Below are 57,671 nucleotides of genomic sequence, written 5' to 3'. Positions count from 1 at the left end.
CGTACGCTTCGGGCTGGTAGTAGTCGTAGTAGGAGACGAAGTACTCGACGGCGTTGTTGGGCAGCAGCTCGCGGAACTCATTGGCCAGCTGCGCGGCGAGGGTTTTGTTCTGGACCATCACCAGGGTGGGCCGCTGCACCTGTTCGATCAGCCAGGCGGTGGTGGCGCTCTTGCCGGTACCGGTGGCGCCGAGCAGCACCACGTCCTTTTCGCCGTTCTTAATGCGCTCCGTCAGCTCGGCGATGGCAGCGGGCTGATCGCCCGCCGGCTTGAACTCGCTGATGACCTCGAAAGGTGCAACAACCCGGTTGATTTCCTGCGCAAGGCTCATGGTTCTAATCTACAACCGGGCACTGACACTGGGCGGCGGAGTCCGTTACAGGCGAACAAGCCTCCCGGCCGTGAAGCGGCTTCAGGAGGTGTACGACGGCGGTGCCCACCCTGTTGCGTCCGCCCAGGCGGACATTCGCGGCCACGCGACGTCGGTAAACCACGGCTCCTTGGCTTCCGTGTATGCCCTTGTGTCCGGAGAACCCGCGAACCGTCGCGCCAGTTCTGCCTTGTGCCCTGCGTAGAGCGTGAGCGCCGACGGATCGTCCCGGAGCCAGTCCCGGAACAGCAGGGCGTAGCGCCATCCGGCCGAGCCGGCCGGCCGGACATGCACGTTGACGGCCCGGCATGGGTCGGCGTTGGCGTGGAACCGCTTCAACCATTGGGCTGGATCAGGCGCATTGGGCTTCGGAGTGTCGGACTCCACCCCGCGTACCCCCGGAAAGCCGGCAGCGGCCAGGAGCGGCGCGAGCCTGGCTGCGGTTTCGAGGTCCGGCACTGCAACCTGCACGTCGATGACATCCTTGGCGGGCAGCCCTGGCACGGAGGTGGAGCCGATGTGGTCCACAGCCAGGATGAGCCAGGGCGCCGCCGTCGTCAGCCTTGCCGCGATCCTCGCCGCCTGCCGGGCCCAGTCCTGCCGGTGCGGGACCAGGACCGGGCCCCCGGTCCTGTCCGCGCGGACGCCCGAGGAGATGTTCCGGGCGAAGGGCACGAGCCGGCCGTCCCACAACCTGTCCACCTGCTCCTGCAACTGCTCAACGGTGCCGGAGTTGTCCAGGATCACATCAGCCGCAGCCAGCCGCTCCTCCCGGGCAGCCTGGGCCGCCATGCGGGAGCGCGCAGATTCCTCAGTCATCCCCCGGTGCTCCAGCATCCGCTGCACCCGCACGTCGTCAGGCGCATCCACCACCAGGACCAGGTGGAAGCCGCTGCCCTGCCCGGTTTCCACCAGCAAGGGAATGTCCTGCACCACCACGGCCTCCCGGGCGGCCGCAGCAACGATGGCCGCAGCGCGTAACCGTACCAGCGGATGGATAATGCCATTCAGCAGGGCAAGGCGCGCGGGGTCCCCAAAGACCAGGGCCCCGAGCTTGGGCCGGTCCAATCGGCCGTCAGCACCCAGCACGTCTCCCCCGAACTCAGCCACAACCCGCTGCAGGCCTTCCGTCCCGGGCTCAACCACCTCCCGCGACAGCGCGTCAGCATCCACCAGCACTGCCCCGCGTTCCCTCAGCCGCGAAGCGACGACTGACTTTCCCGAGGCGATTCCACCCGTCAACCCGATCTTCAGCACTCCACCACACTAGGGCCAAACACCCGCCCGCTGGAGTTTCCTACGGCAAAGATACCGACGGTGTGGCCGTTCCCTCTGCGCGGCTTCTGATTCCGCGCAGCATCCGCCGGGACATCATGAAGCTCACTACCTCCACTGCCTCGACCATGCATGGCGGCCACCATTGGCGGTAGGCGTACCGCTCCCGGACCAGCAACCGCGTGGTGCCGTCGGGCTGCGGCCGGAGTACGTACGCCCACGTGAAGTCGAACGGCCCTGGTGGGGCACCGGGCGGAACGCGGAGGACGAGTGCGCTGCCTTGGTCCACGAGGCCCACCTCCAGGTCCGCGGAAGCAGCCGGCGCCAAGTGAAAACGGTCGCCGGCTTTGATGTCCTGCCACTCCGGGTGGATACGGTCTGCGCTGTGAATGTCCAGGCCCATGAGGTTTTCCAGGAAGTCATAGCTGTATAGTCCGCCGCGGCCCTGACCCATCTGCGCCAGCCAGGGCCAGACGGCATGCGCCGGAGCTTCGATGGAAACTGCCCGTGTTGCCTGCAGGTCCGCAGCGCCCAGGAAGTCGTCGCCCGGCAACCCGCCGTCCACTTCGGCGTCGGTGGCACCCCAGCGCAAGTAGAACCGCCGCAGGAGGAACCCCAAGATCCCTGCCGCGGTGACCACTGCCGGCCCGGCAAGCTGTTTCACATTCCGTGACGAGATCATGGGGCAATTCTCCGGACGGCGTCGTCTCCTGTCACGGGCCCAAAGCCCCGATTCGCAGAGGAGCCCTGGGCGCGGGTGTACCCGCGCCCAGGCCAAGTATCTGGAGACGCGGACCGGAGAAGAACGTTCCGCACCGCACTAGACTGAACCGGTGCGGAACATGGCGGAAACCCCAGGGACCGGCCGCGGGGCGGAGAGCAGGACCACCAGCTACACCGCGTTGGCCCAGGGCCCGGGTTTCCGCCACGAACTTGAGATCAAGCGTTCCCGGTTCATTACCGTCCTGCGACGGGTTGAGACAGAGGACGCAGCACGGAGCCTCGTGGCCGAACTCCGCCGCGAATTCCACGACGCCCGGCACCACTGCTCGGCGTTCATCATCGGACCCGACCGGAGCATCCAGCGTTCCAGCGACGACGGCGAACCCTCCGGTACCGCCGGCATCCCCATGCTCGAGGCACTGGCCAAAAGGGAAACGACGCCCGGGGTGGCAGACCTCAGCGACGTGAGTGCCGTCGTCGTGCGCTACTTCGGCGGCGTCCTGCTCGGGGCGGGTGGACTGGTGCGGGCGTACTCGGAGTCCGTGTCCTCTGCGCTTTCCCTGGCCCCAATGGTGCGCCGCAGCAGGTTGCGGATCTGCTCAACAGAAGTGCCGCATGGTGCTGCCGGACGGCTGGAAAACGACCTGCGGGCCGCTGGATTCGTGATGGCGGAAACCAGCTACGCCGCCCGGCACACTGTCCTGCGGCTCGCCCTGCCGGACGAAGCCGGTGAAATTTCCGCCGCCGGAGAGCGCCTTCAGTCACTCACCGCGGGCAGTGCCCTGCTCCAGCCCGAAGGAACGGAGTGGGTGGATGTCCGGATTGGGTGACGTGTCCCTGGTGGACGTGGATGAAACAGTGCTGGAGCAGCTCCTGGAACTCGCCAAGCGCGATGCCTCCCCGGACGAGGTGGCGCCCCCTCTGGGCGGCCCGGGCTGGAACCTGGAGCGCACGGCATGGTTCTTCAGTTATCACCGCGCCGCCGCGCACGGCCTTGACGGAGATGCAGGCGAGAAGACGTGGGGCATTCTCGCCGGCGGCGTCCTTGCCGGTTCCATCCGGCTTCGCCGCGTTGAGTCCGGCGATGGCGTGGCTGTTGCCGACACCGGCATCTGGCTCGGCAGGAGCTTTCGGTCGCAAGGCATAGGAACCGCCGCGCTGCGGCTGGTCCTCCACGAGGCCCGCAAGGCAGGCATCGTCCAGGTGACTGCCCGGACCCTTACGGGAAACCTCGGCGCCCAGCGCGTCCTTGCCTCCGCCGGTGCAGTCCTGACGCCCGACGACGACGGGACAGTGAACGCCGTCGTCGTACTTTAAGTGCATGGTTCCCAGGATGGGCGGGGCGCCTCAGCTGCAAACGCAACAGACCCCCTGCCTTGCGGGCAGGGGGTCTGTTGCGTTGGCCCGGAAAGTCCGGGCCGGTGGCAATTAGTTGCCGGTCAGCTTCTCGCGCAGGGCGGCGAGGGCCTCGTCGGATGCAAGCGTACCTGCACCGGCGTTGGACTCAGCAGCCGGCTCCGAGGAGTAGCTGGTGGTGCCGGAATCACTGTCACCGGACGTTGCAGCTGCAGCGTCGTCAGCAGCGTGCTGGGCAACCTGCTTCTTGTGGGCTTCCCAGCGGGTCTGGGCGTCAGCGTACTGCTGCTCCCAGGCGGCGCGCTGGTTCTCGTAGCCTTCAAGCCACTCGTTGGACTCGGGATCGAAGCCCTCGGGGTACTTGTAGTTGCCCTCTTCGTCGTACTCTGCGGCCATGCCGTAGAGAGCCGGATCGAATTCGGTGCTGTCGGCGTCGACGCCCTCGTTGGCCTGCTTGAGGGACAGCGAGATGCGGCGGCGTTCCAGGTCGATGTCGATGACCTTGACGAACAGCTCGTCACCAACGGAGACAACCTGCTCTGCCAGCTCCACGTGGCGCACGGCCAGCTCGGAGATGTGGACCAGGCCTTCGATGCCGTCCTCGACGCGGACGAACGCACCGAACGGAACCAGCTTGGTGACCTTACCCGGAACAACCTGGCCGAGGGCGTGGGTGCGGGCGAAGGTCTGCCACGGATCTTCCTGCGTAGCCTTGAGCGACAGGGAAACGCGCTCGCGGTCCAGGTCCACCTCGAGAACCTCGACGGTGACTTCCTGGCCAACTTCGACAACCTCGGACGGGTGGTCGATGTGCTTCCAGGACAGCTCGGAAACGTGAACCAGGCCGTCTACGCCGCCCAGGTCCACGAAGGCACCGAAGTTGACGATGGAGGAAACGACGCCGGGACGGACCTGGCCCTTTTCCAGCTTGTTGAGGAAGGTGGAGCGGACCTCGGACTGGGTCTGCTCGAGCCATGCACGGCGGGAAAGGACCACGTTGTTGCGGTTCTTGTCCAGCTCGATGATCTTGGCTTCGATCTGCTGGCCGATGTACGGAGCCAGGTCGCGCACACGGCGCATCTCGACGAGGGATGCGGGCAGGAAGCCGCGCAGGCCGATGTCGAGGATAAGACCACCCTTGACGACCTCGATGACGGTACCGGTGACAACACCGTCTTCTTCCTTGACCTTCTCGATGTCGCCCCAGGCACGCTCGTACTGAGCGCGCTTCTTGGAGAGGATCAGGCGGCCTTCTTTGTCTTCCTTGGTGAGCACCAGGGCTTCGACCTGATCGCCAACGGAGACGACGTCTCCGGGATCAACGTCGTGCTTGATGGACAGCTCGCGGGAGGGGATGACACCTTCGGTCTTGTAACCGATGTCGAGCAGGACTTCATCGCGGTCGACCTTGACGACGGTACCTTCGACGAGGTCTCCGTCGTTGAAGTACTTGATGGTGGCGTCGACAGCTGCGAGGAAGTCCTCAGCGGTACCGATGTCGTTAATGGCGACTACGGGGGTACCGGGCTTCTCGGTGGAGGTGATGGTCATGTAGTAGGGGCTCCGTTGTGGATAGTTAGTTGATCAGGCGACCACCACTTCCGGGTACTGACCTGGAGGCGGGGCGCGGCGGATTGCCGGGTCATCCTGATTGCGTGGCGTTCACTGCACACCAGAGGCTGGCACACGTGACACACGCCCGTTTATTCTAGTCGCTGCCCGCAACATGGGTCAAAGCGGCCTGCGGCGGGTATGGCCAGCAGGGTTCAGCCCTTGATTCCCGGCCGGAGTTCGCGGATGCCGTCCCGTTCAAGCATCCAGGACACGGCAACGCCGAACACGAGCGACCAGAAGTAGGGGCCCAATCCCAGCATCGACGCGTCCGAGACGGCCACGGCAAAGGCAACCAACGGCCCCAGCGTCAGCGGGCCGCTGCTGATCCGCTTCACAGCCATTCCGAGCACGCCAATGACGGCCAGCCCTGCAATGGCAACCAACAGTTCCAGCGGCAGGATCTCTGCAGCGCCGGCAGCATAGGCGACCAAGGGCGTCATGGCGAGGAAGATGGCATAAGACAGCAGCACCGCGCGGTACCTGTACCGGTGCGGGCCGGCGTCGCTGCCCGCGACCATTGCCGTGGCCGGCAACGAGAGGGACAGTCCCGACGGTCCCAGGAAAGACGAAGCCATGGTGCCCACGCCGCTTACATAGTCCACCAGGTGGGCCGGCGGGTGGTAGTGCTCGCCGCGAAGAAAGATCAGGGACGGAACGTTGGACTGAAGAACGATCAGAACCACCATGACCGGAGTGGCCGTCAACGCCGCGTGCCAGGTGAAAGCAGGCGACGTAAGTAAGGGCGGAGCACCCCCGCCGCCGTCCCCGCCACCGAACCTGCCGAGGATTCCGGCAACAGCGATTCCCACCACCATGGCAAGGAAGACAGACGGCACACGGGCATCAAGATACTTTCGCCCCAGGACGTAGGCCAGGAAAGCGGCTCCAATAGCTGAGGGCTCTGCAGTCATTCCCGTGAAGATGCCGGCCACGAACGGCAGGGTGGAACCCGCCAGGAGGCCAACCACCACAGGCTCCGGAATAACGCGTGCCAGGTGGTCGGCCAGCCCCAGGGATGAGATGACCACCACTGCTGCGCCTGCCATCAAGGAGGCACCTGCCAGTTCCGCGAAAGGCAGCCTGCCCTGGAGCGAGACGATGAAGATCAGGACGAAGATATTGCCAGTGAGAAGCAGCGGCTGCCGGTAGATCAGCGTCAGGACCAGGCCCAGGACGCAGGGAACGGTGTAGATGGTCATAACCCAGGCTGTTACCTGGCCGTCCGCAAGGTTCAGCTGCCCGGCAGCGGAGAGCGGCACTGCGATCAAAGATGAGGCGAGGGTGACCAGGGCGAGGCTGATTCCAACGGACTGGGACCACTCCCGGAGCCGCTCCGCATCATTCCCGGAATCCACTGCCATGACGTCCGCCCGTTGTGGTCCTGGCAACTGGCCGGGGCCGCTGATTCAGCTGTCGGGCCCAACCCTACTCCCGCGGCCATCGATGCGGTATCACCGGCAGAGTCCGGTCAGAAGTGGGTGAGGCAGTGCGTTGCCCTCTCCACGGCGAACATCTGCCTGGCCAGCAGCGCTGAGCCGGGAGTGTTTTCCCGAATGCGTCCTGCAGCAGTCAGGGTGACCGGACACACGGCGCCCAGGTAGATCGAGGACAGTGCCGAGACATCGAGCGTCAGGTCCGCTTCCGCGGTTTCCGGCAGGCGTTCGACGACGGCGTTCCCGCCGTCCGTGCGAAGGGCGAAAGTCCCTGCAGTGAGGCCCAGCGGATCCGTAATTTCCAGGACAACCTGCCCGTCAGCAGGGTAGCCCCGGGCTTCGAGTGCCTTGCGGACGTCCAGGATGCGGAGCCACAACATGTCCCGGCTGTCTGACGAATCGATGCAGCGGGGGTCTGTGAGCGCCCAGGTCAGGGGGTCGTCCAGCGGCGCCTCGTCCCAGGAGACCCGCTCCACCAGGTCGATGGCGCCGAGGAACTGCCAGAGCTCCAGGTAGGCGTCATTGCCGGCGGCCACCAGGTCCACCACCTCCACGGTGTAAGGCTCCGTGTCCCAGCCCAGGAACTTGTAGGAGACGTACCCGTCGATGTCCCCGTGCGGACCGTAGTGGAGCGCCACCTTAATGGCCGGATCCTCTTTGCCGTCCCGGGCCAAGGAACCGGACGCGAGCTGCCGGTACCAGTCCTGCCTGCCGAGGGAACCGGGGGTAATCCTGTGAACGCGGTCAAAGACCACCGGCGCCAGCTCCAGCAGGGTTTTGGGATCGGCAATTTCCACACTGCCGGTGGGCTGGTGCCGCACGCTGAAACGGGCGGTGGTGTCCACCTTGACGGTGCGTTCGAAGCTGGCGACGCCGTAACCAAAGCGCCCGTAAATTGTCCCTTCCGAGGCGGTGAGGGCAGCCATGGCGACGCCGTCCTCCTTGGCGAGGCTGAGGTCCTCGCTCATCATCCGGCGCAGCAGGCCCCGCCTCCGGTGCGAAGTGCGTACCGTGACTGCGGTGACCATGTGTGACTCCAGGGTCCGGCCGAATCCGATGTTGAGGGTCTTGCGGAACGTCGCGAAGGTGGCCACCGGGACGTCGGCCGGCATTGAGGACGGGGCTACCGGGCCGGTCTGGTAGACGCCGGTGAGGACGCGGCCGTCAGCCTCGTAGGTGGCCAGTGCCTTCGCCACGTGGTCGGGTGTCCTGGTGGATTCGTGGAACCCAAAGGAGACGGCCCGGCTCCACGTTTCCGCCTCGGCATATCCATCGTTGCCTTCGGACACAGCGCTGAAGCGCCGGATTTCATACTTCCCATTCATGTCAGCCACGCACTGAGCCTAGCCAAGATTTGCGAGGTCTGGCATAAGCTGTGGGGCACCGGGGTGTGGCGCAGCTCACGGAGGGGGATTCCCGGCTTTGAATACATCACCTGCTACCTGAGCGAGGAAAGATGAAAGTTTCGCAAGCCGAACCCACGCCCGATGCTTCCCTGTTAAAGGTTTTGGGCAACTGGGACGCCCTGGCACTCGGATTTGGAGCCATGATTGGTTTTGGCTGGGTGGTCCTGACCGGTGGCTGGATAGCCTCGGCGGGCACCATGGGAGCCGTCCTGGCCATGATCACCGGCGGTGCCATCATGGGCGTCGTGGGCCTCACCTACGCCGAATTGACCGCAGCCATGCCCAAGGCCGGTGGAGAACACAACTTCCTGCTCCGCGGAATGGGTCCGCGCTGGTCGTTTATCGGGTCCTGGGCCATCACTGGCGGATACATCACGATCGTTGCCTTCGAGGCGGTCGCACTGCCGCGCACGGCGCAATACCTCTTCCCCAATCTCAGCCAGGTGCCGCTCTGGGAAGTCGCCGGCTACCAGGTGCACCTGACCTGGGCGTTGGTGGGAGCTGTCGCTGCGGTGGTGATCACGGGAATCAACATCCTGGGTGTGAAGCTTGCCGGCGTTGCCCAGACGTTCGTGGTGGTTTTCCTCCTGGTCATCGGCCTGATACTTGTCTTCGGCTCCTTTACGGGCGGCTCGGCGACGAACATGGAACCACTGTTCACGGGCGGCCTTACAGGCTACTTTGCAGTCCTGGTAGTGGTCCCGTTTCTTTTCGTCGGCTTCGACGTCATCCCCCAGTCCTCGGAAGAGGTGAACATCCCGGCACGGCAGATCGGCAGGCTCGTTGTGGTTGCCGTCCTCCTCGCGACCGTCTGGTACGTCATGACCGTGCTGACCACTTCTTCCGCAATGCCTGCGGGGGAGATAGCCCAGGCTGACATCGCCACCGCTGATGCGATGGGGGCTCTGTTCGGCAGCGACCTGATGGCTAGAATCCTGATCGCCGGCGGGATCGCAGGAATTCTGACCTCGTGGAATTCACTGCTTCTGGGGGCCTCGCGCCTCATGTTCTCGATGGCCCGTTCCGGCATGCTGCCCACCTGGTTCGCCAAGCTCCACCCCACCTACCGCACTCCGGTTAACGCGCTCCTGTTCATTGGCGTGCTGTCGTTCATTGCGCCGTTCTTCGGCGTATCGATGCTGGGCTGGCTCGTGGATTCCGGCGCACCCAGCATCGTCATTGCGTACATCCTGGTAGCCGTGGTGTTCGTCATCCTGCGCCGGAAGGAACCGCAGATGGACCGCCCGCTCCGCGTGGGCGGCCCGGGCAATGGAGGCCTCGTCATCGGCGTGGCCGCCGTGGTCCTTTGCCTTGGACTGTTGAGCCTGTACCTTCCCGGCATGCCCGCCGCGCTGACCCCACCCCCGTGGATACTTTTCGGGCTCTGGTGGATCCTGGGAGTGGTCCTCCTCTTCCGCATCCCCTCCGGCGTCGCTCCCGGCGCCGACGCTGAACACGAACTGCTGGAACGGCTGAGGCAGCGCCGGGAAGCACGCAGGAACGGCTGACCAAAAAGCTGCTGCTGGAAGGGGGCAACTGCCGTCACTGAGGGCGGGACGGAAATTTCCGTCCCGCCCTCGTTGCCCGCCTCGCGCCTGTTCCTAGTGCCCGGCGTCGTACCAGCTGGGACCGACGCCGATCTGGACTTCGAGCGGCACACTGAGGTCCGCCGCGGCTCCCATCTGCTCGGTCACCAGCTTCTCCACCGCTTCCCGCTCCCCCGCGGCGACCTCGAGGACCAGTTCGTCGTGGACCTGCAGGAGCATCCGCGATTTCAGCCCCTGTGCCTTCAGCTCGGAGTGGACTCCCAGCATGGCGCGCTTGATGATGTCCGCGGCGGAGCCCTGGATGGGGCTGTTCAGCGCAATGCGTTCAGCGTTTTCGCGCAGCTGCCTGTCGGTGCTGGTCAGGTCCGGCAGGTACCGGCGGCGTCCCTCGATCGTCGCCGTGTAGCCGTCCACACGGGCCTGGTCCACCACACCGCGGAGGTAGTCGCGGACGGCGCCGAACCGGTCGAAGTAGTCCTTCATGAGCGTGCGTGCCTCGTCCACGGAGATCTCCAGCTGCTTGGACAGGCCGAAGGAGGTCAGGCCATAAGCAAGGCCGTAGGACATCGCCTTCACCTTGGAACGCATGGCGCTGGTGACCTCTTCGGTGGGCACATGGAAGATGTTTGAGCCCACGAACCGGTGCAGGTCCTCGCCGTCCTTGTAGGCCTGGATCAGGCCCTGGTCACCGGAGAGGTGCGCCATGATGCGCATTTCGATCTGCGAGTAGTCTGCGGACAGCAGGCATTCGTAGCCCTCCCCCACCACGAAGATGCCGCGCACGCGCCGGCCTTCCTCGCTGCGGATGGGGATGTTCTGCAGGTTGGGGTTGTTGGAGGAAATCCGCCCCGTAGCTGCAACGTTCTGGGCGTAGGTGGTGTGGATGCGGCCGTCTTCAGCCACCGACTTCTTCAGGGATTCAAGCATCTGGCGCAGCTTGGCGGCCTCACGGTGCGCCATCAGCTGCACCAGGAACTCGTGCCCCGTTTTCTCCAGCAGGTTCTTCAGCGATGCGGCGTCCGTGGTGTAGCCGGACTTGATCTTCTTGGTCTTGGGCAGCTGGAGTTCCTCGAACAGGACGGTCTGCAGTTGCTTGGGCGAGCCCAGGTTGACCTCGTGGCCGATCGCGGCGAAGGCCTGTTCCTGCGCCTGGTCGATGACCCTGGCCAGGTCGGCGAGCTGATCGTCCATCCGGGCCATGTCAATTCCGATGCCGGCGAGTTCCATATCCGCCAGGACCCGGCTGACCGGCAGTTCCAGGGTGGACAGGAGCTCCTCGGCCCGGCGCTCCTTCAGTTCCCCTTCGAAGTAGCGGCTGAGGGCAAGTACGACGGCGGCCGCCTGGACCAGAGCATCGGCGGCGGCGTCATCCTCGCCGTCGAAGGAAAGCTCCAGCTGGCCTGCCTTGGCAGTAGCCGGGGAGATACCAACGTTGAGGTGGTGCTGGGCCAGCTCGGAAAGTTCATAGGTGCGCCGGTCCGGCTGGATGAGGTAGCCGGAGATGGAGGTGTCATCCACCACGCCTTCCAGCTCCAGGCCACGGGAGGTCAGGGCTTTCAGTGCGGCCTTGAACCCGTGCAGGACCTTTGGTGACTCGGGGTCACGCAACCAGCCTGCCAGGACGTTCTCTGCCCCGGCGTCCTGGCGGGACAGGTCGATGTACGCCGCAGCGCCGTCGCGCACGATGGCCAGTGCCGCGGCGTCCTCGCCGATGCGGCCCGGGATGAGGTCGACTGCGACGGCGGAACGCTGCCCTGCGCCGGCGGCGAGGAACGTGGAAAGTTCTGCGGCATCCGACGGGACGACGTACTCCGGTGTTTCGATGCTCTCACGCTCGGCAGCAGGGGTGTCCTCATCTCCGTACAGCGCGAAGAGCCGGTTGCGGATGGTCTTGAACTCGAGCTTGTCGAAAAGGTCCTCAAGCGCCGCCTGGTCCGGGCGGGGCTGGTACAGGTCGTCAAGGGTGACGGGAAGTTCGAGGTCCGTGTGGAGCTGGTTCAGCCGGCGGTTACGTTTGACGGCGTCGACGTTTTCCCGGAGCGCATCCCCCACTTTCCCGCCGATGGCATCCAGGTGTTCCAGGACACCTTCGAGGCCGCCGTAAAGGTTGATCCACTTGGCAGCCGTTTTGGGACCGACGCCTGGCACACCCGGCAGGTTGTCCGCGGTTTCGCCGACCAGTGCAGCGAGGTCCGAGTACCGGCCGGGGGTTACGAAGTACTTTGCCTCGATGGCGGCGGCATCCATGCGGGGAATGTCGCTGACGCCCTTCTTGGGGTAGAGCACAAAGACGTTGTCGGTAATGAGCTGGAACGCATCCCGGTCCCCGGAGACCAGCAGCACCTCATACCCGGCCTTTTCGCCCATGGCCGCGAGGGTGGCCAGGATGTCATCGGCCTCGTAGCCGGGCATCTTGATGGTCTTGATGCCCCAGGCGTCCATGACCTGACCGATAAGGTCGATCTGGTTGTTCATCTCCCGGGGAGTCTCGTTCCGGCCACCCTTGTACTCGCTGTATTCAGTCTTGCGGTGGGTGGACTCATCGGAAACGTCGAACGCCACGGCGATGTGCGTCGGCTGCTGCTCCTTAATGAGGTTGATCAGCATGGACGTAAATCCGTGAATGGCGTTGGTGTGCTGCCCGTTGGTGGTTGAAAACTTGTCCGCCGGGAGCGCAAAAAATGCACGGAAGGCCATGGAGTGGCCGTCCAGCACCAGAAGCCGCGGCTGGCCGGTCATGGGAACCACGGGGGCAACGGTTGCTGAAACCGATTTGCTGGCCTGAACCGAAACCTTGTCCTGACCTGCACCTTCCCCAGCGGCGGCGTCCTCAAGGGTTGCGGATCCCTGCGCGGCGTTCTCCTCCTGCAGGGTTTGGGACGGGAAAGGGGCCGGTTTGGTTGTTTCACTCACAGGTGCCAGCCTAGTTGCCATGATGGACAATTTCACGCCCGGCCCTTTCGCCGGGGAGCTTTCCGCCGCCGGGATCCCGGAGCATCTTCACGCCTGGCTCGGCCGGTTCGGGATCGGCGCCCTGGTGGTGAAAATGGGGATCCGGTTCCTGGAAATGAGCCCCGAACGAAGCGTTGCCACCATGCCGGTGGACGGCAATACGCAGGTAGCGGGCATCCTGCACGGCGGCGCTCACGTGGTGCTGGCCGAGACGCTGGGGTCGTTCGCCGCCGCTATGCACGCCGGGCCGGACCGCCACGCGGTGGGCATCGAGGTCAACGCCACGCATCACCGCTCGATCGCCACCGGCACAGTCACCGGGACCTGCACCGCGATCCACCTGGGCCGCACCTTGGCCACACATGAGATCGTGATGACGGATGAACAGGGCCGGCGGCTTTCCACGGCGCGCATCACCAACATGCTCAGGGACAACACACCCCCGCGGCAGGGGTAAGCGGGCAGGTCATAGACCCCCTAAAACCCAGCCGCGTTCCTGTCCGTGTTCCTGTCCGAGATAATGTCAGACCCTGCCGCCATGATGGGTTTATGGGGCAGGAAGCGGTAGCGAAGGCATACGAGGACATCAGGGCCGCCCTTGCTGTGCTCAACGCGGAGGTGGACGGGTGCGGTTCGGAGCCGTTTTCCGCTGCTGATCCTTTGGCTGCACTGGCCGATGGGACCCTGGACATTCTCGCCGGCGCCAAGGAGGCGGAAGCCGGGTTCGCAGGCCTAAAGGCCCGTGCTGCCGTGAAGTACGCGGACACCGCCCACGCCCTGGCGCCGGACATGCCGGTGCAGGCGCAGGAGATGGCTGTCGCCGCGGAGGTCGGGTGTGTGCTGGCCATCGGGCCACGGGCCGCAAGCGCGTTCCTGGCCGCGTCGCAGGCCCTGGACAAGACATTGCCGCTGACTCTCTCGGCCCTGCAGGCCGGGACAATCTCCTGGCATCACGCTCTGGCGATGGTGGACGAGGCAGCCACGCTCGACCCGGCCGGGGCTGCGGCCCTGGAGGCCCACTTCCTCGACCCGGACACGCCCAGGCCATCCACCGCCGCGCTGATCGGGGAAATGCCCGCACACAGGTTCAAGCACAAAGCCCGCACCTGGCGCGAACGACACCACGCCGAGTCCATTGAGAAACGCCACGCCAAGGGTGTGGCGGACCGGCGGGTGGAGTCCAGGCCGGACCAGGACGGCATGGCCTGGCTCTCTGCCTACCTCCCCGCTGACCAGGCACTGGCGGGCTGGAACCGGATCAACGCCCTCGCCCGGGCCGCACAAGGACCCGACGAGTCCCGCACCCTCACCCAAATTCGGGCCGACCACTTCGCCGCAGCGATCCTCACCAGCGGCATCAGTAGGGACAGCTCCAGTGACCGTGCAGGCCACAGCGCTGGGAACGGTGCCGGGAACGGCGAAGGTCTAAATACCGGCAACGGCGGCGGGGCGGGCAACGACGATACGGCGGGCGCAGGAACGGATCCCACCCCGTCATCGACGATCCGGGCGCAGGTCCTCGTCACCGTGCCGGTGTTCTCGCTGCTGGGCCTGACCGATGAGCCGGCCATGCTGGACGGGTTCGGCCCGATCCCGCCGTCAATGGCCCGCAAACTCATTACGGACGGAGCGGAGTCGTTCCACCGGGTCCTGGTCGACCCGCGGGACGGGGCGCCGCTGGAAATCGGCCGGACCAGCTACCGGGTCACCAAGGCCATGCGGAACTGGCTGCGTATGCGGGACGGTAAATGCCCCTTCCCCGGCTGCAGCAACCACTCCCTCGACAACGAAGCGGACCACCTCCTCGCCTGGCACAAAGGCGGGACCACCGGAATCAGCAACCTCGGACAGCCCTGCCCCAAACACCACAACCTCCGCCACACCACCGGCTGGAAACCAACCCCAGCCACCAAGGACCGATCGCCTGGCTGGACCTCTCCCACAGGCCGTCATTACAAAAGTGAACACCAGGACTGGGAACCACCCCACTGGCCCGACGAACTGACGCCGGAACTGAAGCGCCTCAACAGATCAACCGTTGGGTTTGCAGACTTCGCATATTTCGGATTGTCCCCGGGAGAAAAGGGCATTGCGCGGTTCCTGCACGCCCCACCCGCCTGAACGGGGACAGAAGCTGGAAGAGTTTCGAGGCCGGCAGTTGACGGGGACAAGATCATCGGCCACCACCTTAATCTTTGGCTGCGTCTTTGTTCAGCTACAAACCATTGCCCGCGCGTCCGCCCAGAAGGTACCGCAACTCAACGATTCCCCTGCCCATGGTGCGGGAGTTGACCAGCTCAAGCGCCGTCGGGCCTTCAACCGGAAGCAGGCGCTTGCCGTTTCCCAGCAGCACGGGGATCACGGACAGGATGAGGTCGTCCAGCAGGCCGGCTGTGGCGAACTGGGCCGCGAGGTTTCCGCCGCCCACCACCCACATATTTTTGCCGGCTGCGGCACGTTCGAAGTCCGCGACGAACTCGAGGACGTCCCCGCGGACGAACGTGATGTCAGCGCCTGGCGGAGCAGCATACTCATGCCGCGTGAAAACGTAGGAGGGTATCCCGGGGTAAGGCCAGTTGTCGGGCTCGTGTTCCATCAGCCACGCATAGGTTTCGCCGCCCATGATGATGCATCCAACGTCTGCCATGAACGACTCATAGCTTTCCTTGCCGCCCTCGAAACCGTCGAACTGCAGGAGCCAGCCCAGGTCATCAGTAAGGGTGGCAATAAAGCCGTCCAGGGACGCGGCGACGTAGTACTGGATGCGTGGCATGGGCCAAGCCTAGCCAACGGCACCGGCGCCTGCCAGAGCCCAGGGTCAGCTGGAGAAGTAGGGGATGATCAGGTAAAGCCCGAAGAGGACTGCCAGGCTGCAGAGGCCAAAGCAGATGTAGGCGAGGGACCGCTTGAGGCCGGGCGACGCCTGCTGGGCATCGCCCGCGATGGCAGTGAGCCTGACGCCGAGCGAGTAGAGAACCACCACTGTTACTGCGGCGGCCAGGGTGGCGCCGGCTACGGTCAGGAGTTCCAACCACTTCATCGCTGAGTCTCTTTCGGTGTGTTGGCGTCGGCGTCATTTTTTGCTTTGGCGTCTGCCTTGGCTTTGGCATGTGCGCGGGCACGGGCCATGGCCTTCTTCTTGGCGAAGCGGACGGCCTGGCCGGCTTCCTCCACCTCGATGGCGTTGTGGTGGCCGACGGCGGATTTACGTGAGTAGAAGAACATGAAGAGGACGGCAGCGGTACCGGCAACGGCCGCAATCAGGACGCCGATCACGCCAGTTTTTACCAGCAGGGCCGTCAGTGCTCCGACAATGCCCGCGGCAGGAAGGGTGAAGAGCCAGCCGAGGGCGATCTTGCCCACCATGCTCCATCTGACGCTGGTCCCCTTGCGGCCCATGCCGGACCCGATCACGGAGCCGGAGGCCACCTGGGTGGTGGACAGCGCAAAGCCGAGGTGCGAGGAGGCAAGGATTGCCGAGGCGGTGCTGGTTTCCGCTGCGAAGCCCTGGGCGGGCTTCACCTCGGTTAGGCCGGCACCCATGGTGCGGATGATGCGCCAGCCCCCGGCGTAGGTGCCGATGGCAATAGCGAAGGCACAGGCTGCGATAACCCAGAACTGGGGGCCGGAGCCCGGCTGCTGGGTACCGGCAGCAATCAGGACCAGCGTGATGATGCCCATGGTCTTCTGGGCATCGTTGGTGCCGTGGGCCAGCGCCACCAGGCTGGACGTGAAGATCTGGCCGGTGCGGAAACCGCCGCGCTTCTGGGTGAGCTTGCTGCCGGTCTCCGGATCGTGCCGGGACGTGAGGGCGTATGCGAGGCGCGTGCAGACGTAGGCCACGATGCCTGCGATCAGGGGGGCGAAGATCGCCGGGAGGATGACCTTCTGCATGAGGCCTTCAAGGTTGATCGAATTGAAGCCTATGCCGGCGATTGCGGCACCGATCAGTCCGCCGAACAGGGCGTGCGAGGAACTGGACGGCAAACCCTTGAGCCACGTGATCATGTTCCACAGGATGGCTCCCATCAGGCCGGCGAAGATGATGTCCGGCGTGATCTGGACTCCATCCGAGCCTTCCCGGATGATGCCGCCGGAAACCGTCTTGGCCACCTCTGTGGAAAGGAATGCACCCACGAGGTTCAGGATGGCCGCCAGGGTCACCGCTGTCTTCGGCTTGATGGCGCCGGTTGCGATGGGCGTGGCCATGGCATTCGCGGTGTCATGGAAGCCGTTCGTGAAGTCGAAAAAGAGTGCCAGTGCGATGACCAGCGCCACCATGAAGGTGATATCCACCTGTTGCCCAATCTGCAGAGTCGACGTTCAGCAGTTTCTTTCCCCCGGCTGTCTTGCACAGCATAATTCACCAGCTGTTCGCTTGGAATGACCTGTGGCGTTAACACAACCGGCATGAAACCTTATCGATCGTACGCGTCCCGGGCAGCAGGTCAAAACAACGGCTGCTCCAAAAAAGACCGCATCTGCCCGAGTTCCGCCGGGGAGATTCCCCGCCTCGGATCAGGAGACAGTGCCAGGAGCCGGCGGCCCAGGAACGTGACCCAGGCCTGGGCGTCCGCTTCGAACGCCAGCTGGTCATCAACCCGGACGACGGCGTCCGGGCTGGTGGTTTCCACGTCCTCCTGGATGGCACGAAGCTTCCACCACCCGGCTCCCGCGCCTGAGCGGGCCGCTGTCAGGAAGGGCCAGCGCTGCCCGTCCAGGTTGATGGCGGGGCACAAGTACTGTGGCGCCAGTTCTTCCCAGCTGGTGAGCCAGACACATCTCACCCCTGCCAGGGCGGCTATGCCGTTCAACCCGGCCACCAGTTCCCGCGCGTAGGCAACCGGCAGGAGCCCCGCATCAGAATACTGCCAGCCGGAGCCCCAGCCGCTGGTTCCTTCCGGCCCGAAAGGACAAATAACGCCGTCGACGTCGATATACAGCGTGCGGGTCATGGCGGGAGCAGCGTCGAAGGACTAGCCCCGCCGGAAATCCAACGGTTGCCGGCCCGTGCCAAGGCCCGGCGCCACCCGCTCCTCCAGGGCGGCAACCGTGGCATCGGGCAGGACGATCAAGCCATCAAGTTCGCGGCGTGCCCGCTTGTAGGCTGCCTGCCGCTCGGCCGGCGTGGCGGCGTGGTTTTCGGCGATCCTCAGCAGTTGCCGGGCAGTGGCCAGCCGTTCACGTTCCGGGCCGGTGAATTTGCTGTCCTTGATCCGGCGGGCTTCCCGTTCGGCCACCTCCAACGCCACCGCGAAACTGTTGACTGCCTCCCGGTATGCCTCCAGCCTCGACGGTGAGGTCATGTCCGTGACGGTGGCCGGGCGCTGGCCGTCCGCTTTTCTTTTTGCGCGGAGGAAGGCCACGGTGAGTGGTTCGCGGACATCGGTCATCAGGGGAAAGTCGATGAGCTTGCCCACATCGAGTTCGTAGTCCAGCCAGCGCCTGTTGACGTCGTCGTGGGTGGCCATGAGGGCTTCGACCTCCGCGGCGGAGGCGCGCTCAGACTCCCGGGACTGGTTCCTGAGCTTGTACAGCTCCACCCGCCGCTGGTGCCGCCGCTCACCGGCTTTGCGCAACGAGTTGGCCCAGTGCCCGGCAAAGGCAACCGCCGGGAAGACCAACCACCATTTGTCGTCAAGGAACTCGAAGAGGGACTCCACGCGTCAATCCTCGCACCGCCCCTCACCCTCCTCAAGGAGGCGCAGTCACAGGAAACGGAATCAGCCCTGGGGAGCTCCCGTTGCGTCCAGCGGGTTGTTGACGTTGACCAGCCACGCGACCCCGAAGCGATCGGTGCACATACCGAAAACGTCACCCCAGGGCGCCTGCTCCATGGGAACTGTCACCGTCCCGCCCTCGCCGCTGAGCTTCTCGTAGTAGCCGCGGAGTTCCGACTCGTCGTCGCCGCTGAGAGAGATGGAGATGGACGACCCCGGGGTGAACCCCATGCTGTTGGGCGTGTCGGCACCCATCAGGACCATCCCCTGGGTGGTGGTCAGCATGCCGTGCATGATCTTTTCCGCCTCAGCAGGATCGTCGCTGGCCTGGAACTCGCCAAAAGTACTCAGGGTGAGCTCACCCCCGAAGACGTCCTGGTAAAAGTTCATCGCCTCGCGGGCGTTGTCGCGGAAGCCGAGGTAGGGGTTGAGGGTGGTCGGCATGGTGGATCTCCTTGGAGTGGGGACGAAACATGATGGAACCAGACAACATCCTGCCTCAAAGGAAGGGCTGGTGGTAGGGGCACGGGAAGGGGGGTGGTGCACAAGCATCCGGCGGGGCCGTAGGCTCAGGGTCATGGCCAGATACTTTGACGTTCACCCCCAGGACCCCCAGCCGCGCGCCATCACCCAGGCGGTCAAAATAGTGCTCGACGGCGGGCTGATCGCCTATCCCACCGATTCCTGCTATGCCCTGGGCGCGCAGGTAGGCAACCGGGACGCCCTGGACCGGATCAGGAGCATCCGCCGACTGGACGACAAGCACCACTTCACGCTGGTCTGCCGGGATTTCGCGCAGTTGGGCCAGTTCGTAAATATCGGGAACGACGTTTTCCGCAGCATCAAAGCCGTCACGCCGGGTGGCTACACCTTCATCCTTCCGGCAACAAAAGAGGTGCCGAAGCGCCTGCTGCATCCAAAAAAGAAAACGGTGGGGGTGCGGATCCCGGACAACCGCGTGGTGCAGGCACTGCTGGCGGAACTGGGAGAGCCACTCCTTTCCAGCACCCTGCTGCTGCCTGACGAGGAGGACCCGCTGACCCAGGGGTGGGAGATCAAGGAGCGCCTGGAGCACCAGGTGGACGCCGTGATCGACGCCGGTGACTGCGGTTCGGAACCCACCACCGTGGTCGATTTCTCCAGCGGGAGCGCAGACGTAGTCCGGCGCGGGACGGGTGACCCTTCCCGCTTCGAGTAGGCCGCTAGTCCTGCTTCCGCGCCCTGCTGGGCTGCACCCGCGGCGGCTCCCCCGGCATCTTGGGGTAGTCCGGTGGGAAGGGCATCTCCTGGAGGCCGTCCTTGAGGTCCCGGTCCCACCACTCAAGCAGGATGTCAACGGTCCCCGGGTTGCTGTGCATGTCCGCCCAGGGGTCGCCCACGGTCTTCAGCCGGTCCGGCACGGTCAGGATGGTGAAGTTTTTCGGATCGGCGGTCTCCAGCTCATCCCAGGTGATGGGGCATGACACGGAAGCGTGCGGCAGCGCCCGAGGACTGTAGGCCCCTGCGATGGTGCGGTCGCGGTTGGCCTGGTTGAAGTCCAGGAAAATCTTCTTGCCCCGCTCTTCCTTCCACCAGGCAGTGGTGACTTTCTCCGGCATCCTGCGCTCCACTTCCCTGGCAGCAGCAATAACGGCGTGCCGCACATCAAGGAACTCACGGGTGGGCTCAATAGGCGCGTACACATGCAGTCCCCTGTTGCCGGAGGTCTTGATGAAGCAGCTGAGCCCGGCCTCCGCCAGGACCTCCTTGAGCACCAGCGCGGCCGGGACAGCGTCGTAGAAATCCGTGCCTGGCTGCGGATCCAGGTCAATGCGCAACTGGTCCGGGTTGTCCGTGTTCGCTGTCCGGGAAGGCCACGGGTGGAAAACGACCGTGTTCATCTGGACAGCCCAGATCGCCGCGGCCGGCTCGTCCAAGACCAGCATGGGGTGGGAACGCGCACTCGGGAAAACCACCTTCATGGTCCGGATGAACTCCGGGGTGCCCTTGGGCGGATTCTTCGAAAAGAACATCTCCCCGTCAACGTTGTCCTTGTACCGCTGCAGCGCCACCGGCCTGTCTCCGTTGGCAGTGATGAACGCCGCACCGACATCGGCGAAGTAACGTGCGAGGTCGAGTTTGGTAAGTCCCAGGTCGGGCCAGAGCACCCTGCTGGGGCTGGAGATGCGCATCTCGCGCTCGCCGTGGGGGCCTTGGACGGTAATGGTGGTCTGTTCGCTCGCCATGGGGACAACGTACACCCCCGCATGGAAGGGTCGGCCGATTTGAGCGGGAGCTCCGGCATGATGGAGGAATGTCCGCTTCAGAAACAGACTTCGATATCACGGTGGGTGACGGCGCCGTTTCCGCTGCCTACGCCCGGCCCGCCAGACCATCCGGCACGGTGGTGCTTGCCCATGGTGCCGGTGCAGGCATGGAACATCCTTTCCTGCGCGGGTTCACTGAAGGGCTGAATTCCCTGGGCTTTGCCACCCTGCGTTTCAACTTCCCCTACCGGGAGGCCGGGCGGAAATTTCCGGACCGGCCGCCGGCCGCGGTCGCCGCGTGGCGGGCAGCGACGGCGGCAGCGGCAGAGCGTGCGGCGGAGCATGGTGACCCCGGCCTCCTGTGGGCGGCAGGCAAGTCTTTCGGCGGACGTATGGCTTCGATGGCCTTGGCAGAGGGGATGGCAGCCGACGGCCTGGTGTACCTGGGATACCCCCTGCATCCGCCGGGAAAGCCCGACAAAGTGCGGGACGGGCATCTCTACGGAATCAGGGTGCCCATGCTGTTCCTGCAGGGCAGCCGGGACACGTTCGCCACACCCGCGCTCCTGGAAGACGTGGTCGCCAGGATTGGGCCTTCAGCCACCCTGCAGTGGGTGGAGGGCGGCGACCATTCCTTTGCGGTGGCCGGCGTGAAGCGTTCCGCCGCAGAGGTGGGCGCATCCCTGGCGGAACCGGTGGCCGCCTTCATCCGGACCTGCGGCTGAAACCCGCTTCCAGCCGGAAGAAGCGGCGGCCGTTCAGGCTGCTTCCTCGTGCCACCACCCTTCCCATGCCGCGGAGGTAAGCTGCCCCTCGGGAAATTCCGTCTGTCCGCTGCGCCCGCCGTGGGGCCGGCTGTCATCGCTCCGGCGGCCGTCAAGCAAGAGGTTAAGGCTGTTGAGGAGAAACATCTGTACGTCCTTCCATGTTCGTTGTCCGGACCACTTTGTCCATGTGGGAACGAGCCTAGGGGGCGCGTGTTTCAGGGCGTCGACAGGAAGTAACAGGTTTGTATCGAAGATCTCACGGAGGTGCCCCGAAGGGCGGGGCGGCGGTTACCGGGACTGCTGATTCCGCTGCTTGGTCCGTGCGGTGGCCTGCGCAGACCAGGGATCTTCCGGCCACGGGTGCCTCGGATAGCGGCCGCGCATTTCGGCGCGGACCCGGGCGTAGGGGCCGGACCAGAAGGACGTGAGATCGTCGGTGACCGCCAGCGGGCGCCTGGCCGGAGACAACAGGTGGAACAGTACGGGCACCCGTCCGTCAACCAGGCGGGGTGTCTCCGCCAGCCCGAAGCACTCCTGGAGTTTGACCGCCGCTACCGGCCGCGCCTCCTCATCGGCGCTGTCAGGATAGTCGATCCGCACCCTGGAACCGCTCGGTACGTCCAGCCATTCAGGTGCCAGCCCATCCATCACCGCCGCCTGCGGCCAGGGAAGCAGCCGCCGCAGGGGCCCGGCAAGATCCACAGCAGTAGCATCCTTGCCCGCCGCAATCACCTCAAGCTCGGGTCCCAGCCAGTCCTGCAGCCGTGCAAGGAGTCCGGCCTCCGACACATCCGGCCACGGCTCCCCCAGCTCGCGGCGCAGGAAGGCGAGCCGCCTGCGCAGGGCGTCTGCCGCCGTCGACCATTTGAGAACGGCGAGTCCTTCCTTCTGCAGCGCTGCTGCCACCGCTGTGCGGCCCTCTGCCGGGGTGGGGCGGACGGGAGTGGACGCGAGCACGATCGCTCCGAGCCGCCGGACCTTGCGGGCTGTGACGCGGCCCTGCGCGAAGGCCGCTTCAACACCCTCAACCAGGAGGTGGGAAGCGGCGGCAGCTGCGAGGTCGGCGGAGAGCGGCGCAGCAGCCCGGATCACGGCGCCGGTACCTGCCGAGTCCCTGCCTTCGGCCCGGGACACCTCCGCCACCGCCAGCCATCCATGTCCGGCCAGGCTGCTTCCGGCCGGCAGTCCCGCCCTGGTTCCGGAGGTCAGCAGGTACTGCTCCGGTCCGTCGCCGGGCACCCTTCGTGCCACCCGGTCCGGGAAGGCAAGGGCGACGACGGCGCCCGCCACCGCGGTGCCGTCAGCGAGTGCGGGAAGGGCGGGGGAATCTGCGAGCGGTCCGGCGTGCCGTGCCATGGCCTCGAGGCGCCGGCTCTCTTCCGCCCAGCGCCTGCCGGCGGGTCCGTTATCGCTGCGGAGCCGGGACAGGAGGCGTGGCAGGTCCGCACCTGGCGCGCGGGCGTCACCGGCCACAGCAGCCACCACCTCAGCGGCCGCCGGGAAGCCGGCCGCCGCTGCGCCATCGAGCAGGGCGCGCCCCAGCCTCGGATCGGCTGGGATAGCCGCCAGCGTCCTGCCGGCAGGGGTGGCCTGCCCATTACCTGCCACGGCGCCCAGCTCCCGCAGGACTTCAAGGGCATCGTCCATGGCCTGCTCCGGCGGCGCGTCCGGCAACGCGAGTCCGATGCCGCGAGGTGACCCCCAGCATGAGAGCAGCAGGGCGGCGCCGGTCAGGTCCGCCACACTGATCTCCGGGGTGGCGTGCGCCGGCGCCGCCCCGAAGGCCTGCTGGCTGTAGCAGCGGACCACCTTTCCTGGGCCCTGGCGCGCCGCGCGGCCGGCCCGCTGCTCCGCCGAAGCACGGGAGCTCGACACGGTGACCAGTCCATTCATCGCCCGCCCGGCGTCACGGCGGGGCTCACGCGCGAGGCCTGAATCGATAACCAGCCGCACGCCGGGCACTGTCAGCGAGGACTCGGCCAGATCTGTGGAGACGATGATCCGGGCGTTTTCCCCCGGCCGGCGCCCGGATACTGCCCGGTCCTGCTCGGCCGGGCCCGCCTGGCCATGGAGTTCCAGCACGTCGACTCCCTGACCCAGCCGGCTGCGAAGCCCTGCCGCCACCTGGGACACTTCCCTCGCGCCAGGGACGAAGACCAGGGCATCGGTCAGGTCATCTGCTGCCAAGGCGCTGCGGTGGGCGTCCGCGGCGGTTTCAGTGACAAACTCCAGGAAGGTGCGGGTCACTCCCCTGCCGTCGAGCCGCGGGCCGGGTGCAGGCCGCCACTCAGTCTCCAGCGGATGCAGCGCGGAGGGGCAGTCGATCACAGGAGCCGGCCCATCGCCGGCCCGGTCTCCCAGCAGTGCAGCGAACCGGGGTGCGTCCAGCGTGGCGGACATTGCGACGACGGTCAGGTCACCGCGCAGTTGGCGGACTTCGGCGAGCATCCCGAAAAGGAGGTCCGTTTCCAGGCCGCGTTCGTGGACTTCATCCAGAACCACTGCCCCTGCCCCGGGGAGATCCGGATCGGCCAGGAGGCGTCTGAGCAGGATCCCTGGCGTGACGAATTCAATGAGTGTTTCGCGGCCTGTCTGGCGTTCTCCCCGGACGGTGTACCCCACACGGCTGCCCAGCGCACTGCCGTCCAGGGCGGAAACGCGGCGGGCAGCGGCACGGGCAGCAACACGGCGCGGCTGCGTGACGATGACCCTGCGGGGCCGGCCTTCGCCGGGGCCGCCGGCGGCCTTTGCCAAAAGGTTGGCCTGGAGGATGGCCTGGAGCGGGGGAACCAGCGTGGTCTTGCCGGTTCCTGGAGGTGCCTGGACTACTGCCGTTCCCCCTGCCCTGCCTTCGCCCAGCGCATCGGCCAAGGCCTTGAGGGAGGCGGCAAAGGGCAGCCCGGCGCCGATGGCCTGGAGGTCAAAGGCCTCGCGACGGGGTGGCCATTGCCGACCGGCGGATGAAGTCATTCATCCATTTTGCCCTTGTCCCTATACCCCGCTGGACCTGGCGCCTGTTTGGACACCACCTTCAGGGCTTTCCCGGGCCTTTACCCTTGCTTTTGGCTTCCTGGGCGGCGGCCGGAAGTTCTTTTTCCTGCGGGGCGGATTCGGGTTCCAGGACAGGAGCTTCCGGGACAGGAGCGGCGGCCGCGGGGACCTGTGGCTGGAGCTGGACCTGCTGCGGCGCCGGGGCGGGTTCAGGCGCCGTGACGTTCACGGCGGGAGTTTCCATGACACTTACTGCTGCTTTTTCGTCAGCGGCCGCGGCTGCCTGGGCCGTAAGGCCGCGGCCAACATCGGACCGCACAGCTTCCAGCGCAGAACTGATGCCCCGGTAACGGGCTGCCGAAATCAACCCTTCACCAGCCGCCAGGTCGAGGTCTCGTGCCAGGGCCTCCAAGGCGTCGAGGGCCCCGTCCAACCTGTTCTCCGCGGCGGCCTGGCTGACGTTGAGCACGCGGATCTGGAAACCGCGAAGCGTTGCCGGGTCCGAGTCCGTACCGGTAAAACCCGAAGAAACGGTCACGGCGCCGGCAACAATGGCAGCCGTTGCCAGCAAAGCAGCCACCGCGCCCAATACCCTGTGCCTCCGGCGTCGTGATGGAGCCTCCGGCGCTTCTGCCGCCTGCGGAAGCTCAGGCGGCATGCCTGCCCCGCAACGGTACGACGGCGGCGGGCCTGGGGTACAAAACGGTCACCGGGGCGGGCGTTCCAGGGTCCACGCCGGGAACGGCGTCCACTTCCGGCACTGCGACAAGAGGTACAGCGGGAAGGGGTGCGGCTGCGGCGCGGGCGCCTGCATTCCGCAGCCCCCGGCGTGCGGCCCACCGGACAACGGCAGCCAGCAGCTGGCCAAGTCCGAGGCCCAGGAGCACGTGGCCGGCGAGGTACTGTCCGCCGTGGCCTGCCGCGCCGAACGGGGCACTGACGGCCAGGCCTGCCCCGGTAACAGCCACCAGGGACCAGATGCCACCTACTAGTGCACTCATGTGTTCAACCTGCTCCCGCCACGTCAATTAATCAGCAAGCTTACTACTAATGCTCAGCAAGCTTACTACCTGATCGTGGTGATGCAAGCGCAAGGCGGGCAGGCGGTGCGGCACAACAGTGGCCGGCAACGTGGTCTGGACACGAATAATCAGTAGGCTTAGCATTTGTTCATCGGTTAGCTCTTCGGAGCCGCCACATCTTCTGCGACCTCCCGAAGGGCCCGCCGAGCAGGCAGGCAGATCATCACGGAAGAAGGAGACGATCATGGCAACGGCACGGGACATCATGACCGGGGGCGCCGAATGCGTCGGCGAGAACGAAACCCTGGAAGCAGCCGCCCGCAAAATGAAGGAGCTCGACGTTGGGTCGCTTCCGATCTGCGGCGAGGACAACAGGCTGAAAGGAATGCTGACGGACCGGGACATTGTGGTCAAATGCCTGGCGGAAGGCGGGGATCCCCGCACCGTTACGGCCGGGGAGTTCGGTGAAGGAAAGCCCGTGACCATCGGTGCTGACGACTCGATTGAAGAGGCGATCCGCACCATGCAGGACCACCAGGTCCGCAGGCTCCCGGTCATCGACGGCCATGACCTGGTGGGCGTTGTGAGCCAGGCGGACATTGCCCGTAACTACCCGGAGGACCGGGTGGGCGAGCTCGTGGCCTTCATCTCATACTGACGCTGGAAACGTGCCCGTCCCGGACTGCTGAAGGATGGAGCAGGGCAGGCTGCCGCACCGCCGCAAGGCATGGCGGCAGCCTGCCCCTGAACAGGGAAGTTTCCACTTTTCTATTGCCGCAGGTCGAGGGCCATCAGGAGCCGCCGCACTGATCCGCCCAGGTTCCACTCAGTGGCCAGCCGTTCCAGCTCGGCACGCTCATCGGCGGACACGGGACCAAGGGCTGCGCCTGCCTCTTCGGGCGTCGGAAGCTCCAAATTCCGCACGAGCCTCACGACGGCCGGGGCAACGGAGAGGTAACCGGCGGCAGCGTCCAGCTTCGATTTAACAGGTGCGGACACTCCGCCCCCGGGCTGGCCGGCGGCCTCCAGCAGCCCCTTCAGGGTTCCGTATTTCAACAGCAGGGACGCCGCCGTTTTTTCACCGATTCCTGCAACTCCGGGCAGTCCATCCGACGCATCCCCGCGCAGTGTCGCATAGTCGGCGTACTGCTGGGGCAGCACCCGGTACTTGGCCACCACCGCTTCTTCGGTCATGACCTCAAGGTTCTTCATGCCGCGGGCGGTGTAGATCACGCGGACCTGGCGTTCGTCGTCGCAGACCTGGAAGAGGTCACGGTCGCCGGTCACTACGTCCACGGGAAGCCCGGCCTGGCTGGCATAGGTGCCCACAACGTCGTCGGCCTCATGGTCGGCGGCACCCACGATGGCGATGCCGGCAAGCCCAAGGACCCGGCGGATCATGGGAAGCTGCGCCTCCAGCGCATCCGGAACCACCTCAACGTCCGGTGCGCCGGTGACGGCTTCCGCCACCCGGTGGGCCTTGTAGGTGGGGAGCAGATCCACCCGCCACTGCGGCCGCCAGTCATCATCCCAGCATGCGATCAGGTGTGTCGCCTGGTAGTCCGTGGTAAGCCGCGCAATCATGTCCAGCAGGCCCCGGACAGCGTTGACCGGCGTGCCGTCAGCGCGCCGGATGGTGTCCGGCAGTCCGTAAAAGGCGCGGAAGTACAGCGAGGCAGTGTCCAGCAGCATGAGGCGGTCAGGCATACCTCGATCCTCACATGGATCAGGTCCGGTTCGCTGTAACGCCGCCGGCACCCAGGCGGGGCTGGTGTGCCGTCAGGAGGCCCAGTCGGCGTCGTCGAAGGCCCGTCCCCGGAAGTGCGCCCGCAGGTACTCCCCCACCACAGCAGCGCCAAGATCCCCCGTTTCGGGAGCGATCACCCGTCCGCCGACCCGCCGCACCATGCGCTGGACGAACCTTTCGAGGCTGGGATCGCGGCCGAGCCTGAAGAACGTTGCCTGGGTGCCGGAACGGCCCAGCCGGTCCAGCTCCGCGACGGTTACCCGGATGGTTTCCTGGTCGGGAGGCCAGCAGAACCAGGACTCACCTTCCGGCAGCAGGTGGGCGGTGGGTTCCCCGTCCGTCACCACCAGGAGGACCGGCTGCATGGACGGGTGCTTGCGGAAGAAACGCCCGGCCAGCAGCAGCCCGTGATGCAGGTTTGTTCCCTGCTCCCGCAGGGGCGGCAGGGCCGTGAGTTCGCCGATGTCCATGGCCTGGGCGTGCCGGCCGAACGTGATCAGTTCAAGCCTGTCGCCGCGGAAGCGGGTGGAGACGAGGTGGTGCAGGGCAAGGGCGGTGCGTTTCATCGGCACCCACCGTCCTTCGGCCGCCATGGAGAAGGACACGTCGACGAGGAGGACGACGGCGGCCTGGGTACGGGCCTCTGTCTCGCTTACTTCGATGTCGGCGGGCGTGAGACGCAAACCGTTGCCCGGGCTTCCGCCGCCGGCCGCGGTGCGGCTGATCGCGTTGGTCAGCGTGCGCGTCACGTCCCAGGGTTCCGCGTCCCCAAACTCCCACTGCCGGCTTGACCCCGTCTGTTCACCGGCGGCACCGGCCACCCGGGTATCGCGGCGCCCCTGCCGGCCTGACAGCTGCTTCGCCGTGTCCCGCAGCAGGGACTTCCCCAGCCTCCGCATCGCCTGCGGTGAGAGCCGGAGATCTCCATCCGTTCCTTTCCTTAGGTATCCGCCGTCCTGCATCGCCCGTTCAATCTCAGCCAGGGTGCGTGCGGTGACGGCGGCGTTCTGCCCCAGCTGGCGGGCCAGGGCATCCAGGTCCAGGTCGCCGAGGTTTGATCCGTTGTAGGACTGGGCCAGCTGTTCGGCGAGCTCATCCAGTTCGGCGATGTCCTGGAGCACACCGGTGCCGTCGCCCAGGCCCAGGCCTTCCTGGCCCTCGAACCGTTCCGAGCCGGTCCAGTCCTGGCCGGGCCGCAGGGCCCGCAGGCTGTCATCGAGCTGATCAAGCTGGGCCATCAGGTCCGGCGATCCGAACGCCTGGCCGGACAGCCGCATCAGCTCTTGCCGCTGCTCGGCGGACATGGAGTGAAGGAGCCGCTGGGCGGCAGCTGCCCGCTTGGCAAGCGCGTCAATCAGCTCCTCGACGGACTGCGGGTTCTCAGGGAAGAAGCTGCCGTGCCTGGCCATGAACTCCTGGAAGCCGGCATCGGTGTCCTCACCGCGGCGGTGCTTGTCCAGCAGCCCGTTCAGGTCGCGCAGCATCGCGCTGACGGCTTCGCGGTCCTCTTCCGTGGCCCCCTCGAGTGCCTGCTTCATGCCTGCGAACCGCTGGTCCAGGGCCTCGCGGCCCAGCAGGTCCTTGATCCGCTCGTAGGCTTCCCGGGCAACACCGGACTGCCAGTCGTAGGAGGCAAGGTCGTTGACCGCGGCGGCAGTGGACTGGGGCAGGTTCTGCAGCTGCATCTCCCGGAACGCCCGGTCGGTGTTGTTCATCAGGGCGTCACGGGCCAGCTGTTTGCGCTCCTCCAGCACCGCAGTGTCCAGGAGCTTCTTGACTTCGCTGAGGGTGCCGTCGAGCCGGTGCCGGCCCAGCAGGTCGTTCCGGCGCTGCTGGACGCTGCGGGCAAGATCGTCCAGGCCCTCCCGGCTCCGGCCGCCTCGGCGGAGGAACTCCTGCAGCGCATGGCGGGGCGAGTACCCTGCCATGACGTCCTCGGCGACGGCGTCCAGCGCCTCCGCCAGGTCGACCGGCGGGGCGAGCGGGTCCGGGCCGCCCCGGTACCGGCCGTACCTGGCGGAATGGTTATGGCTGTTCATGGTGCCGCCTGTCCCTCCGGTGAGCCGTCTGTGGCTCCACGCTGTGTGCCCTCAGCCGTAAACTGTCTCTTCGTCGTCGGACTCCTTGGAAATCCGCCGGGCGAGATAGAGGCCCTCCAGCGCAAGTTCAATGGCGGCAGCCCGCTGGCCTTCATTCTGCGCCCCCAGGCGGCCGCCGATCTCGTCGTAGAGGCCGGAGCCGTTGAGGGACGGCAGGTTGGCCAGGAACTCCCGGGCCGTGACGTGCTCTCCGGTGGTCACCGTGGTGTGGCCGTCGAGGGCCGCGACCAGCGGGCCCAGGTCGAGGCCCTGGTAGTGGGCCCGCACAGCTTCGGCAGTGGCCGTGCGCAGGAGGTGGTCCAGGACAGCCTGTTCACGCCCTTCCTCGCCGGATTCGAATTCAATCTTGCCGGTGAGGACTTCCACGGCGGTGTCCAGGTCCACGATCCGCGCCACTGCCTCCTCCTCGCCGCGCACGCTGGCCCGGCGGAGCGCCGCGGCGGCCACCGTCTCTGCGCCGGCGATGGCGAACCGCGCCGAGACCCCGGACGTCTGGTTGATCGCCGGGGACTGCCGGAGCGCACGGGTGTAACGGGCCAGGATTTCGAGGATGACCGGCGGGACATCGGCCACCAGCTGTCCCTCCTGCCGGATCACCGCCACCTCATCGTCGAGCTCAAGGGGATAGTGCGTGCGGATCTCCGCGCCGAAGCGGTCCTTCAGGGGCGTGATGATCCGGCCGCGGTTGGTGTAGTCCTCCGGGTTGGCTGACGCTACAACCAGCACGTCCAGGGGCAGCCGCAGCACGTAGCCCCGGATCTGGATGTCGCGCTCCTCCATCACGTTCAGCATGGACACCTGGATGCGTTCCGCCAGGTCCGGCAGCTCATTGATGGCGATGATGCCACGGTTGGACCGCGGAACCAGGCCATAGTGGATCGTTTCCGGGTCGCCAAGGCGGCGCCCTTCGGCCACGCGCATCGGATCGACGTCGCCAATGAGATCGGCGACGGAGGTGTCCGGCGTCGCGAGTTTTTCCACGTACCGCTCCGAGCGGTGGCGCCACGCCACCCGCAACCGGTCCCCCTCCGTCAGGACACGGGCGCGTGAGTGCTCAGTGATGGGTTCGAACGGATGCTCATTCAGCTCAGAGCCCTCGATGACCGGGGACCATTCGTCCAGGAGCCCGGCCAGGGTCCGGAGGAGGCGGGTCTTGCCCTGGCCCCGCTCACCGAGCAGGACGACGTCGTGCCCGGCGATCAGGGCACGCTCCAGCTGGGGAATCACTGTACGGCTGAAACCGTACATCCCAGGCCATGGATCCGTGCCGGCGGCGAGCGCGGCGAGCAGGTTCCCGCGGATTTCCTGGCGCAGGTCCTTGAGGACGTGCCCGGAGGCACGGAGTTCACCAACAGTGAAGATATCGGGACGATCAGTCACCCCTACACCGTAGCCCCGGAACAGCTGCCGAATCGAGGAATTTTTTCGATATCCACGTCCCCGGCCCCTTGCCGCGTTTACGCTGGATATCCATGACTGCATTGACGCCGTCGGCCCCGCCGACACCCCCGGTACAACCGGAACGCACACTCCTCCTCCTGGTACGCCATGGAGAGACGCCGACCACCGGCAAGGTGCTGCCCGGCCGCGCCCCGGGACTCCACCTGTCCGGGCGGGGCCAGGCCCAGGCGGATGCTGTTGCGGAACGCCTGGCGGGGCTCCCGGTCAGCGCCCTCTGCTCATCCCCGCTTGAGCGAGCCCTGGAAACGTCCGCACCCGCGGCAGCCCGGACCGGTATGCCCGTAGTGGAGGACGCCGGACTGCTCGAATGCGACTTCGGCGAGTGGACCGGGGCTGCGCTCGCCGACCTGACCGGACTGCCTCAGTGGCGCACCGTGCAGCAGACGCCGTCGTCGTTCCGTTTTCCGGGCGGGGAAAGCTTCACCGAGATGCAGGCGCGCATGGTGGGCGCCCTTGATGATCTCCGCGCCGCCCATGCCGGGGGCGTCGTTGTATGTTTTTCCCACGCCGACCCCATCAAAGCCGCAGTTGCCCATGCCTTGGGCACGCACCTGGACCTGTTCCAGCGGATTGTCATCAGCCCGGCGTCGGTCTCCGCCATCTCGTACGTGGACGGACAGGCGCCTTCGGTACTGATGGTGAACTCGACATCTGAGCCTTTGGCCGGGCTGGTGGCGAAGTGACGTCCGCCGGTGTGGGCACCAGTGCCAGCCACGCGCACAGGAACATCCGGTGTCCACGCGTGAGCTGATGCTGCTCACCGAAGGCCGGGTGGAGCTGCTGGCACGTATTCCGCGCAGCAGCAATGCGACCTTCCTCACCCGTGTCTCCTGCGGGCACGACTCGGCCTACGCTGTGTACAAACCGGAGTCGGGAGAACGGCCGCTGTCTGATTTCGAGCCGGGCCTGTACCGGCGGGAGCGCGCAGCCTACCTGCTCAGCGACCACCTGGCCTGGGACCTGGTGCCGTTGACCGTGACCCGCGAAGACGCTCCCCTGGGCGTCGGTTCACTGCAATGGTTTGTTGACTGCGACTTCGGCGAACACTACTTCACCTTGCATGCGGAAGCTCCCGAGACGTATGGCGTGCTGTCGCAGATCGCCCTGTTCGACGCCGTTACCAACAACACGGACCGCAAGAGCGGGCACGTGCTGCGGAGCCGGGACGGGCGCATCTGGGGCATCGACCACGGACTGTGCTTCTCCGCCGTGTTCAAGCTGCGCACGGTGATCTGGGACTTCGCCGCGGAACCAATCCCGCCGAATCTGCTCCAGGACAGCAGTCCCCTCGCGGAGGCCGTTCCTCCGGAGGTGGCCGGGCTGCTCGACGACGGCGAGGTGGCCGCGCTGCAGCGGCGGGTGCAGCGGCTGCTCCGCGAAGGCACGCTGCCCGTTGACCGCACGGGCATGCGCTACCCCTGGCCGCTCGTGTAGGGCCCACTGCGCCCGCCGGATGTGGCAGTTCGCGATTCCGGCTGCCCACTGCAGGCTTTTCGTATTCAGCCGGCGTCGGTGGGTGCCGCCCGGTCATCCACGTCGGCGGTGATCTGGTCGATGCGCTCAAGCGCTGCCGTGAGTTGCTCCACGGCAGCCCACAGTGCCGGGTGCTGTTCCCGGACCTGATCCAACGTGGCACCGGCGGACCTGATGGTGGCGAGGTCGAAACTGACGTTCGTGCGTGCCCCCGCCACCGCCGCCCTCAGTGCCCCGAATCCGACGACGACATCGGCAATGAGCGCCGGGTTGCCGTTGGACGCGAGCCAGCCAAGGTCATCAATGGCAGCAAGGGCCCGCTCACCCAGCACGGCCGACGCCTTGGCAGCCTCGACGGACGCCCGGTGTATCGCCGCATCCCGTTCCGGACCCTGGTCCAGCCGAAAGGCGGCGCCGAAAGCTTCGGAGGCGGCAGCGTCGTCGTCGGCCAACTTGAGGGCAGCCTCCCGCAGCCCGTGGGCTCGTGCATGCAGGAAAGCCAGTTCTGCTTTCTGGTGCTCCTTGGGTTCCGTATAGCCGGCGACCATTGACGCCAGGGACGCGGCAATGGCAAGCATTACCCCGGTTCCGGCCCCTCCGCCCGGCGATCCCTTGGACTCGGCCAAGGCGCGTGTCCACTCCTCAACCGTTGAGCTCTGGGTTGTCACATCATCAGGATCAGTCATGCCTATAAGTTTGCCCCGGTCCCGGGCATAAGGGGGTGTTGCCGGCACCGTCGGTGTGCCAGTATCGCCACTGAGCGCCGGTTGCGGTGTTCGCGCGGACAGGGAAGGAAAGCCATGAACAGCGTTACCTGTGACATCACCGTGTCCCTGGATGGATTTGTCGCCGGCCCGAACCAGAGCCGCTCCGCTCCCCTGGGTGAAGGCGGCGAGGACCTGCACCGGTGGATGTTCGAGGAGCCAGAGGCCAATGCGACAGCGATTGAGGGCATCCTTTCCTCCCGCGCCTACATCATGGGCCGGAACATGTTCGCCGGCCCCGGTCCCGGAACGTGGGCCGAGGACTGGCATGGGTGGTGGGGTGTAGACCCGCCGTACCACGCCCCCGTTTTTGTCCTCACTCACCATCCACGGCCTCCCCTTCAGATGGAGGGCGGCACCACGTTCACCTTTGTCAGTGACGGCATCCGGTCGGCGCTGGATCAGGCGCGGGAAGCTGCGGGCGGAGAGGACGTGGCGATAGCGGGCGGTGCAGAGACTGCACGACAGTACCTGGCGGCGGGGCTGATTGACGAGCTGCGGCTCCACATCGCCCCGGTGCTTCTGGGATCGGGCGAACGGCTTTTTGACGGCGTCGGGAACCTGAAGCTCGAACAGACGGAGGCAAGCGGTACCAGGTTGGTGACGCACCTGCGCTGCCGGGTGATCCGCTAAAGCGCTATGGTGCCGCGGGCGGCTGCGTCCCGGGTGGTGGAGCGGATACGGTAGAGGCTGGTGCTCGCGGTGATGTACAGGTCCTGCCCGTCCGGACCTCCAAAACAGAGGTTTGATACTTTTTCCGGCACCTCGATAGTGTCCAGGAGTTGGAAGGACGGGGAATAGACCCGGATTGAGTTCCCGGCAGACGTCCAGATCCTGCCTTGCACGTCCACCCGCAGGCCGTCGGCCGGGTGGCCTTCGCCGAGTTCGAGGGTGAGTCCGCTGGGGCTGCACACGCCGCCGCGCACATCGTAGGCGACGATCCTGAGCGGGACGCCGCGGTCCGGACCCGCCGTGTCCGTAACGTAGAGGACCGATTCGTCCGGCGAGAACGCCAGCCCGTTCGGATACACGAGGTCAGTAATCACAGCAGTGAGGCTGTCCGAGGCAGGCTCGAAACGGAAGACATAGCAGCCCCCGTACTCCTGCTCACCCTCATAGCCTTGATCGGTTCCCGGGAGGATCCCGTAGGGCGGATCCGTAAACCAGACACTGGAGTCGCGGGCAACCACAACGTCATTGGGTGAGTTCAGCCGCCGCCCCTGGAAGGAATCAACCAGCTCCGTCACAGTTCCCGCGTGGTCCCGCTCCACGCGGCGGCCACCGTGGCTGCATTGCACAACACTTCCGTCGGCGTCCAGGGTCCGGCCGTTGGTAAACCCGACCCCCACCGCGTAATCCTTGGTCACTCCGGTGGCCGCGTCGAACTCCATGATGCGGTTGTTGGGGATATCGCTCCAGCGCACCGTCTGCGACGACGGGACCCAAACCGGCCCTTCCGCCCACGCCGAGCCTGTGAACAGGCGCTCCAACGGTCCGCTTGTCAGTCCGTCACCCATGCAAGGCCTCCGGTATCGAGTTTGTGCAGCTCTGTGGCCCTGGCTGGCAGCGCAGGGCGTTTTCGTTAAGGAGAACGATAGCGCGAAGGGCCTCGAGCACCAGGAGTTGGAACTGGAGCGTTTACGCTTATTTGGGGTCTTGGTCAGTGGCGGCTCGGGTTGCGGTGCCCTGCAGGCGCGACCGGAGGGTTGCCGCACCTGGGCCGTGGAGCTGGTAAAGGTAAGACTCGCGGCCAGCCATACTCATCACCAGAGCGAGGGTCGGCCCGGTGACCAGAGGGCCGGTGCCCGCAGCGAAGCCCCCGTCGTCTGCGCGCACTTGCAGGCCGGCCACGTGGGTACGGCTGGCAACGGTAAAGTCGCGCCGTGCAAAAAATCCGGCAACGGGTGTCAGCGCCTCTATGCTCGGCGCGCGGGGAAGCCCCAGAGGCTGGCGGATGTCTTGGGCGTGCACGACGACCTCGCCAAGGTAGGCCGGGGTGTGTCCTGAGGGGGCCTTGGTGCTCCTGATGACGGCGCGGAAACGGTCGAGTGTTTCTTCTGGAGTCTTGCCGCGGTGCTCGGCCAGTCGGCGCTGGTTATGCACGTCGGGACGGAAACGTGCGCCGAGGATGCTGCGCAGCCACTGCCACTGATTCAGGCTGGCTGCGGCGGTAAGGTGAGCGACGACCTGCTCGACGTTCCATTGCCCGCACAGAGTGCGTTGCTGCCACTGCTCCGCGCTGAGGTTCGACAGGTCCTCTGCTAGAGCTTTGCGCTCGGCGTGTGCCAGCGCCCATAGGTGGTCGTTCTGCCATCCCGTCATATCGCTCAGGATACTTCTCATCGTTGACGCGATTCACGGGCAATACCTGTCAGACGGGATCGGCCGGGTCGATCTGATCAAGCGGAGTGACTGCCAGAGCGAGTTCGATGTGGGTATGTGCCAGGCCGTAACGGAGCTGATTGAAGTCAGGCACCAGGTCCTGATCCCGGCATGTTTTGGTGAGGTTTTCGATCGCAGCGGCATAAGCCACCATCGTGGGTTTGGCCGGTAGGTGAACGACAAGTTCCCGGCGATTCGAGCAGCTGTGGAGGGCATGGCTGGAGGGTAATGGGTGTGTGGCATCCTCGGGCCGGGAAAGGTCTACTGCGACGATCCAATCCGGGCCTTGAGGCATCACTATTTTTGCTTTGTCCTCGGGGGTTTGGAGTGCGTATCGGCACCAGGGCAATCCGGTGGTTTCCACGCCTGCGTCGACGAGCTCGCGTTGCAGCGCGTACGCTTCCGTGCGTATCCGCTGCGGCAGTGGGTCGTCCGGCTCAACTTCTTCCCCGGGTATTCGCCTCGTAATGGCTGTGCCTGGATCCCTGTCCCGGACATCGGCGATCGGCCATCCTTTGGCAAGTTGCCAGGCTTCCGCCATCGCACGATCTTCGTGGCTGCGTTGACGGTCGAGCATGGCCTGGTGCTCGCTGAGAACTCCAGGTAGTAGATCAGGGGCGTTCAGGATGACGCGAATGTCACGGATGCTTACCGCGGCCCGGCGCAGCGCCACGATCAGAAGAGCATGGTGTATTTGATCGAAGGTATACCCGCGGTACCCGGTGTTCTCGTCGACTTCGGCTGGAACCAACAGACCCTGAAGGTGGTAATAGCGCAAGGTCTGCGCGGACAGAGTGGACATCTGAGTGAAGTCCCCGATTGAGAGAACGGGTTGCTTGGTCATGCAATCAACGATGAAGCCTCTAGTAGGTACAAGGTCAAATTGGCAGCGCGTCCGAACCTAAAACCTCAGCGCTCGATGCTGCAGCTACCCAAAGTGCACTGCCCCGGTTTTTTCACTCCGGGTCTTAGGCCGCTGTGGGCGCGGTCCGGTTGGTTGTTCATGCGTGTCTGTTCATCGCATAGGAAGCGCTGCCTGATACGGAATTGAGCACCGCGGAGACCTCCCCATAGTGTTGCTCCTATGGAATCTCCAATTGAAGGCTACCTCGCACGGATTCATCGGGAGATTTCGGAACTGAAGGACGGAAAGCCGTACAGCACTATTCCGGCCATGGCGAACGTCAACCCTGACAACTTCGGGATCTGCCTCACAACAGTGGACGGGTATATCTACGAGATCGGGGACACCCGGGAAGAGTTCAGCATCCAGTCCATCTCTAAGCCCTTCACCTACGGTCTGGCACTGGCGGACCTTGGCCTGGACAAGGTGGACGAGAAGGTTGACGTCGAGCCTTCGGGGGATTCCTTCAACGAGATCTCCCTCGCCGAAGGGACAGGACGGCCGGCTAACGCAATGATCAACGCCGGTGCCCTCACCGCCACCTCTCTGATCAAAGCGTCGGGCGGCAACACCCGGATCAAGCGCATCGTCAACACGTACTCGGCTTTCGCAGGAAGAGAACTGTCCATTGACGAGGAGATCTTCGCCTCTGAGCTGGAGCATGGTCACCGGAACCGGGCATTGGCATACCTGTTGCGGTCCTTCAACATCATCGAGAATGACCCGGTGCCGGTCATCGAAGACTATTTCCGCCAGTGTTCCGTCCTGGTGAACTGTTTGGACCTCGCCCTCATGGCGGCAACCCTTGCCAACAGCGGCCGGAACCCCAGGACCGGGAAACAGGTGATGGAAATCTTGCCGGTGGAGCGGGTCCTCTCGGTCATGACCACCTGCGGAATGTACGACGACGCCGGATCCTGGATCAGTACCGTCGGGATGCCTGCGAAGAGTGGAGTCGGGGGCGGGACCATCTCCGTACTCCCCGGACAGGTGGGCTTGGCCGTCTATTCCCCGCCGCTCGACGAGCACGGCAGCAGCGTGCGCGGCATGGCAACGAGCCAGCGGCTTTCGCAGGATATGGAGCTCCATTTTGTCCGCGCGGCACGTGTCGGCAAGTCCGCAATTCGCTCGAGCTACGACATTTCGGCTGCTCCCTCGGGTATCCGGCGTAGTGACGAGGCTATGGATCTCCTCCGCGACCATGGTCACCGCGCCCGTGTAGTTGAGCTGAACGGCGACCTCCTTTTCGCCGGCACGGAATCGATGGTCCGGGAATTGAGCACTCTGAACGATGAGGTGGAACTCATCATCCTCGACTTGCGTCGTGTGGACGAGGTTGCCGACGTATCGATGCGCCTCCTTGCCGAGGTTCGTGAGAACCTCGTCGCTGACGGCCGGGAGCTGGTGCTGATAGATGCGGAAGGTACGCTCGCCGATGCTTTCCGGGACGTCGACCGTGCCGTCCCGACTTTTGACACACGGACGGCAGCTGTCGAATGGTGCGAGAACCGGCTCATCAAGGCCTACGGCACCGAACTGGATTTGCCGAGTCGGGTCACCATCTCGCAGTGCCCCGCCCTGAGTCCGCTCAGCGATGAGGACATCCAAAAGCTTGCCGACCGGATGGAAGACCGAACCTATAACGACGGCGATGTCATCCGCCGCATCGGTCAATCCTTTGGTGGGGTGTTCTTCATCCTGTCCGGCGGCGTCACCACGTCGGTGATCGGTCCCACCGGGCATCGGGTGAAACTGACTACGCTGAGCGCAGGGATGACCTTCGGAGAACTTGCGCTGGGCAGCGATGATCGGCAGGAAACCACGGTTAGGGCCACAGGGAAGGTCACCATCAAACTCCTCACAGCAGATGCGATATCGCGATTGGAGTCGGAGGATGAGCGGCTTGCGCTCGAATTGTGGAAAGCCCTGACCCGAGACGCCTACACCCGGGTGGACCTTTATCTCAGGGAAACGGCAGTACGGATCCGGGACTGATTCCTGTCACTATCGGCGCCGGGACGGGAGCATATTCATCACTACGGCATCGATCCACGCGCCGTCCCAGTCGCGGCCTGCCTCGGTTCGCTAGCTCGTGATAACGGGGGTGCTCGGCTTTCTCCGCCGGCCGCAAACCCTCTTGCGGCCGGGAACAGTGTCTTGAAAAGCTTTTGTTTTTCAAGACGCTGGGTTGTTGAACTAGTAAGATGCGTCGGCGACCATCTTCCTCCCCAAGCGGAAAAGAGGTTCGGTGATCTGTGGCGGGCCAAACGAAGAATCGGCTCTGGCTTATCCATGTACTCGGGTGATACACGTTGAGGGCTGCAGCACTCAGCCCGGACTCCAGAGAGGCACGAGACCATGCAGCCCGACTCACGGAGCATCCGCGGATCCATAGGACTGCATCGTGGATGGCCGTTCCTGATTGCCGTAACCCTCCTGCTATCAGCCTGTGACCCGCCGACTGAACCCGTCGAAGCTGCCCAAGTTGTCGGTGTCTGGGAAGCGGGAGGGCCAGGCGGGAGAACCGGGACTTTAGAATTGAAGAACGACGGTACTTTTGTGGGCGTAGACCTTCCGGATCGCGTCTTCTATCCCTCCACCTTTGACGGCAAGTACGGCGGCCCACCGGATTGGGGTACCTCGGATACCATCGCCGGCACCTGGACGACGGAATGGAACCCAGGGACCCAGTTGGCGTTTGTCATCATCAACATCGAAGGCAGAGGTGATGGAGACGAGATCAACGTCAAGGACGTCGGCAACCGGAAGTATCTGAGCTACTACTACACAGACCCCGACTCGGCAAAGTTCCTCGACCTACGAAGAGTAGCGCGGTAAGTAACACCACCGTCATCTCATCGACGCTCTGTTAACGTTCCTTGAAGCAGGCCGAGGAGGCACCAGATTGCCTCTGAGACTCCCGATCAATAAGCTGACGCGAGTATTGCCTTGATTGCGATGTCCTTGCCCTATTCCTGCCACTGATTCGAGCACAGTCCAGTTCCGAGGGGCGACGTAAGTCACCCTGCGGAGATCAACACAAGGAAGACCCCCATACCCGTTTGCAAAAACGTGGGTGATGATCGCAAGCCAAATGTTGCGGTAACGGGCCCATAAGTACGCGAGGAGCAGGCCGAACGAGCCTTGGACCACGATCGCTGCGGCAACCTCGACCCCCAAACCCAGGCTCGTCCGCGAGCCGACGTGCATCAGTGCGAACAGAAGTGTGGCCAGCACGATGCCGCCCCATCGGCCCAGCGACGCTTCGGCGCGTGTCTGTAGCCAGTACCGGTAGAAGATTTCTTCGCCAACTCCAGCCATAATGCTAACCCGCCGCCGCTGGGTACCAGCCAGCGCCCCTAAGGCGATCAGCGGGCGCGTGCCGAGTCGCCAGGTGGGTGTTTCCTTGGGATCAGAGGGTGCTGTTTATTTGCAGGAGTAGTCGTAATCGAGTCCGGCCGACACATACTGCGTCACTGTCACCGGGCTGCCAGGAGTCAGGCCAGGCAGGGAACAGTTCGACTTCGCTCCCCGCAGGGTCTTGGCACCTGCAAGCCAGCTCGGCAGCGCAGTAAGGGGGCTGCCGGATGGGACGGTACCGGCGATGGTTTTCCATTGAGAGCTAGTCGAGTAGATCCCGACACCGGCAGTGTTGTCCTTGAAGTACTTGACCATCCCTTCAAGGGTCGCCCGGTTCAGGGCTGTGCTGTTGTCTGCGCCGGTTTGCCAGCTATTGCCTGTTTCCACATCCAGCCACCAGAAATAGGTTTCGGGATTTGGCACGTTTCGGATATAGGCGTCGTCATAAGCCTTCGCGTAGCCGTAAATGTATGAGCATTCGAGGTTCACTGGGCCTTCAGGTTCGCCAGACGGCGCCCGGCAGTCCCCGTAGGGGTTTGGGACTTCTACGCCCCCCTCAAGGGGGTAGATGTCGGACGCCGGCCACCAGGAGCCCTCATGCCCCGGGTTGGCGGTGTTTACGTATAAAGCAACTGCGGGCTGGGAGGACCTCCCTGTAGCGCCAGCGGCCCAAATGAGTTGGTCTTCAAGGCAAGGGTTGGTGTTATTGGCCAGCCCGCCGGTTACGCCAACGATCGCGAATGCTTGCGGGGCGGGAAGGTCCTTGTTGCACTGGGGCCACGAAACGTCGTTGCCCAGACGGTCCTTATCTGAGCTTGGCGGAGTTGCTGACACCGGAGCCATTCCTGTGGCAGCCAGTCCAAGGACCACCAGGACCGTACATGCCGTCTTCATTCCGTAACGGACCCGTGCGCTGAAGTTTTTCATCGTTGTTTCCTCTGCGTCCTGCACGGTGGCGTCTGGCTGGTAGCTCAAGGTGGTAAGACTTTACGCTCGGCCGACAAGCGATGAAAGTACGCGGTGCCCCCTATTTCGGCCGCTAATATAAAAGGGGGGATGGTAGGACTAAGCCCTGGTTACACACCAGCAGAAGCTGCCGCGGTTCTGGCTGAACTGGGCGTGTCTGGTCTTGGCCTGCCCTTGTGCGCATGGGGAAGTGCTTCCCCAATGTGAGCGTGCATGACTTCTCCCACGGGACCACGACGACTCATCAATCATTAGAGGATGGCGCGGGCGCCCCTGCTAGCCTTGCGACGCCTTTGGGTTCAGCGGCCGTCACGTATAAGTGCACGTCGACGTGGTCACCCTTGAGCACGAATCGGATGAGACTGCCGGGTGGCAGGCCGGTGAAACATCACCCATACTGTACGCCGGGTCACCGTTGTACATCAGCTCCGCGATGGTCTTGAGGCCTTCAGGAGAACACGCTTCGTCGCCGATACCGTCCCTGAACCCCTGGCCGGGGTGGGCAACCAGCACACAGACGTGCCGTGACGAGACTTGCCGCCCCATACGCCGAGGCCCCGGAAGTCCTCGTTGCGCGCCAGCTCACCGGTATTAAGACCTGGCCAGTTGAGAGTACCGTGCGGGTCTTGCGGCCTTATCGGCGTCAGCCCGACCGACTTTAATGCGAGCACGTAGTGGGGTCTGAGCACGTCGTCCGGTGTGAGCACCGGAGGTCCCTGCGTAGCGGGCCCGGTCGGCAGCATTGTCGCCATCGAGGTGTCAGTCTCGATTTGAGTAGACCAAGGAGCAAGCTGCTGCGATATAAACGCGACGAGGGCCCCAATCAGGGCGAGGGCCGCCGCGCTGCCGCGGACCGTCAACCTGGGGCGTCGGCGCCACCACGGTGAGGTGGGGGCTTCAACAACGGAATCCGGCTCGCGTTGGGCGGCCTCCAATTGGGAGAGCCGGGCCATAGCCGCCGCATCCCCCGCAATGTCGGCACCCGGTTCGTACGCGCGTCGTTGGAGTCGCTCCAACTCGCTCATGTCCTCCTTATCCGCGCGGGCGACACCGGGAAAGATGGCACGGAACGAGGATAACGTCGCCAAAATCGGGGGTTCACTTGGCGATCACCTAGCGCATCAGCCGATCATTTGTTGGACTTGAACACGATCGAGTCGAGGACGCCGCGTGCCTCTGTCGTCAGCTCCGGATTGATGGGTGGCCGGTATTGGGCCATCCAGACCACAGCGCGCTGGCCGTTCAGGTCGACCACCCGGTAGGTTTCGCGTTCGGTCTGCGTCGAGTACCAGCGTGAGCATTGGTACGCAGATTCTGCGTGGATGCAGAACTTGCCCTCGTCGCAGGCTGCGATGTCTACATCACCCTCGACGGAGTGGTCGAACTCGAAGCCGGAGTAATCGCCTACCATGACCTCGACGGGAGGGGTGCTCGCCGTGGACGTCTGCGCCATCATCGCGTCAACGAAGGCCTTGGCCGGCGGGTCGACCTTGACGAGCGCCCCATGCCACGCGCATGGGTCCGTCGACACATAGGGGGCGGGCCACCAAGCCACAAAGACCGCCCCTTCACCCGGGTTATCCGGGTCGTCCTTGGTCAGGCCGTCGCCGTCGCCCGACCAGCCGTCCGGGACGGTGATCTCGAAATTCTCTGCGAAGCTGGTGACGAGGTAGCTGCCGGCGTTTAGGTTGCCGCTCTCCGGCAGCGGCGCGACCGTGGGAGCTTCCGTAGTTGCTGCGGGGGGCGGCGCTTCGGCGGTGGTGCATGCCGAGAGGCCCACGGACCCGAGTAGTCCAACTGACAGGATCGATGCAAAGGCTATAGCGCGGCGTAGCAGCACGGACATGGGGGCCTCCAACGGTTGTGATGCGCACGTTACGCCCGGGCGCTGGCGGCCACAAGGGGTAGATACTAAGGCCCTGAACCCGCACTCAGGAGCAACGGCAACCGGCCAAATTGGCTCGACGGAACCAGCTCCCAACGACGCCGGCTTAGTCACTAGGTGCGCCCGTTCAAACTGCTCCTGTGAAGCACACAGACCACTCGGGTTCCATGGAAAATCGTCAAGAGCCTGCCCCGTAACAACGACCCCAACCAGCGACCCAGCAACAGAGCCCTTCAGTTCTGGGCCGGATTATGGACGGTGTTCTGGGCTCTACTGGCCGGCGTGGGCCTTGCAGTTGGATACGTGTTCCTGAGCAACCTGATCTTCGGGCGACCATACGGCATTATGTCGTTCCTGTTCTTCGTGCTCGGATGCGCCATTGGACTGGGTTTGTACCTGCCCGAGCACTTCAGAACCGCCCGTAAAAAGCGTGAGGATTTTGTGAAGGCCGGCGGCGATCCTACGGGAATCACTCCCTGGATGTTCGGTGCCATGACAGGCCGCATCACCGAGGACGGTGTCTGGGCGTGGTTCACCCCGTCAGGTTCAAGCGGAGAGTCCAGCGCTATCTAGCCCCGTATCCGCTCTGGCGCTTGCCCACTTCGAAATCGCAGATGAATGTGCTGGACTGCCAAGCCAGTCGGCGGATGTTGAAAAAGAACTCCCCGCACAGCAGCACACCATCCGACTTGTGTCACCATGCGTGGAGCTCCTGGTATGCGGCCGCTAACCGCCCTGCTTTAGTCCGTGCAGACTTCCATGTCGCAATCCCCAGTAGAGGGCAACGACGGAAAAAGGGAACGCCACAGCTGCGGCAAGATGGCGGAACTGACTTGTCGGGTCCATCAAGGTGCTGCCGCCCACCAGGATCGCAGGGGCCGCTACCAAGGGCCGGATCCACTTTGGATGGCCAAAGATGGCGGAAATGCCCGCCGCTCCCAGGGACATCACCGAGCCGGCAAGGACGTAGAGCGCACCCACCCTTGGCTTCTCCTGCATGGCGGGTTCAGGGGCGTAAATGAAGAACGTGGTCCGCCACAGACCCATGACAATGAGAACGATCGATGCGGTGATAAGCAAGGCCCAGAGCGCCGTCCCCGGCCAGCGTCACAATCCCCCTCGTCCTAAGCTATTGCGCATCATGGCGTTTTTCTATGGCCAGCATCAGTACACGCACCAAGAAGGACGGTTCCAAGTCCTACATGGTGCGTTGGCGGGATCCGAAAACCCGGTCCAACCAAGGGCTCACAGTTGCCACTCTTGTCGAAGCTGAAACCCTGAAGAGGCTTTTAGATGCCAGCGGCCAGTCCTTCGAGATTGCGCAGCATGCCATCCTCTCCAACGAGAAGCGCACACCGACCGTTGCGGAGGTTATCCAGGAGCACATCGACCTGCTGATCCGGCTCGTGTACACACTTTTGGTGGTTTTGTACACACTCGACCGCCCAACAGGCCCTTTACCTGTGGAAACACTGTGCCCGAAGTGGGACTCGAACTGTCTTCCAGCCCTTGAAAACACCGGGAACCCGCAGAAAAATGCGGATTCCGAATCAGTACGAGTGCAGTACTACCCGATCCGAAGCTAAGACTGTGGACAATGTCCACACCCCGATTTCCGCCCGTCGAAGCCTTCAACCTACACCGCACCCCACCTGCATGAAAGCCGTGCGGTTCGCCGTTGTGCTGACAATCAATCCGAGGCCTTACCCGGGCCGGCGCCATCGGCCGGGGGGGCACGCCCGCAGGCACTAGCCCCCGCCTACAAAAAACCCGGCCGTCGTCCAATATCTCCACGGCGACTCCCCCGTCGGCAATCTCCTGAACGGTAACGCGAGGAGGCTTGCAGTAGTGCCGGCCTCGTATCAGCTGCTGCGCCGGGAGAAGGAGTTCGCCCCGACGGAAGAAGAGGCTGCGTTGCTGGGATGAGCATGGCTGCTCTTGGTTAAAAGAATCCGGCATTTGCTAGGTCGCTGTCGGTGCATCGGCTTAGGCTAAGCCGAAAAGGAGGTGACCCCATGCTGGCTCAGGACCCCAGGACAGGAACCGCTGGTCCTCATGAGGACTTGTGGAGGGCGATCGGCCTTCCCGGTGTCATGCGCGTCGCCAGCTACCTCACCGAAAACCTGGCTCCAGTCTACCGACTTATCGTCGACGTAATGCTCGAACACCAGCCGCAGTACCTCAGCGGCATCCCGCATGACCAGCTCGAAATCTTTATCCGCGAACGCCTCGTCCAGCATCTCATTGGCGATGACCAGACTCTCGCCGCTGTGCTCAGCCCGAACGCCCTCAACCTGGACAACCGTCTGGCGCAGCTCGCCGGCTGGGGTGTCATCCACACTTGGGAGGACAAGGTTCGGTCCGACGAGGACTTCACCCGGCACCGTGGCCGCTACCAGCTCTCCGAAGAAGCCGCCCATCTCCACCGAGCGGTCCGTTCTCTCGGCACCGAGAGCAGTTCCGCGATCGCGGCGACGCTGGCGCCACCGGTCATCGCGGCTCAGCTCGCCCAGATGCGGGCGACCATCGAGACGGACCCCGCCGCCGCAGCGGCTGCGTGGGGCGTGATCACCCCGACGATGCAGAATATGTCAGACGCCGCTACTGGCTGGCAGGCGCGCCTCGCGGCCGCTCTGTCTGGAAGCCCGGACGCGGACAAGATTGCTGCGCTAAATGACACTCTGTCCAGCTATGTGTCCATGTGGGGCGCCGGCATCGACATTTACTCCGCCGACATCAGCCGAGACGCCCGCGCGATTCTTTCGGTCCCCGACGTCGCGCTCCGGCACGTTGCGCTCCACATGGCAGGATCGGACGCCGCCGAGGAAGTGCTCATACAGTTCGCTACCGAGATCGTCGGCGTCGTGGGCCGCGTTCTGTCCTGGTTCGACGGCCCGACCAGCCAGGCGGGGTCGCTACGCCGACAGATGCGCGACACGATCGTGCCGATGGTGCGCGGCAAACGCGCCCTCGCTGCGGTCGGCGGGCACGTCTCGCGGCGCAGCGAGCTGCTCAACCTCGCCGAACGCCTCGACCGCTCCAGCGATGATGACGAGGCGTGGCACGTGTGGACCACCTACACTGGCCTGTTCTCCGCGCGCCACCTAGGCCCGTCCGCACCTCATCCGGGTCATGGCTCGGATGCGCTCTCCTTCTGGGAGGCCGACCCTGCGCCGGTCGAGGCCCGGCTACGTCGCCTGGGACCCCGGTCCGGCCGCAGCGGCCCGTCGCGGATGTATGACCGGACCGCTGGCAAGCAGGCCGCCCGGCAGGCGGCGATCAAGGCCGCCCGTGAAGAAACCCGTACTTGGGAGCGGCTGCTCGCTCTGTCCGGGAACCGGTTGTCGCAGTGGAACGACCTCAGCGGCAAGGTGGCCGAGCACCTGACTGAGTTCGTGATGGTTCTCGATTCCACGATCGCCGACATGCGCCGCAACGACGCTCATGAGCCTGCACCCGGGACGGTGGTCCTCGCCCGTACCGGTGACGGGCTGTGGGACCTTTCGGCGACAGTCCCGCCGGTCGGTACGCCCGATGCGGTCATCTGGCTGCCCGAGGGTCGGCTGGTCTACCGGGATTTGACAGTCAGCATTACCCGGGCGGTCGACGCACCCTCCCTCACCGGCGGCATCATCCCTGCCAGTAGCGGTAGCGGCGACACCGCCGGAGGCTCACATGGCGGCGAGCTCGTGGTGAGCGTGAACGGGACGAGGCGATGAACAGCGCGACTTATCGGGCACCTTCTGTCCCGGAATATGCTCCCGCCAGGCAGGCGGCTCCGTCGAGCGAGGAGGTTCAGGCACGGCAGACGTTCCTGCGGTTGCTGTGCCGGCCGCTGGTTACCGCCCACATCGACACACAGCTGTACCGCGACGTCCTACGCTACGCGAAGGAGATCGACGGCTACTGCAAGCGACTGGACTACCGGCGCACTCACTTGGGCGGCGCGATCCGGCTCGTCCGCAACCCGGTTCTCGGGGCGGTGACCGCCCCGCCTCGGCCACTGGATCTGCCCCCGAAGAGAGTGCTCACCCTCACCGCCCTGCTCGCGGCTGCGTGTGAGGAGGTCGAAGGAGGCGTCACGCTCGTGAAGCTCTCCGGGCTCGTCGCCGAGATCTCTTCCAGCGGCGAGCGCCGGATGACCCCGTACGACCCTGACCTGCTCGCCGAACGGCGCGCGCTGGTGAAGGCGGCCGCGCTCCTGGAGTTCTGGGGTGTACTGCGCAAGCGGACCACGTTGGTGACCGACGTGCAGGAGTGGGCCGAGGCCCGCACCGGCATCGGTGCCGGCTACGACGTGGACCGCGAGGCGCTCCTGCTCTTCGTCAGCCCGGACACGATCGCGCTCGCCGCGCATCAGCAAGCCCAGCTCGCTCAGCTACGCGGACCCCACCTAGTCGACGGGGCTGGGCCCGCCGCATCATCCCCGACGCCTGGTCCGTCGGCCGATGACGATTCGCCAGACGCGATCTGGGAATCGCAGCGGCAGGCGAGTCGCGTTGTCCGCCACCTTCGCACCCTGGTCGAGACCCCGGCCCTCCTGTACGCCGACCTTCCCGGTGACGAGGCCGAGCTCGCCCGAGGGCAGCGTGGCCTGCGCGCCGCCGACTTGATCGGTCTTATCGGCGGATCTGTCGAAGCGCGCGCCGAGGGTCTGGTGTGGATCAGCCGCGAGGACGAATGCCCCGCGACTGCCCTGTGGCCAACGGCGAAGACCGAGTCTTGGGCGGCCCTGATGGTCGCCGACAAGGCCGGCCGCGACGGGCGCCGCGACGACAAGGGGTTCGTTCACCTCGCCAGCGGCGAGGTCGGTGAAGTCCTGGAAGACCTCACCGAGTGGAAGGGGCACCTGTTCCGAGTCGACCTGCGCAACGACCCCGCCGAGCTCCGCTCTGCAGTAGAGGAAACCCTGCGGTGGCTCGGCCTGCTCCGCACAGAGGCCGACGGATCCTGGCACCTGACCCCTGTCACCGGCCGCTACCGCGACCCCGAACTTATCGAACCCGCGCCCGAACCTGACCAGGTTGCCCTGTTCGCCGGCCCCATCACCGACTACGCGGGCGACAAGGCCGGTTTGTCCGATCGAGCCACCCCTACCGTTTCCGAACCCTTCGGAGGGCACACATGACTAACGACAGCGCCAACAACACTTTCGACGGGCTGTCCTCGGGCTCGAGGAGCGGGTGATGGTTATGCCGCCAGATGGCACCCCTGTAATGCTTGATCTGGCCCTTGGCGACGATTCCCTGCGCGCGTGGCGGCACGCGGCCATTACCGGGGGCCTTCCTGAGCCAGGCCGAGAACGGTGGCAGCAGCTACGCGCCGGCGTGGTCAACTTGTGGGAGTTCGATGCAGCCGAATACTGGGCCGCAGACGGACGCGCCCAGTTTGTCGGTGGGAACGAGCAGGGCAAGTCGACGATGATGACAATGACGACCCTGACCATGCTTACCGGCGACCTCTCCCCGAGGTATGTCGACACGTTCGGGGAGTCGCACCGCACTTTCCGTTACTATCTTGAGCCGACCGACGACCCGAAAGACCGACGGCCGACCCGGGACCAACTGAATCGCGGCTGGACCTGGATCGAGTACGGCCGCCGAGGCGAGAACGGCCCCGAGTACTTCACCACGCTGCTATTCGTGCAGGCACGGCGTACGTCCCCAAATGTCACGAAGCACTGGATCACACATCGCGGACCTGAACGGGTCCGGGCCGGCCTGACGTTGGTGCGAGAGCAGGCAACAGTCCCGGCCCCTGACCTGCCTGCACTTCCGGGATTGACCCGACACCTGAACGGCCAGGAGTACATCAAGACGGTCGCCTCCGTCCTGTTTGGATTCCCCGACCCGCATCGCCTTCGAACGGTTGTGGAGCTGCTGAAGACGCTGCGTACTCCAAAGCTCGGGAACCGGCTGAACCCTTCTTGGGTCGTCGACCGAATCAGGGAGGCGCTTCCTCCGCTAGAGACCTCCGAGATCAACGAACTCGCCGACGGGTGGGACCAGCTCGGCCAGCTCGCCAAAGACCGTGACGACGCCCGCGAGGCACAGGAGGCGGTCACCGCCTACCTGCGTTCGACGTGGAACCCTTGGGCCGACGCAGTCCTGCGTCGTGCCGCCGACGACCTGGTCTCCGCGGTCACCGTCCTCGATGATGTCACGCGCGAACGCGGCCGCGCGGAGCAGATGGAAAAGAAAGCCCGAGAGGAGTGTGAGGCCGCCGAAGCCGCCGAACAACAGAACGACGCCGACCGCACGGCCACGACCAGCCGCCGCGACACTCTCCTCGCATCCCGGGCTTACCGCGCCGCCGCTGAAGCCGGCCGACAGGTCACCGACCTGGCCGAGCAGGCGAGGCGTGCCCGAGAGGACGAGCAAAACTGCGCCAATGCCGGCACCGCCGCCCGAGCAACGGCCCGACAGGCCGATGACGACCTCGAAGGGGCACAGGGCGACCTCAAGCGCACCGAGCAGGCCCTCGCCGCGCAGGTCGAACTGGCCGGGACCGCGGGCAGCGAGGCCGGCCTCCCGGACGCGGCCGCCTGGGCGGCGGCTCACGACAGCCAGCGGCTGCTGACCGCCATCGGACATCGGTCCGAACACGTCCGGCACGCCCGCAGCCTCTCTGGCAGGGCGAAGGAGGCGACCGACCGGCATGAGCGCGCGCTCGAGCTGCTCGCAGATGCCGAGAAGCGTGAGCGCCATCGCCGGATTGCGCATGAGTCTGCCGAGGGCAGCTACGAGTTCGCCGCCCAAGCGCTCTCCGACGAGCTCGAAGCTTGGGCCGCAACCGTGGGCCAGCACGAGCAGCCGACCGCACCGGCGGTACTGGTCCGTGAACGGTGGCTGACCGTGGTGCTCTCGGCGTGCCAGCAGCCCATGCCAGCGCAGACACTCGCGCGCCTGATCCGCGACGAGTGGCTGACCCCAGCGGTCGAGCCGGTTGCGGCCGCCGTCGTCACCTCCCGCAACGCCGCCGCCGCAGCCTCCGACCGCGCAGACGCACTGGACGGTGAGGCGGCGCGGGTCGAGGCCGAACCGGTCCCGGTTCCGGCTAACCCACACCTTTGGCTGCGACGCACCCGTCCCAGCTCGGGACCGGCCGGCGCACCGCTGTGGGAGCTGCTCGACCCGCTCCCCCACCTAGGCGACGCACAGCTCGCAGGCCTGGAGGCAGCACTCGCCGGCGCTGGCCTCCTCGACGTCTGGGTGACTCCCGACGGAGTGTGGGTCGCTGACCGCGACGGGCACGACCAAGTCCTCACCCTCGCCACCCTGTCCGATCACACCGACGGGAACCGGCTTCGGGCGGTCCTCGCAGTCGCCGACAAGGTCCACGAGGGGCAGCCGCTCGCCGCGCTCGCCGAGACCGCAGGACGGGTGCTCGACGGGGTCATCTGGCACGACGGCACCATTGCGGCCGTCGACTCAAGCGACGGAGCTCGTGGCGGAGCAAGTGGCGGAGCACGGGGGGCGGGCATCCACGTGGCCAGCGATGGCTCCTGGATGACGCCAACCACGACCGGACGCGCAGTCCCGTCCGCAGACGGAGCCAGCCTGCTCGGTGCGTCCGCCCGGGAAGCAGCTCTCGCTCGCCGGGTCGCCGCGCTACGCGAACAGGCACGCCACGAGCGCGAGACCGCCGCCGAGCACACCCGGAACTTCGAACGGCACCGGGCATTGGCTGAGCGGATGCACTCGCTCGCGCAGGCGGCACCCGACGACATCGCGCTCGTCGACGCCGCAAGGGCGCTTGCTTCCGCAGGCATCGAGCTCGATGCGGCGCAGCGCGACCGGCACGGCCGGAGCCAGACGGCCGAGACCACCGAGGCCGCGAAGGACCAGGCGCAGGCCAACCTGGTCGGGTACGCCGCCGACCACAACCTGGTCGTGACCCGGCTTTCGGAGACCGAGGCCGCACTCCACGAAGCGCGCCTCGAGGCTGACCGGCTCGGTGCCCGCGTCTTGGAGCTGGCGCGCGAGCAGCGCAACGTCGACGGAAAGCAGGCGCTCGCCTACCGGCTCGGTGCCGCCGCCGACGAAGCCGAACGCCTCGCGCTTGACGCCACGTCACGACGGGAGAACCTGGAGGTCGCATTACAGGCGGCTGAGGACGCGCTGGGGTCGACAGACCAAGAACTGCTTGCCAAAGCCGAACGGCTCGGTGCCCGAATCAAGGGGCTCGAGGAAGAACAGAAGGAGCTCAATGTCCGGATTCGGAACCTAAGTGGAGAGGTCGTCAAGGCCGTTGGCGCCCTCGAAGCCGTCGAGGGCAAGCGACGCGAGGCGGAGGACTCCCGCGCCGAGAAGCTCGCCGCTTGGTGGGTGCCGATTAACGCCGGTTTCGCCACCGCCCGAGGCATCGACGCAGGCGACGCGGCCCGGACGCTGACATCGGCAGTGAGCCAAGCCCGCGCTCTGCGCGCTGACCGACGTCCGCCGCGCGGCTGGCCCGACGCGACCGCCGGTCCCGCCGGCATCACGGAACGCGACCAGATCCTCAACCGACTCCGCGACCGGCTTTCCGGACAGGACCTCGTGGCCCTGAACAACACCCTGAACCGGACAGGTGGCCGCACAGCTGTCATTGAGCATGACGAGGACACCGGGCTGCCGAAGGTCCGGGTCATGGTCGACTCCTCCGGCACGTCGCTTGAGCCGGCCGTCGCTGTCCGGGCGCTGGAAGCAAAGGCCGCGGAACTCGGCGAGCTCCACGACGCGCAGATGCACGAGGTGATGCAGGAGCTGCTGTCCTCAACGTTTGTCGACCACCTCCGCGTGAAGGTGAAGGAGACCGAAAAGCTGATCAACGACGTCAACGTCGTACTCTCCAAGCACCCGACCGGCACGACCCGCACCGTCGTCCGACTGCAGCGCAAGGCGGTCCCAGAGCACGTCGGCGGTTACCACGTCCTCCAGCGCCTTATAACCGATGGCATCGACTCCCCCGCGGTTCAAGAGCAGGTTCAGGCCTTCCTCACCGGGCAGATCCGCGCCGCACAGGACGAAGGGCACGCGACCGGGCAGGACTGGAAGGATCTGCTGGTCGACAAGCTTGACTACCGCAACTGGTTCGCTGTTGTAACAGAGTGGCGGGTTTTGGCGAGTGCAAAGGAGGGGGCGTCACAGAAGTGGACTGAGCTCACCACCGCCCGGCACGGGCAGGATTCCGGCGGCGGCAAGGTGATGACAATGGTGCAGCCGCTGCTGGCCACGCTCGCGACCCTGTACCAGACCTCGCAGACTTCTCCACGGCCGCTCTGGCTTGACGAGGCGTTCGACGGTCTCGACCCAGGCAACGTCTCCAGCCTGCTTGGCATGCTGGTCGAGTTCGACTTCGACTTCATCCTCGCCGGACCGAAGACCCTGGTCGCGTCCCGGCAAGTGCCCTGCGCTGCCGTCTGGATGGTCAACCGGGCACCGGCGCCCCTTCCCGGTGTAGACCTGGGCCTGTGGCTGTTCGCCGGTGGGACCCAGGAGCGCATCCCAATGCCCGCGCACACTTGGCCAACCACCGACAGTCCAGCTGGCGGGACCAGCGGGCGCGAGTCCCACGGCGACGAGGATCTCCGGGAAGATATAGTCGACCCGCGTCGGGGTATTGGGCTATGGGAGTGAGCGCCGGAACGGTGCCGGATGCTTTGCTGCGTTGGGCTCGACGTCCTGGGTCAGCGGCGCTCTTAGCCGAGGTGCGCCAGAAGGTGGAGGGCGGCAAAACGGGAGACCGGACACAAGTCACGATCGGTGAGGAGCACCGTGACGATATAGGCCGGATTCTCGGTGTCGCATGGGAGCTCTCAGGCAAGCCGGTCACGCTACGAGTCCTTCGGGACGGGCTCGCCAAGGCGGGCGCCGACCTGGACACGTTGCTGACCGCGGTCGGTGGACCCCTGCGGGATAAGCCGGCCGAGCGCCGGCGGACCGCCGAGGTTAAGCAGCAGCTGCGTTCCGAGTTCACCGATCTGCTCTCCGACGTCGGCGTCCCTCGGCCGGTTGCGGAACTGGCCATTGCTCGCCGTTGGCTCGGTGCGGAGCCGCACGCGGTCGCCAGCGTCGTCGTCGCGGCCTGGTCCTCACTGCCGACCCAGCCAGGGAGCACGGGAGGCCAGCTGGGTAATGTCGGACTGGCGGAGTTCGCTGGACAGGAGCTGCTCAACCCACATGCGCTCGACCGGGACCAACCCGCAGGCCGCGCGGTCGCCCGTCTACTCGCAGCAACGTTCGCGTACCTCGATCACGGACCGGCGCGCGGCGATGTCGCCCGAGCAGTGGCAATCGAGGCGGTTGATAACCCGATGGCGGCTGCCGTCGATTCAGCCGCAGCGGTTCTCCGGGCTCAGTCGTGGCGTGCGACGTGGGCGCGCGCCGGTATCTCGTGTGACCAGGTGTCATCTACGGTCTTGGTGCTCAACGTGCCGCTCGAGAGCGCGAATCCTGCACTCAAGAAGGTCACGGCAGTGATGGGCGAGCCGGTTTGGCTGACCGCAAGAATGACCCTCGCGGGATGCCGTACCCCGGAAAACTGGACCGTGACCAGTGCCGAGCGCGCAGGCCGCCAGCCCAACGGTCTGGGGTCTGGCCAAGTGGTCGTGCGGGTCTGCGAGAACCCGTCGGTGATCGAGGCGGCAGCCACTCGGCTCGGAGTCTCCTGCCCGCCCCTCGTGTGCCTGTACGGACGCCCATCATCTGCTGCGTGGTCGGTGTTGTCCGCCATCGCGGCCGGGGGCGCCCGGATCCTTCTCAGTACCGACAGGGACGTTGCCGGCGAGCAAATCGCTGCGGAGGTGTCAGCAATAATTGGGCGGCGGTTTGGACCAGCACTCGTATCTCCTTGGCTCCCCTCCGAGAACGGAGTTTTCGAGGAGGAGCGATTGACGGCGCTGCTAGCTGACCTGACGAACGATGCGTCTGCTGGCTGGTAGAAATTGGCTGGATGGCGCCTCCTCAATCGAGTAGACGAGGCGATTCCTGTCAATTTTCAGGACGACCAGCGGGTTCAGGTTCAACGAACCTCAGCAGAGTGTTATGTCGCGAATGCACGGCGCTGTCCCGGAGAAATGGTTAATGGTTCTCGTGGATCGCGCGGCCGTCGTCGACCCGGTCTGCGTGCAGATCCGGTCGGATTCCTTGCCCACCGGCGATTTTCACCGAACATCCACCAAAAAATCCCCACATTGGTCGATAGGAGGCCCCTGTCGACGACGCCCACTGTGACCGGCCGCCCCCTGCGCCCCCTCAATCGGTTCTCGCAAGGGGATCGCATACGCTCGTCACGTGTATCGTCACGTAACTCACACACTGGCACCTATCTACGTTGATCACCGCATCGCACGCAATGTGCAACATTGACACCAGCCCTGTAGGTTGTCACCATGACCACCGACCCGGACAACCGTGACGCCGAGATCTTCACCGGAATCAAAGACCTGCCGGCGATCACGCCAGCCGGAACACGTACCGAGCTCCTTCATGCCGCACGGCGCGGTTTCGTGCGTATTCGCAAGGACTTCGTCCAACAGGAATCAGTGCCCCGTGGAGACACGGTACTGGCAAAGCTCGTAAACGGACACAAGGAACGCGCACTCGACGCCCTGCTGTCCATTCATGCACTTCAGCCAATCTTGGCCGACCCCCTGCCCTTGGCCGTCTGGGCCCGCCTCCTGAACTGCACTCCACGCTCTGCCGGGGCAGCGTTGAAGGTCCTGGAATCCATGGACCTCCTGGAACTCTCAGGCACCCGAGTCACACCGGAAATTTTCCTCAAACGCGAGAATGGTGACGGTAAGCCGTGGTCAGATGTCGCTGAAACCGACAGGGAAGGGCGGGGCTTCTTTACTATCCCTTTCGATTTCTGGACCACCGGCGCCATCGACTCACTGGGAATGCCGGGCAAGGCCATGTTCCTCATCCTGCTGAAGGAAACCCAGGACCCCAACGCCAAGCGGCGGACCTTCATCATGGCCAACGAACGCGCCCAGGAGTGGTACGGCATCAGTGAACGCACAGCAGAACGCGGGTACCAGCAGCTCAGGAAAGCACACCTCCTTCTGGAGAAGCCGCAGCTGGTGCCATCGGCCCGCCACCCGCTCGGACGCAGCGAACAGTGGCACCGGGCACTCAGCTACCCCTACAGCAGTGACCACCGCGAGGCACTGCGGCTCCTCGCACAAAATGCCGCCCAGGGCATCAACGCCACCTCAACCACCAAGGACCCGCAGTGACCGACGGTGAACACCCGCAGCCCTGGATCGTAGAGTCGTGGGTGGACAATTATGGCCGCAGCCCATTTGAAAAGTGGTACCTGAAACTGCACGAGTATGACCAGGCCATTGTGGACGCGACCATCGAGCATGTGCTGGAACCCCTAGGCATGGACATCTGTGAAACCGAGTGGGGGAAAGCCCTCGGTGAAGGACTCTACGAACTCCGCATACGAGCCTCCCTGAACGCAATCCTCAACCGGGGTGCAAGCGAAGATGACCATATTTCCGTGCCCGGAGGTGACAAAACAATCCTCCTCAGGATCTTCTGCACCTTCCACGGGCAACGGATCGTCCTGCTGTTCCAGGGCTACGATAAGGGCAAGGATCCCTCGGACAAACGGCAACAGAGCGAGATAAAGAAGGCACGAAAGCACCTGAAGGCCTGGAAGAAGGAGAAGTGAGCCTCCTTTGACACCAGTATGTGGTAACGCACATACTGGTATCTGAAGTCAATGCAAGGAGACACCATGCCGAGCCGCAGTTACAGTGATGTCGCAAAGAAGGCCCGCGTGAAATGGAGCCCCGAGGCTCATGAAATTGCCGCCGTGCTCGGGGAACAGCTGGATGCAGAAGTCAGCGACCAAATCGCCCTTGGCCATGACCTCACAGCTGCTCGAAGTTCCGCGCACCTCACACAGCCGCAACTTGCCGTCCTTTCAGGCATACAGCAGGCCGACATAAGCCGAATAGAGCGCGGCTTGGGCAATCCCACCCGTGATACGCTCCTGAAGCTGGCCGGGGCTTTGAACGCCCGCCTGACGTTTGTCCCAAAGCACCAGGACGAGGCCCCGCAAAGCTAAAGCCGATCCGCCTCGCAGGAATACCGCGTAGCGCCTTGGCCGGGCGCGGCTAGCCCCCAGCATGCCGTCGGCGAACAGCCGCTTCGAGCAGCGACCGTCCGGGGTCGTGGCTGCCGATGATGTGGATGCCGTCGAACCGGTGCTTCAGCGCGGGATTCACGTCGCATGCTCCCCCAGCCATGAATGTTAGTCAAGCTGAACACCAGATGGTGCGTGGAGCGTTGATCGTAGTCTTGACGTACGTTTCAACCGAGGCGAGCAGGTCAGCTTGCTGTTGGCTCAGCAGCGAGGCGCTCAGCCCAGTTGGACGATAACGATTTCCATCCTACGGCGGAGGACTTGGGCCTGAGCCTGAAGCAGAAGCAGTCCGGCGGCATATCCGACTTCGAATGGGCTTGTGCCCGTCCGCTGGTGCATTAGTTGGGCGCGCCGGGCGAGTTGCTTGAAGAACGGTCCGAGGTCGCTGCGCCGCCAGGCTACAGACTTCTCGGCCTGCCCGCAGACCTCGTAGAGGTCGGCTACACGTGCACCAGGCGTAGGACCGCCTGAATATTTACAGTGCACCAGACGCACGAGGAGCCCCTCGTCGTCCAGCCTCATAGCGACGACGTTCAGCAATCTCGCCCGGGCCATCGTCGTCGATGACGACATCCCAGCTTTCGGTTCCCTCGAGCAAGTTCCGAATTACGCGGTGTTGTATCGAGTTGTCGAGCTTTTTCTCAGTTTGCGATTCCACTTTGATGTCTGATCCTGCCCAGTCGACAACGACGAGGTTTCTGCGGTCGTAGGGGGCGCGGTCCCACTTCGGCCGGTAGAGAAGCCCGCCTTCAATCATGCGGTCATCTTCATCCGCGGTAGAGCCATAAAATGTTGCAACGACTGCTGGAATCCGCCGCCCGCGAAATGGCTCACTTTTCGACCATCGCTAACACCTCGATCAACGACAGCCCCGGCAACGCCATAAAGCAGATGTAAGTGTTGACACTGTCAACACCCTCTTTGGCACCCCAAACGCCCCGGCAGCGCTCCTGATCATCTGCGAAGAGCCGCGCCCCAAGCTCCGAAAGGAAAAGTGTGCGAGGTCATGCAGTGCCCACAACCCTGAACCATGAACAGGTGTTCGACAACCACGCCAACCAGATGCACTGGAACGAGGTACGGCACAAACCCCACCACAGCAGGCGGAGGACCACTAGCCAAGGTCCTGATCCCGTCTCCCCACACACCTGAATAGGCTCCGCGGCAGCCAGGCCACAGCCCGCGCACCTAGCGTCAGAGGGACGCCACCACAAGCCATGTCAACACGTTAAAGCAAAAACCCCTCTGACGAGGGGATATGCTGTGCCCGAGGTGGGACTCGAACTGCATTCAAGGCCTTACAAACACTGGGAACCCGCGGAAACATGCGGAATACCACGCAATCCGAGGCCTGTACCCTCCAATCCGAAGCCAAAAGTGTGGACAATGTACACACCCGATTTCGCCCCCGCCAAAGCGTTCAAGCCAGCGACCGCATCCCGCAATGGAGGGATGCGGTTCTTCATTGTCCTGACAGATTCGGATCGGCCCTTCAACAGACTTTTGCGATCGTAAAATCCGGCACCATTCCACTTTGTGGCCGCTCCGCATGCCGGGCCACCATGGCTGCAAGTGTTCTCAACCGGCCCGATGCTAATAAGTCATGCCGCGGAATCGTTTGGCGTCGATGGACTGGCATTAGGTCTATCGCTGCTTGTCATTCTGATACGTACCATGATCGCTGGGCGGGTCCTCTGCGCAACCAGGGCGCTATCGCGCCGACCCCGAACCGAAAACTTCTCCACACACATCGTGGAAGCAGTCCCCCGGATGAAGTTTTCGCCCCGTCGCCGGTTCCCCAAGTTGCACTCCGGCCCCTCAGCCCAGCGAGTGGTCCCCTACCAGAACGACGCCCACAACCAACAACCGCAGAAACCCACAGCAACACAAGGGTGAAGGGAAAACCGGGATCATGGAAAAGCTCACGATCACAACACCATCAGATCTACTCAGCTTCATCGGGCACAGGGACTGCCCCGGCTTTTGTTGACTCGGGGTCTTAGGCCGCTTTGAGCGCGGCCCGGTTGATTGTTTCATATTCGATGGGTGTGAGTTTTCCCAGCCG

52 protein-coding genes (1 of these 52 running past the window's edge) are annotated in these 57,671 nt (G+C 64.9%); 22 read left to right on the top strand and 30 right to left on the bottom strand.

Translation table 11 applies throughout. The features are described from left to right. The 3 genes from uvrB to CXX84_RS17675 all read right to left on the bottom strand — a co-directional run. Positions 1-331, bottom strand: partial view of an excinuclease ABC subunit UvrB gene (uvrB, locus tag CXX84_RS17685; protein ID WP_102978038.1) — the 5' portion only. 1,766 nt of this gene lie to the left of the window's left edge; 331 of the gene's 2,097 nt are visible here — the first part of the coding sequence; its start codon is at positions 329-331; the stop codon falls past the left edge of the window. Positions 332-412: 81 nt separating this feature from the next. Beyond that, entirely contained in the window at positions 413-1,627 is a 1,215-nt protein-coding gene (gene coaE, locus CXX84_RS17680; protein WP_102978037.1) for a dephospho-CoA kinase, read from the bottom strand. 40 nt (positions 1,628-1,667) lie between these two features. Then, positions 1,668-2,327, bottom strand: coding sequence for a hypothetical protein (locus tag CXX84_RS17675; protein WP_102978036.1), 660 nt, complete (start codon positions 2,325-2,327; stop codon positions 1,668-1,670). A gap of 160 nt (positions 2,328-2,487) precedes the next feature. Between CXX84_RS17675 and CXX84_RS17670 the strand changes: the two genes are divergently transcribed. Then, positions 2,488-3,198, top strand: a complete 711-nt coding sequence (locus tag CXX84_RS17670) for an IMPACT family protein (RefSeq protein WP_102978035.1) — start codon at positions 2,488-2,490, stop codon at positions 3,196-3,198. Continuing rightward, entirely contained in the window at positions 3,182-3,685 is a 504-nt protein-coding gene (locus CXX84_RS17665; RefSeq protein ID WP_102978034.1) for a GNAT family N-acetyltransferase, read from the top strand. The genes CXX84_RS17670 and CXX84_RS17665 overlap by 17 nt, the downstream gene beginning before the upstream one ends. A gap of 111 nt (positions 3,686-3,796) precedes the next feature. Here CXX84_RS17665 and rpsA read toward each other — a convergent pair whose 3' ends face one another. The 3 genes from rpsA to CXX84_RS17650 all read right to left on the bottom strand — a co-directional run bounded on the left by rpsA (position 3,797) and on the right by CXX84_RS17650 (position 8,096). Then, complete coding sequence (rpsA, locus tag CXX84_RS17660; RefSeq protein WP_013600871.1) at positions 3,797-5,275, bottom strand: 30S ribosomal protein S1; 1,479 nt, start codon at positions 5,273-5,275, stop codon at positions 3,797-3,799. Between the two features lie 215 nt (positions 5,276-5,490). Next, the gene (locus CXX84_RS17655) at positions 5,491-6,699 is read right to left on the bottom strand and encodes a benzoate/H(+) symporter BenE family transporter (RefSeq protein WP_102978033.1); all 1,209 of its coding nucleotides are present in this window, start codon (positions 6,697-6,699) and stop codon (positions 5,491-5,493) included. A 107-nt stretch (positions 6,700-6,806) separates the two neighbouring features. Continuing rightward, positions 6,807-8,096 carry a GNAT family N-acetyltransferase gene (locus CXX84_RS17650; RefSeq protein WP_102978079.1) on the bottom strand — a complete coding sequence of 430 codons (1,290 nt, stop codon included), beginning with the start codon at positions 8,094-8,096 and terminating at the stop codon, positions 6,807-6,809. Between the two features lie 131 nt (positions 8,097-8,227). On the opposite strand from CXX84_RS17650, the gene CXX84_RS17645 reads away from it, so the two are divergent. Continuing rightward, positions 8,228-9,685, top strand: a complete 1,458-nt coding sequence (locus tag CXX84_RS17645) for an APC family permease (RefSeq protein WP_102978032.1) — start codon at positions 8,228-8,230, stop codon at positions 9,683-9,685. 93 nt (positions 9,686-9,778) lie between these two features. Here the strand turns inward: CXX84_RS17645 and polA are convergent, their stop codons facing one another. Continuing rightward, positions 9,779-12,463, bottom strand: coding sequence for a DNA polymerase I (polA, locus tag CXX84_RS17640; protein WP_102978078.1), 2,685 nt, complete (start codon positions 12,461-12,463; stop codon positions 9,779-9,781). 193 nt (positions 12,464-12,656) lie between these two features. On the opposite strand from polA, the gene CXX84_RS17635 reads away from it, so the two are divergent. Beyond that, positions 12,657-13,133, top strand: coding sequence for a hotdog fold thioesterase (locus CXX84_RS17635; RefSeq protein ID WP_102978031.1), 477 nt, complete (start codon positions 12,657-12,659; stop codon positions 13,131-13,133). 92 nt (positions 13,134-13,225) lie between these two features. Beyond that, complete coding sequence (locus CXX84_RS17630; protein WP_102978030.1) at positions 13,226-14,797, top strand: HNH endonuclease signature motif containing protein; 1,572 nt, start codon at positions 13,226-13,228, stop codon at positions 14,795-14,797. A 94-nt stretch (positions 14,798-14,891) separates the two neighbouring features. Here the strand turns inward: CXX84_RS17630 and CXX84_RS17625 are convergent, their stop codons facing one another. The 6 genes from CXX84_RS17625 to CXX84_RS17600 form a co-directional block, all read right to left on the bottom strand. Continuing rightward, positions 14,892-15,449, bottom strand: coding sequence for a dihydrofolate reductase family protein (locus tag CXX84_RS17625; protein ID WP_102978029.1), 558 nt, complete (start codon positions 15,447-15,449; stop codon positions 14,892-14,894). Positions 15,450-15,494: 45 nt separating this feature from the next. Continuing rightward, complete coding sequence (locus CXX84_RS17620) at positions 15,495-15,716, bottom strand: hypothetical protein (protein WP_102978028.1); 222 nt, start codon at positions 15,714-15,716, stop codon at positions 15,495-15,497. Further along, positions 15,713-16,972: an inorganic phosphate transporter gene (locus CXX84_RS17615; RefSeq protein ID WP_102978027.1), complete on the bottom strand. Its 1,260-nt coding sequence runs from the start codon at positions 16,970-16,972 to the stop codon at positions 15,713-15,715. Before CXX84_RS17615 ends, CXX84_RS17620 begins: the two co-directional genes overlap by 4 nt. A 152-nt stretch (positions 16,973-17,124) precedes the next feature. Further along, the gene (locus tag CXX84_RS17610) at positions 17,125-17,631 is read right to left on the bottom strand and encodes an HAD domain-containing protein (RefSeq protein ID WP_102978026.1); all 507 of its coding nucleotides are present in this window, start codon (positions 17,629-17,631) and stop codon (positions 17,125-17,127) included. A gap of 21 nt (positions 17,632-17,652) precedes the next feature. Next, positions 17,653-18,339, bottom strand: coding sequence for a hypothetical protein (locus CXX84_RS17605; protein ID WP_102978025.1), 687 nt, complete (start codon positions 18,337-18,339; stop codon positions 17,653-17,655). A gap of 60 nt (positions 18,340-18,399) precedes the next feature. After that, the gene (locus CXX84_RS17600) at positions 18,400-18,840 is read right to left on the bottom strand and encodes a VOC family protein (protein WP_102978024.1); all 441 of its coding nucleotides are present in this window, start codon (positions 18,838-18,840) and stop codon (positions 18,400-18,402) included. A gap of 133 nt (positions 18,841-18,973) precedes the next feature. On the opposite strand from CXX84_RS17600, the gene CXX84_RS17595 reads away from it, so the two are divergent. Then, positions 18,974-19,594, top strand: a complete 621-nt coding sequence (locus CXX84_RS17595; RefSeq protein ID WP_102978023.1) for an L-threonylcarbamoyladenylate synthase — start codon at positions 18,974-18,976, stop codon at positions 19,592-19,594. 4 nt (positions 19,595-19,598) lie between these two features. On the opposite strand, the gene ligD is transcribed toward CXX84_RS17595, so the two are convergent. Continuing rightward, entirely contained in the window at positions 19,599-20,621 is a 1,023-nt protein-coding gene (ligD, locus tag CXX84_RS17590; RefSeq protein WP_102978077.1) for a non-homologous end-joining DNA ligase, read from the bottom strand. A 68-nt stretch (positions 20,622-20,689) separates the two neighbouring features. On the opposite strand from ligD, the gene CXX84_RS17585 reads away from it, so the two are divergent. Then, a complete protein-coding gene (locus tag CXX84_RS17585; protein WP_102978022.1) occupies positions 20,690-21,367 on the top strand; it encodes an alpha/beta family hydrolase in 678 nt (225 codons plus the stop codon). A gap of 330 nt (positions 21,368-21,697) precedes the next feature. Here CXX84_RS17585 and hrpB read toward each other — a convergent pair whose 3' ends face one another. From hrpB to CXX84_RS17570, 3 genes are all read right to left on the bottom strand, one after another. Beyond that, positions 21,698-24,379, bottom strand: coding sequence for an ATP-dependent helicase HrpB (hrpB, locus tag CXX84_RS17580; protein WP_102978021.1), 2,682 nt, complete (start codon positions 24,377-24,379; stop codon positions 21,698-21,700). A 61-nt stretch (positions 24,380-24,440) separates the two neighbouring features. Next, complete coding sequence (locus CXX84_RS17575; RefSeq protein WP_146031893.1) at positions 24,441-24,980, bottom strand: hypothetical protein; 540 nt, start codon at positions 24,978-24,980, stop codon at positions 24,441-24,443. 67 nt (positions 24,981-25,047) lie between these two features. After that, positions 25,048-25,401, bottom strand: a complete 354-nt coding sequence (locus CXX84_RS17570) for a hypothetical protein (protein ID WP_102978019.1) — start codon at positions 25,399-25,401, stop codon at positions 25,048-25,050. A gap of 265 nt (positions 25,402-25,666) precedes the next feature. On the opposite strand from CXX84_RS17570, the gene CXX84_RS17565 reads away from it, so the two are divergent. Beyond that, the gene (locus CXX84_RS17565) at positions 25,667-26,080 is read left to right on the top strand and encodes a CBS domain-containing protein (RefSeq protein ID WP_102978018.1); all 414 of its coding nucleotides are present in this window, start codon (positions 25,667-25,669) and stop codon (positions 26,078-26,080) included. 110 nt (positions 26,081-26,190) lie between these two features. Here CXX84_RS17565 and CXX84_RS17560 read toward each other — a convergent pair whose 3' ends face one another. The 3 genes from CXX84_RS17560 to CXX84_RS17550 all read right to left on the bottom strand — a co-directional run bounded on the left by CXX84_RS17560 (position 26,191) and on the right by CXX84_RS17550 (position 30,648). Beyond that, entirely contained in the window at positions 26,191-27,129 is a 939-nt protein-coding gene (locus CXX84_RS17560; protein ID WP_102978017.1) for a 5'-3' exonuclease, read from the bottom strand. Positions 27,130-27,201: 72 nt separating this feature from the next. Continuing rightward, positions 27,202-29,208: a vWA domain-containing protein gene (locus CXX84_RS17555; protein ID WP_102978016.1), complete on the bottom strand. Its 2,007-nt coding sequence runs from the start codon at positions 29,206-29,208 to the stop codon at positions 27,202-27,204. A gap of 51 nt (positions 29,209-29,259) precedes the next feature. Next, a complete protein-coding gene (locus CXX84_RS17550) occupies positions 29,260-30,648 on the bottom strand; it encodes a sigma 54-interacting transcriptional regulator (protein WP_102978015.1) in 1,389 nt (462 codons plus the stop codon). 92 nt (positions 30,649-30,740) lie between these two features. Between CXX84_RS17550 and CXX84_RS17545 the strand changes: the two genes are divergently transcribed. Further along, on the top strand, positions 30,741-31,412 hold the full coding sequence (locus CXX84_RS17545) for an MSMEG_4193 family putative phosphomutase (protein WP_102978014.1): 672 nt from the start codon (positions 30,741-30,743) through the stop codon (positions 31,410-31,412). Between the two features lie 49 nt (positions 31,413-31,461). Continuing rightward, positions 31,462-32,163, top strand: a complete 702-nt coding sequence (locus CXX84_RS17540; RefSeq protein WP_102978013.1) for a phosphatidylinositol kinase — start codon at positions 31,462-31,464, stop codon at positions 32,161-32,163. Between the two features lie 65 nt (positions 32,164-32,228). Here the strand turns inward: CXX84_RS17540 and CXX84_RS17535 are convergent, their stop codons facing one another. Further along, a complete protein-coding gene (locus tag CXX84_RS17535; protein ID WP_102978012.1) occupies positions 32,229-32,888 on the bottom strand; it encodes a cyclodeaminase/cyclohydrolase family protein in 660 nt (219 codons plus the stop codon). Positions 32,889-33,002: 114 nt separating this feature from the next. Here CXX84_RS17535 and CXX84_RS17530 point away from each other — a divergent pair, with 114 nt between their 5' ends. Further along, complete coding sequence (locus tag CXX84_RS17530; protein ID WP_102978011.1) at positions 33,003-33,599, top strand: dihydrofolate reductase family protein; 597 nt, start codon at positions 33,003-33,005, stop codon at positions 33,597-33,599. Here the strand turns inward: CXX84_RS17530 and CXX84_RS17525 are convergent. The 3 genes from CXX84_RS17525 to CXX84_RS17515 form a co-directional block, all read right to left on the bottom strand. Then, a complete protein-coding gene (locus CXX84_RS17525; RefSeq protein WP_102978010.1) occupies positions 33,596-34,483 on the bottom strand; it encodes an SMP-30/gluconolactonase/LRE family protein in 888 nt (295 codons plus the stop codon). The two genes, CXX84_RS17530 and CXX84_RS17525, sit on opposite strands and share 4 nt — an antisense overlap. 127 nt (positions 34,484-34,610) lie before the next feature. Beyond that, positions 34,611-35,288: a maleylpyruvate isomerase family mycothiol-dependent enzyme gene (locus tag CXX84_RS17520; protein ID WP_223253150.1), complete on the bottom strand. Its 678-nt coding sequence runs from the start codon at positions 35,286-35,288 to the stop codon at positions 34,611-34,613. 49 nt (positions 35,289-35,337) lie between these two features. Further along, on the bottom strand, positions 35,338-36,192 hold the full coding sequence (locus tag CXX84_RS17515; protein ID WP_102978008.1) for a MerR family transcriptional regulator: 855 nt from the start codon (positions 36,190-36,192) through the stop codon (positions 35,338-35,340). Positions 36,193-36,432: 240 nt separating this feature from the next. Between CXX84_RS17515 and glsA the strand changes: the two genes are divergently transcribed. Both glsA and CXX84_RS17505 read left to right on the top strand, forming a co-directional pair. Further along, the gene (gene glsA, locus CXX84_RS17510) at positions 36,433-38,247 is read left to right on the top strand and encodes a glutaminase A (RefSeq protein ID WP_102978007.1); all 1,815 of its coding nucleotides are present in this window, start codon (positions 36,433-36,435) and stop codon (positions 38,245-38,247) included. 543 nt (positions 38,248-38,790) lie between these two features. Then, positions 38,791-39,090: a hypothetical protein gene (locus CXX84_RS17505; RefSeq protein WP_102978006.1), complete on the top strand. Its 300-nt coding sequence runs from the start codon at positions 38,791-38,793 to the stop codon at positions 39,088-39,090. Positions 39,091-39,102: 12 nt separating this feature from the next. Here the strand turns inward: CXX84_RS17505 and CXX84_RS19570 are convergent, their stop codons facing one another. From CXX84_RS19570 to CXX84_RS17490, 3 genes are all read right to left on the bottom strand, one after another. Next, positions 39,103-39,573: a CPBP family intramembrane glutamic endopeptidase gene (locus tag CXX84_RS19570; protein ID WP_102978005.1), complete on the bottom strand. Its 471-nt coding sequence runs from the start codon at positions 39,571-39,573 to the stop codon at positions 39,103-39,105. Between the two features lie 105 nt (positions 39,574-39,678). Beyond that, a complete protein-coding gene (locus tag CXX84_RS17495; protein WP_317614961.1) occupies positions 39,679-40,587 on the bottom strand; it encodes a hypothetical protein in 909 nt (302 codons plus the stop codon). Between the two features lie 1,120 nt (positions 40,588-41,707). Further along, positions 41,708-42,358, bottom strand: a complete 651-nt coding sequence (locus tag CXX84_RS17490) for a hypothetical protein (protein ID WP_223253149.1) — start codon at positions 42,356-42,358, stop codon at positions 41,708-41,710. A 387-nt stretch (positions 42,359-42,745) separates the two neighbouring features. Between CXX84_RS17490 and CXX84_RS17485 the strand changes: the two genes are divergently transcribed. Continuing rightward, positions 42,746-43,036 (top strand): hypothetical protein, encoded by a 291-nt coding sequence (locus CXX84_RS17485; protein ID WP_146031892.1) that lies wholly within the window; start codon positions 42,746-42,748, stop codon positions 43,034-43,036. A 153-nt stretch (positions 43,037-43,189) separates the two neighbouring features. On the opposite strand, the gene CXX84_RS17480 is transcribed toward CXX84_RS17485, so the two are convergent. Then, positions 43,190-43,543 carry a hypothetical protein gene (locus CXX84_RS17480; RefSeq protein ID WP_102978002.1) on the bottom strand — a complete coding sequence of 118 codons (354 nt, stop codon included), beginning with the start codon at positions 43,541-43,543 and terminating at the stop codon, positions 43,190-43,192. 74 nt (positions 43,544-43,617) lie between these two features. On the opposite strand from CXX84_RS17480, the gene CXX84_RS19190 reads away from it, so the two are divergent. From CXX84_RS19190 to CXX84_RS17440, 8 genes are all read left to right on the top strand, one after another. Then, complete coding sequence (locus CXX84_RS19190) at positions 43,618-44,049, top strand: hypothetical protein (protein WP_189337645.1); 432 nt, start codon at positions 43,618-43,620, stop codon at positions 44,047-44,049. Positions 44,050-44,478: 429 nt separating this feature from the next. After that, positions 44,479-46,182 carry a DUF2397 domain-containing protein gene (locus CXX84_RS17470; protein ID WP_223253148.1) on the top strand — a complete coding sequence of 568 codons (1,704 nt, stop codon included), beginning with the start codon at positions 44,479-44,481 and terminating at the stop codon, positions 46,180-46,182. Next, entirely contained in the window at positions 46,179-47,591 is a 1,413-nt protein-coding gene (locus tag CXX84_RS17465) for a DUF2398 family protein (RefSeq protein WP_102978001.1), read from the top strand. The genes CXX84_RS17470 and CXX84_RS17465 overlap by 4 nt, the downstream gene beginning before the upstream one ends. Before the next feature lie 88 nt (positions 47,592-47,679). Further along, positions 47,680-52,083, top strand: coding sequence for an SbcC/MukB-like Walker B domain-containing protein (locus tag CXX84_RS17460; RefSeq protein ID WP_189337644.1), 4,404 nt, complete (start codon positions 47,680-47,682; stop codon positions 52,081-52,083). Continuing rightward, positions 52,080-53,387, top strand: coding sequence for a TIGR02679 domain-containing protein (locus CXX84_RS17455; RefSeq protein ID WP_189337643.1), 1,308 nt, complete (start codon positions 52,080-52,082; stop codon positions 53,385-53,387). Before CXX84_RS17460 ends, CXX84_RS17455 begins: the two co-directional genes overlap by 4 nt. A gap of 450 nt (positions 53,388-53,837) precedes the next feature. Further along, positions 53,838-54,686, top strand: coding sequence for a hypothetical protein (locus tag CXX84_RS17450; protein ID WP_102977998.1), 849 nt, complete (start codon positions 53,838-53,840; stop codon positions 54,684-54,686). Next, positions 54,683-55,129, top strand: a complete 447-nt coding sequence (locus tag CXX84_RS19185; RefSeq protein ID WP_189337642.1) for a hypothetical protein — start codon at positions 54,683-54,685, stop codon at positions 55,127-55,129. Before CXX84_RS17450 ends, CXX84_RS19185 begins: the two co-directional genes overlap by 4 nt. A gap of 66 nt (positions 55,130-55,195) precedes the next feature. Beyond that, positions 55,196-55,528 (top strand): helix-turn-helix domain-containing protein, encoded by a 333-nt coding sequence (locus tag CXX84_RS17440; protein WP_189337641.1) that lies wholly within the window; start codon positions 55,196-55,198, stop codon positions 55,526-55,528. A 49-nt stretch (positions 55,529-55,577) separates the two neighbouring features. Here the strand turns inward: CXX84_RS17440 and CXX84_RS19440 are convergent, their stop codons facing one another. Continuing rightward, complete coding sequence (locus CXX84_RS19440; protein WP_262982129.1) at positions 55,578-55,709, bottom strand: hypothetical protein; 132 nt, start codon at positions 55,707-55,709, stop codon at positions 55,578-55,580. A gap of 372 nt (positions 55,710-56,081) precedes the next feature. Further along, positions 56,082-56,363, bottom strand: coding sequence for a hypothetical protein (locus tag CXX84_RS19030; protein ID WP_146031891.1), 282 nt, complete (start codon positions 56,361-56,363; stop codon positions 56,082-56,084). Positions 56,364-57,671: the final 1,308 nt, after the last annotated feature.

It is taken from the genome of Arthrobacter sp. AFG7.2, assembly GCF_002892835.1.
In the GTDB taxonomy this organism is placed as follows: Bacteria; Actinomycetota; Actinomycetes; order Actinomycetales; family Micrococcaceae; genus Arthrobacter.
This window is presented reverse-complemented; position numbering and strand designations above follow the sequence as displayed.

Coding starts and splice junctions, on each gene's coding strand:
- ligD (WP_102978077.1), bottom strand. CDS start 20,621: ATGGCGAGCGAACAGACCACCATTACCGTCCAAGGCCCCCACGGCGAG.
- CXX84_RS17625 (WP_102978029.1), bottom strand. CDS start 15,449: ATGCCACGCATCCAGTACTACGTCGCCGCGTCCCTGGACGGCTTTATT.
- CXX84_RS17570 (WP_102978019.1), bottom strand. CDS start 25,401: ATGAGTGCACTAGTAGGTGGCATCTGGTCCCTGGTGGCTGTTACCGGG.
- CXX84_RS17565 (WP_102978018.1), top strand. CDS start 25,667: ATGGCAACGGCACGGGACATCATGACCGGGGGCGCCGAATGCGTCGGC.
- CXX84_RS17610 (WP_102978026.1), bottom strand. CDS start 17,631: ATGACCCGCACGCTGTATATCGACGTCGACGGCGTTATTTGTCCTTTC.
- CXX84_RS19440 (WP_262982129.1), bottom strand. CDS start 55,709: ATGGCTGGGGGAGCATGCGACGTGAATCCCGCGCTGAAGCACCGGTTC.
- CXX84_RS17595 (WP_102978023.1), top strand. CDS start 18,974: ATGGCCAGATACTTTGACGTTCACCCCCAGGACCCCCAGCCGCGCGCC.
- CXX84_RS17450 (WP_102977998.1), top strand. CDS start 53,838: ATGACCACCGACCCGGACAACCGTGACGCCGAGATCTTCACCGGAATC.
- CXX84_RS17520 (WP_223253150.1), bottom strand. CDS start 35,288: ATGACGGGATGGCAGAACGACCACCTATGGGCGCTGGCACACGCCGAG.
- CXX84_RS17645 (WP_102978032.1), top strand. CDS start 8,228: ATGAAAGTTTCGCAAGCCGAACCCACGCCCGATGCTTCCCTGTTAAAG.
- CXX84_RS17655 (WP_102978033.1), bottom strand. CDS start 6,699: ATGGCAGTGGATTCCGGGAATGATGCGGAGCGGCTCCGGGAGTGGTCC.
- CXX84_RS17620 (WP_102978028.1), bottom strand. CDS start 15,716: ATGAAGTGGTTGGAACTCCTGACCGTAGCCGGCGCCACCCTGGCCGCC.
- CXX84_RS19030 (WP_146031891.1), bottom strand. CDS start 56,363: ATGATTGAAGGCGGGCTTCTCTACCGGCCGAAGTGGGACCGCGCCCCC.
- CXX84_RS17515 (WP_102978008.1), bottom strand. CDS start 36,192: ATGACCAAGCAACCCGTTCTCTCAATCGGGGACTTCACTCAGATGTCC.
- polA (WP_102978078.1), bottom strand. CDS start 12,463: ATGACCGGCCAGCCGCGGCTTCTGGTGCTGGACGGCCACTCCATGGCC.
- CXX84_RS19570 (WP_102978005.1), bottom strand. CDS start 39,573: ATGGCTGGAGTTGGCGAAGAAATCTTCTACCGGTACTGGCTACAGACA.
- CXX84_RS17470 (WP_223253148.1), top strand. CDS start 44,479: ATGCTGGCTCAGGACCCCAGGACAGGAACCGCTGGTCCTCATGAGGAC.
- CXX84_RS17585 (WP_102978022.1), top strand. CDS start 20,690: ATGTCCGCTTCAGAAACAGACTTCGATATCACGGTGGGTGACGGCGCC.
- CXX84_RS19190 (WP_189337645.1), top strand. CDS start 43,618: ATGGCCAGCATCAGTACACGCACCAAGAAGGACGGTTCCAAGTCCTAC.
- CXX84_RS17465 (WP_102978001.1), top strand. CDS start 46,179: ATGAACAGCGCGACTTATCGGGCACCTTCTGTCCCGGAATATGCTCCC.
- hrpB (WP_102978021.1), bottom strand. CDS start 24,379: ATGACTTCATCCGCCGGTCGGCAATGGCCACCCCGTCGCGAGGCCTTT.
- CXX84_RS17600 (WP_102978024.1), bottom strand. CDS start 18,840: ATGCCGACCACCCTCAACCCCTACCTCGGCTTCCGCGACAACGCCCGC.
- CXX84_RS17535 (WP_102978012.1), bottom strand. CDS start 32,888: ATGACTGATCCTGATGATGTGACAACCCAGAGCTCAACGGTTGAGGAG.
- CXX84_RS17635 (WP_102978031.1), top strand. CDS start 12,657: ATGATGGACAATTTCACGCCCGGCCCTTTCGCCGGGGAGCTTTCCGCC.
- rpsA (WP_013600871.1), bottom strand. CDS start 5,275: ATGACCATCACCTCCACCGAGAAGCCCGGTACCCCCGTAGTCGCCATT.
- CXX84_RS17670 (WP_102978035.1), top strand. CDS start 2,488: ATGGCGGAAACCCCAGGGACCGGCCGCGGGGCGGAGAGCAGGACCACC.
- CXX84_RS17665 (WP_102978034.1), top strand. CDS start 3,182: ATGTCCGGATTGGGTGACGTGTCCCTGGTGGACGTGGATGAAACAGTG.
- CXX84_RS17530 (WP_102978011.1), top strand. CDS start 33,003: ATGAACAGCGTTACCTGTGACATCACCGTGTCCCTGGATGGATTTGTC.
- CXX84_RS17440 (WP_189337641.1), top strand. CDS start 55,196: ATGCCGAGCCGCAGTTACAGTGATGTCGCAAAGAAGGCCCGCGTGAAA.
- CXX84_RS17525 (WP_102978010.1), bottom strand. CDS start 34,483: ATGGGTGACGGACTGACAAGCGGACCGTTGGAGCGCCTGTTCACAGGC.
- CXX84_RS17555 (WP_102978016.1), bottom strand. CDS start 29,208: ATGAACAGCCATAACCATTCCGCCAGGTACGGCCGGTACCGGGGCGGC.
- CXX84_RS17630 (WP_102978030.1), top strand. CDS start 13,226: ATGGGGCAGGAAGCGGTAGCGAAGGCATACGAGGACATCAGGGCCGCC.
- CXX84_RS17650 (WP_102978079.1), bottom strand. CDS start 8,096: ATGAATGGGAAGTATGAAATCCGGCGCTTCAGCGCTGTGTCCGAAGGC.
- CXX84_RS17560 (WP_102978017.1), bottom strand. CDS start 27,129: ATGCCTGACCGCCTCATGCTGCTGGACACTGCCTCGCTGTACTTCCGC.
- CXX84_RS17545 (WP_102978014.1), top strand. CDS start 30,741: ATGACTGCATTGACGCCGTCGGCCCCGCCGACACCCCCGGTACAACCG.
- CXX84_RS17675 (WP_102978036.1), bottom strand. CDS start 2,327: ATGATCTCGTCACGGAATGTGAAACAGCTTGCCGGGCCGGCAGTGGTC.
- CXX84_RS17460 (WP_189337644.1), top strand. CDS start 47,680: ATGCTTGATCTGGCCCTTGGCGACGATTCCCTGCGCGCGTGGCGGCAC.
- glsA (WP_102978007.1), top strand. CDS start 36,433: ATGGAATCTCCAATTGAAGGCTACCTCGCACGGATTCATCGGGAGATT.